The 57,671-nt window shown below is 60.6% G+C and carries 51 protein-coding genes and 2 pseudogenes (2 of these 53 only partly in view); 28 read left to right on the top strand and 25 right to left on the bottom strand.

Annotated elements, in window-relative coordinates; genetic code table 11:
• Positions 1-35: the final stretch of a TonB-dependent receptor gene (locus AO356_RS29350; protein ID WP_060742837.1), read on the top strand. Its footprint begins 2,098 nt before the window's first position; the window shows 35 of its 2,133 coding nt (coding positions 2,099-2,133); its start codon lies off the left edge, out of view; it ends in the stop codon at positions 33-35.
• Between the two features lie 144 nt (positions 36-179).
• A complete protein-coding gene (locus tag AO356_RS29355) occupies positions 180-1,157 on the top strand; it encodes an aliphatic sulfonate ABC transporter substrate-binding protein (RefSeq protein WP_060742838.1) in 978 nt (325 codons plus the stop codon).
• A gap of 46 nt (positions 1,158-1,203) precedes the next feature.
• Here AO356_RS29355 and AO356_RS29360 read toward each other — a convergent pair whose 3' ends face one another.
• The 3 genes from AO356_RS29360 to gcvA form a co-directional block, all read right to left on the bottom strand.
• Positions 1,204-1,965 (bottom strand): SDR family oxidoreductase, encoded by a 762-nt coding sequence (locus AO356_RS29360; protein ID WP_060742839.1) that lies wholly within the window; start codon positions 1,963-1,965, stop codon positions 1,204-1,206.
• 34 nt (positions 1,966-1,999) lie between these two features.
• The gene (locus AO356_RS29365) at positions 2,000-2,827 is read right to left on the bottom strand and encodes a DMT family transporter (RefSeq protein ID WP_060742840.1); all 828 of its coding nucleotides are present in this window, start codon (positions 2,825-2,827) and stop codon (positions 2,000-2,002) included.
• A gap of 68 nt (positions 2,828-2,895) precedes the next feature.
• Positions 2,896-3,801: a transcriptional regulator GcvA gene (gcvA, locus tag AO356_RS29370; RefSeq protein WP_060742841.1), complete on the bottom strand. Its 906-nt coding sequence runs from the start codon at positions 3,799-3,801 to the stop codon at positions 2,896-2,898.
• Between the two features lie 370 nt (positions 3,802-4,171).
• On the opposite strand from gcvA, the gene AO356_RS29375 reads away from it, so the two are divergent.
• From AO356_RS29375 to AO356_RS29385, 3 genes are all read left to right on the top strand, one after another.
• Positions 4,172-4,447: a hypothetical protein gene (locus tag AO356_RS29375; RefSeq protein WP_060742842.1), complete on the top strand. Its 276-nt coding sequence runs from the start codon at positions 4,172-4,174 to the stop codon at positions 4,445-4,447.
• Positions 4,448-4,618: 171 nt separating this feature from the next.
• Positions 4,619-5,059, top strand: coding sequence for a hypothetical protein (locus AO356_RS29380; protein WP_060742843.1), 441 nt, complete (start codon positions 4,619-4,621; stop codon positions 5,057-5,059).
• A gap of 30 nt (positions 5,060-5,089) precedes the next feature.
• Positions 5,090-7,999 (top strand): DUF4132 domain-containing protein, encoded by a 2,910-nt coding sequence (locus tag AO356_RS29385; RefSeq protein WP_060742844.1) that lies wholly within the window; start codon positions 5,090-5,092, stop codon positions 7,997-7,999.
• A gap of 54 nt (positions 8,000-8,053) precedes the next feature.
• On the opposite strand, the gene AO356_RS29390 is transcribed toward AO356_RS29385, so the two are convergent.
• Positions 8,054-8,968 carry a LysR substrate-binding domain-containing protein gene (locus tag AO356_RS29390; protein ID WP_060742845.1) on the bottom strand — a complete coding sequence of 305 codons (915 nt, stop codon included), beginning with the start codon at positions 8,966-8,968 and terminating at the stop codon, positions 8,054-8,056.
• A 186-nt stretch (positions 8,969-9,154) separates the two neighbouring features.
• Here AO356_RS29390 and AO356_RS29395 point away from each other — a divergent pair, with 186 nt between their 5' ends.
• The 7 genes from AO356_RS29395 (at position 9,155) to AO356_RS29425 (ending at position 17,215) form a co-directional block, all read left to right on the top strand.
• Complete coding sequence (locus tag AO356_RS29395) at positions 9,155-10,675, top strand: ABC transporter substrate-binding protein (protein WP_060742846.1); 1,521 nt, start codon at positions 9,155-9,157, stop codon at positions 10,673-10,675.
• A gap of 104 nt (positions 10,676-10,779) precedes the next feature.
• Positions 10,780-11,697 (top strand): ABC transporter permease, encoded by a 918-nt coding sequence (locus tag AO356_RS29400; protein ID WP_024077467.1) that lies wholly within the window; start codon positions 10,780-10,782, stop codon positions 11,695-11,697.
• Positions 11,698-11,706: 9 nt separating this feature from the next.
• Positions 11,707-12,609 carry an ABC transporter permease gene (locus AO356_RS29405; RefSeq protein WP_060742847.1) on the top strand — a complete coding sequence of 301 codons (903 nt, stop codon included), beginning with the start codon at positions 11,707-11,709 and terminating at the stop codon, positions 12,607-12,609.
• A 31-nt stretch (positions 12,610-12,640) separates the two neighbouring features.
• Positions 12,641-13,657: an ABC transporter ATP-binding protein gene (locus AO356_RS29410; RefSeq protein WP_060742848.1), complete on the top strand. Its 1,017-nt coding sequence runs from the start codon at positions 12,641-12,643 to the stop codon at positions 13,655-13,657.
• Positions 13,654-14,643, top strand: a complete 990-nt coding sequence (locus tag AO356_RS29415; protein ID WP_060742849.1) for an ABC transporter ATP-binding protein — start codon at positions 13,654-13,656, stop codon at positions 14,641-14,643. The genes AO356_RS29410 and AO356_RS29415 overlap by 4 nt, the downstream gene beginning before the upstream one ends.
• Complete coding sequence (locus AO356_RS29420) at positions 14,640-16,064, top strand: M20 family metallopeptidase (protein ID WP_060742850.1); 1,425 nt, start codon at positions 14,640-14,642, stop codon at positions 16,062-16,064. The genes AO356_RS29415 and AO356_RS29420 overlap by 4 nt, the downstream gene beginning before the upstream one ends.
• Positions 16,061-17,215, top strand: coding sequence for a M20 family metallopeptidase (locus tag AO356_RS29425; protein ID WP_060742851.1), 1,155 nt, complete (start codon positions 16,061-16,063; stop codon positions 17,213-17,215). Before AO356_RS29420 ends, AO356_RS29425 begins: the two co-directional genes overlap by 4 nt.
• 548 nt (positions 17,216-17,763) lie before the next feature.
• Here AO356_RS29425 and mdeB read toward each other — a convergent pair.
• The 4 genes from mdeB to AO356_RS29445 form a co-directional block, all read right to left on the bottom strand.
• Complete coding sequence (mdeB, locus tag AO356_RS29430) at positions 17,764-20,460, bottom strand: alpha-ketoglutarate dehydrogenase (protein WP_060742852.1); 2,697 nt, start codon at positions 20,458-20,460, stop codon at positions 17,764-17,766.
• The gene (locus tag AO356_RS29435) at positions 20,457-20,879 is read right to left on the bottom strand and encodes a hypothetical protein (RefSeq protein ID WP_081015449.1); all 423 of its coding nucleotides are present in this window, start codon (positions 20,877-20,879) and stop codon (positions 20,457-20,459) included. Before AO356_RS29435 ends, mdeB begins: the two co-directional genes overlap by 4 nt.
• Before the next feature lie 46 nt (positions 20,880-20,925).
• Positions 20,926-21,384 (bottom strand): hypothetical protein, encoded by a 459-nt coding sequence (locus AO356_RS29440; RefSeq protein WP_060742853.1) that lies wholly within the window; start codon positions 21,382-21,384, stop codon positions 20,926-20,928.
• 135 nt (positions 21,385-21,519) lie between these two features.
• On the bottom strand, positions 21,520-22,536 hold the full coding sequence (locus AO356_RS29445; RefSeq protein WP_060742854.1) for a 1-aminocyclopropane-1-carboxylate deaminase: 1,017 nt from the start codon (positions 22,534-22,536) through the stop codon (positions 21,520-21,522).
• 198 nt (positions 22,537-22,734) lie between these two features.
• Here AO356_RS29445 and AO356_RS29450 point away from each other — a divergent pair, with 198 nt between their 5' ends.
• Complete coding sequence (locus AO356_RS29450; RefSeq protein ID WP_060742855.1) at positions 22,735-23,244, top strand: Lrp/AsnC family transcriptional regulator; 510 nt, start codon at positions 22,735-22,737, stop codon at positions 23,242-23,244.
• A gap of 35 nt (positions 23,245-23,279) precedes the next feature.
• Here AO356_RS29450 and AO356_RS33535 read toward each other — a convergent pair whose 3' ends face one another.
• The 5 genes and pseudogenes from AO356_RS33535 to AO356_RS29465 all read right to left on the bottom strand — a co-directional run bounded on the left by AO356_RS33535 (position 23,280) and on the right by AO356_RS29465 (position 29,117).
• Positions 23,280-24,140, bottom strand: coding sequence for a sensor histidine kinase (locus AO356_RS33535; RefSeq protein WP_420480625.1), 861 nt, complete (start codon positions 24,138-24,140; stop codon positions 23,280-23,282).
• Positions 24,141-24,746: pseudogene (locus AO356_RS33540) on the bottom strand (response regulator); the annotation flags it as partial.
• A pseudogene (locus tag AO356_RS33545) lies at positions 24,735-27,002 on the bottom strand (ATP-binding protein); the annotation flags it as partial. The pseudogenes AO356_RS33540 and AO356_RS33545, both read right to left, overlap by 12 nt.
• A 23-nt stretch (positions 27,003-27,025) precedes the next feature.
• Entirely contained in the window at positions 27,026-28,126 is a 1,101-nt protein-coding gene (locus tag AO356_RS29460) for an ABC transporter substrate-binding protein (protein ID WP_103310102.1), read from the bottom strand.
• A 490-nt stretch (positions 28,127-28,616) separates the two neighbouring features.
• Positions 28,617-29,117, bottom strand: coding sequence for an Lrp/AsnC family transcriptional regulator (locus AO356_RS29465; RefSeq protein WP_060742858.1), 501 nt, complete (start codon positions 29,115-29,117; stop codon positions 28,617-28,619).
• Positions 29,118-29,236: 119 nt separating this feature from the next.
• Between AO356_RS29465 and AO356_RS29470 the strand changes: the two genes are divergently transcribed.
• The 3 genes from AO356_RS29470 to AO356_RS29480 all read left to right on the top strand — a co-directional run bounded on the left by AO356_RS29470 (position 29,237) and on the right by AO356_RS29480 (position 33,008).
• The gene (locus tag AO356_RS29470; RefSeq protein WP_060742859.1) at positions 29,237-30,271 is read left to right on the top strand and encodes a histone deacetylase family protein; all 1,035 of its coding nucleotides are present in this window, start codon (positions 29,237-29,239) and stop codon (positions 30,269-30,271) included.
• 50 nt (positions 30,272-30,321) lie between these two features.
• Complete coding sequence (locus AO356_RS29475; RefSeq protein WP_060742860.1) at positions 30,322-31,377, top strand: ornithine cyclodeaminase; 1,056 nt, start codon at positions 30,322-30,324, stop codon at positions 31,375-31,377.
• Positions 31,378-31,553: 176 nt separating this feature from the next.
• Entirely contained in the window at positions 31,554-33,008 is a 1,455-nt protein-coding gene (locus AO356_RS29480; RefSeq protein ID WP_060742861.1) for an amino acid permease, read from the top strand.
• Positions 33,009-33,047: 39 nt separating this feature from the next.
• On the opposite strand, the gene AO356_RS29485 is transcribed toward AO356_RS29480, so the two are convergent.
• Both AO356_RS29485 and AO356_RS29490 read right to left on the bottom strand, forming a co-directional pair.
• Entirely contained in the window at positions 33,048-33,584 is a 537-nt protein-coding gene (locus AO356_RS29485) for a DUF2867 domain-containing protein (protein WP_060742862.1), read from the bottom strand.
• A 112-nt stretch (positions 33,585-33,696) separates the two neighbouring features.
• Complete coding sequence (locus AO356_RS29490) at positions 33,697-34,323, bottom strand: DJ-1/PfpI family protein (protein ID WP_060743241.1); 627 nt, start codon at positions 34,321-34,323, stop codon at positions 33,697-33,699.
• Between the two features lie 126 nt (positions 34,324-34,449).
• On the opposite strand from AO356_RS29490, the gene AO356_RS29495 reads away from it, so the two are divergent.
• Positions 34,450-35,034 (top strand): TetR/AcrR family transcriptional regulator, encoded by a 585-nt coding sequence (locus AO356_RS29495; RefSeq protein WP_060742863.1) that lies wholly within the window; start codon positions 34,450-34,452, stop codon positions 35,032-35,034.
• Between the two features lie 31 nt (positions 35,035-35,065).
• Here AO356_RS29495 and AO356_RS29500 read toward each other — a convergent pair whose 3' ends face one another.
• Together AO356_RS29500 and AO356_RS29505 are read right to left on the bottom strand one after the other, a co-directional pair.
• On the bottom strand, positions 35,066-35,695 hold the full coding sequence (locus AO356_RS29500; RefSeq protein ID WP_060742864.1) for a LysE family translocator: 630 nt from the start codon (positions 35,693-35,695) through the stop codon (positions 35,066-35,068).
• Positions 35,696-35,785: 90 nt separating this feature from the next.
• Positions 35,786-36,952, bottom strand: coding sequence for an MFS transporter (locus AO356_RS29505; protein WP_060742865.1), 1,167 nt, complete (start codon positions 36,950-36,952; stop codon positions 35,786-35,788).
• Positions 36,953-37,046: 94 nt separating this feature from the next.
• Here AO356_RS29505 and AO356_RS29510 point away from each other — a divergent pair, with 94 nt between their 5' ends.
• The 4 genes from AO356_RS29510 to AO356_RS29525 all read left to right on the top strand — a co-directional run bounded on the left by AO356_RS29510 (position 37,047) and on the right by AO356_RS29525 (position 39,826).
• On the top strand, positions 37,047-37,940 hold the full coding sequence (locus AO356_RS29510; RefSeq protein ID WP_060742866.1) for a LysR family transcriptional regulator: 894 nt from the start codon (positions 37,047-37,049) through the stop codon (positions 37,938-37,940).
• Positions 37,941-38,092: 152 nt separating this feature from the next.
• Positions 38,093-38,395: an ArsR/SmtB family transcription factor gene (locus AO356_RS29515; protein WP_060742867.1), complete on the top strand. Its 303-nt coding sequence runs from the start codon at positions 38,093-38,095 to the stop codon at positions 38,393-38,395.
• A 64-nt stretch (positions 38,396-38,459) separates the two neighbouring features.
• Positions 38,460-39,434: a zinc-dependent alcohol dehydrogenase family protein gene (locus AO356_RS29520; RefSeq protein ID WP_060742868.1), complete on the top strand. Its 975-nt coding sequence runs from the start codon at positions 38,460-38,462 to the stop codon at positions 39,432-39,434.
• 32 nt (positions 39,435-39,466) lie between these two features.
• Positions 39,467-39,826, top strand: coding sequence for an antibiotic biosynthesis monooxygenase family protein (locus AO356_RS29525; protein ID WP_060742869.1), 360 nt, complete (start codon positions 39,467-39,469; stop codon positions 39,824-39,826).
• Positions 39,827-40,017: 191 nt separating this feature from the next.
• On the opposite strand, the gene AO356_RS29530 is transcribed toward AO356_RS29525, so the two are convergent.
• The 4 genes from AO356_RS29530 to AO356_RS29545 form a co-directional block, all read right to left on the bottom strand.
• Positions 40,018-40,419 (bottom strand): ExbD/TolR family protein, encoded by a 402-nt coding sequence (locus AO356_RS29530; protein ID WP_060742870.1) that lies wholly within the window; start codon positions 40,417-40,419, stop codon positions 40,018-40,020.
• A gap of 1 nt (position 40,420) precedes the next feature.
• Entirely contained in the window at positions 40,421-41,143 is a 723-nt protein-coding gene (locus AO356_RS29535) for a MotA/TolQ/ExbB proton channel family protein (protein ID WP_109791148.1), read from the bottom strand.
• Between the two features lie 49 nt (positions 41,144-41,192).
• On the bottom strand, positions 41,193-42,002 hold the full coding sequence (locus AO356_RS29540) for an energy transducer TonB (protein ID WP_060742872.1): 810 nt from the start codon (positions 42,000-42,002) through the stop codon (positions 41,193-41,195).
• A gap of 325 nt (positions 42,003-42,327) precedes the next feature.
• Positions 42,328-44,667 (bottom strand): TonB-dependent receptor, encoded by a 2,340-nt coding sequence (locus tag AO356_RS29545; RefSeq protein WP_060742873.1) that lies wholly within the window; start codon positions 44,665-44,667, stop codon positions 42,328-42,330.
• A gap of 155 nt (positions 44,668-44,822) precedes the next feature.
• Between AO356_RS29545 and AO356_RS29550 the strand changes: the two genes are divergently transcribed.
• Both AO356_RS29550 and AO356_RS29555 read left to right on the top strand, forming a co-directional pair.
• A complete protein-coding gene (locus tag AO356_RS29550) occupies positions 44,823-45,767 on the top strand; it encodes a LysR family transcriptional regulator (protein ID WP_060742874.1) in 945 nt (314 codons plus the stop codon).
• Positions 45,768-45,957: 190 nt separating this feature from the next.
• Entirely contained in the window at positions 45,958-47,565 is a 1,608-nt protein-coding gene (locus AO356_RS29555) for an alkaline phosphatase family protein (protein WP_060742875.1), read from the top strand.
• 72 nt (positions 47,566-47,637) lie between these two features.
• Here AO356_RS29555 and AO356_RS29560 read toward each other — a convergent pair whose 3' ends face one another.
• A complete protein-coding gene (locus tag AO356_RS29560; protein ID WP_060742876.1) occupies positions 47,638-48,543 on the bottom strand; it encodes a TauD/TfdA dioxygenase family protein in 906 nt (301 codons plus the stop codon).
• Positions 48,544-48,725: 182 nt separating this feature from the next.
• On the opposite strand from AO356_RS29560, the gene AO356_RS29565 reads away from it, so the two are divergent.
• On the top strand, positions 48,726-49,646 hold the full coding sequence (locus AO356_RS29565; RefSeq protein WP_060742877.1) for a LysR family transcriptional regulator: 921 nt from the start codon (positions 48,726-48,728) through the stop codon (positions 49,644-49,646).
• A gap of 116 nt (positions 49,647-49,762) precedes the next feature.
• Here the strand turns inward: AO356_RS29565 and AO356_RS29570 are convergent, their stop codons facing one another.
• Positions 49,763-50,764: an ABC transporter substrate-binding protein gene (locus AO356_RS29570; RefSeq protein WP_060742878.1), complete on the bottom strand. Its 1,002-nt coding sequence runs from the start codon at positions 50,762-50,764 to the stop codon at positions 49,763-49,765.
• A 288-nt stretch (positions 50,765-51,052) separates the two neighbouring features.
• Here AO356_RS29570 and AO356_RS29575 point away from each other — a divergent pair, with 288 nt between their 5' ends.
• Genes AO356_RS29575 through AO356_RS29585 form a run of 3 tightly spaced genes read left to right on the top strand, consistent with a single transcriptional unit; the run spans position 51,053 to position 55,098 of the window.
• A complete protein-coding gene (locus AO356_RS29575; protein ID WP_060742879.1) occupies positions 51,053-52,645 on the top strand; it encodes an ABC transporter permease in 1,593 nt (530 codons plus the stop codon).
• A complete protein-coding gene (locus AO356_RS29580) occupies positions 52,642-53,457 on the top strand; it encodes an ABC transporter ATP-binding protein (protein ID WP_060742880.1) in 816 nt (271 codons plus the stop codon). Before AO356_RS29575 ends, AO356_RS29580 begins: the two co-directional genes overlap by 4 nt.
• Positions 53,458-53,487: 30 nt before the next feature.
• Positions 53,488-55,098 (top strand): arylsulfatase, encoded by a 1,611-nt coding sequence (locus AO356_RS29585; protein ID WP_060742881.1) that lies wholly within the window; start codon positions 53,488-53,490, stop codon positions 55,096-55,098.
• Positions 55,099-55,198: 100 nt separating this feature from the next.
• Here AO356_RS29585 and AO356_RS29590 read toward each other — a convergent pair whose 3' ends face one another.
• Positions 55,199-55,825, bottom strand: coding sequence for a hydrolase (locus tag AO356_RS29590; protein WP_060742882.1), 627 nt, complete (start codon positions 55,823-55,825; stop codon positions 55,199-55,201).
• 230 nt (positions 55,826-56,055) lie between these two features.
• Between AO356_RS29590 and AO356_RS29595 the strand changes: the two genes are divergently transcribed.
• The gene (locus AO356_RS29595; protein ID WP_060742883.1) at positions 56,056-56,952 is read left to right on the top strand and encodes a LysR family transcriptional regulator; all 897 of its coding nucleotides are present in this window, start codon (positions 56,056-56,058) and stop codon (positions 56,950-56,952) included.
• Positions 56,953-57,234: 282 nt separating this feature from the next.
• Here AO356_RS29595 and AO356_RS29600 read toward each other — a convergent pair whose 3' ends face one another.
• On the bottom strand, positions 57,235-57,671 hold the 3' portion of the coding sequence (locus AO356_RS29600) for an EAL domain-containing protein (RefSeq protein WP_060742884.1). Its footprint extends 346 nt past the window's final position; only the last 437 of its 783 coding nucleotides appear in the window; its start codon lies off the right edge, out of view; its stop codon occupies positions 57,235-57,237.

Here is a 57,671-nt window from a genome sequence, read left to right on the forward strand (position 1 = left end):
GAACCCTTTTGTTGTCGGTGCGCTACGACCTCTGAGGCCCGGCGCAATGGGGCAGCAGCGGCCGTTTTGACGAGTGCAAAGACGCCTAAGCTAATGCACAAAAAGTATTTATAAATTGGTTTTTATAACCATAGGATTCCGTGGTGTTCATCCACCCCTTAGTCAATATCGAGCATGCCATGTCAAGACTCATCAACCATCCCCGGGCGATATTGCATCACCCCGCTCTGACCGGCCTGGTCGTTGCACTGGTCCTCTCCACTCTTGCGCTCCCGGCCCAGGCTCGGGAAACCCTGCGCATCGGTTACCAGAAATCATCGACCCTGATTACGCTGCTGAAAACCCAAGGCAAACTGGACAAGGCGCTCGCCCAGGCAGACATCGAAGTGAGCTGGCACGAGTTCCCCAGCGGCCTGCCACTGCTGGAAGCATTGAATGTCGGTAATGTCGACGTCAGTGCCGACGTGGCCGATACCGTGCCGATATTCGCTCAGGCCGCGCAGGCCAAGCTGACTTACTTCGCACAGGAAGCCCCCTCGCCCTCGGCCCAGGCCATTGTCGTGGCCAAGGATTCCCCCTTGCAGCAACTGGCGGATCTGAAAGGCAAGAAAGTCGCTGTCACCAAGGCGGCGGGCGCCCACTACCTGTTGATCGCGGCCCTGAACAAGGCAGGCCTGAAGTTCTCGGACATCCAACCAGCCTACCTGTCCCCCGCGGATGGCCGGGCGGCATTCGAGAATCATAAAGTCGATGCCTGGGTCACATGGGAACCGTTCCTCAGCGGTGTGCAGCGGCAGCTACCAACGCGAACCCTGGCTGACGGCAGCGGGCTGGCCAGCTACAAGCGTTATTACCTGACCAGCACCCCCTACGCCAAGGCTCACCCTGAAGTGCTGAAGGTGGTATACGAGCAACTGCAGGACGCTGGCAACTGGATCAAGAACCATCCCCGCGACGCGGCGCAGGTCCTGGGCCCGTTGTGGGGCAATCTCGATGTGGAAACGGTCGAAGCGGCCAACGCCCACCGCAGTTACCAGGTACAACCGGTAAAAGCCGACCAACTGGATGAACAGCAGAAAATCGCCGATGCCTTTTTCGCCGCCGGGCTGTTGCCCAAGTCGGTGGATGCCCGCGATGTGGGAATCTGGGCACCTTGACACGGTGTCAGACCACGCCTTTTGAAAGAAGAACTCGATAGCCGGTCTACTTCCCTCCGGTCACATCCAGAAAGGTACCCGTCACAAACGAAGCCTGCGGCCCCGCCAACCAGAGAATGGCCCGCGCCACCTCCTCCGGCTGGCCGCCACGGCCCATGGGGATCGTCTCCTTCACCCGGTCGACTCTGCCCGGCTCTCCCCCACTCGCATGCATCTGGGTATAGATATGCCCGGGTCGAACGCAGTTGACACGAATGCCCTCCCGGGCCACTTCCTTGGCATAACCGGTCGTGAACGTTTCAACCGCCCCCTTGGACGCTGCGTAGTCCACGTATTCATTCGGGCTACCGAGGCGGGCTGACGCCGAAGAGATATTGATGACCGCACCGCCACGCCCGCCATAACGGTAGGCCATGCGCCGGGTCGCATGTTGCGCGCAGAGCATCGGGCCCAAGGTGTTGACCGCAAAGATTCGCTGCATGCGCTCGAAGCCAATATCCTCCAAGCGAGATTGGCGGGCCAATATCGAAGCGTTGTTGACCAGCACATCGATTCGTCCGAAACGCAGGTCGAGGGTGGCGAAGAGTTCGGCGACCTGGGCTGGGTCGGCGTTATCGGCACGCACCGCCAAGGCACGGGCCCCCTTGGCCTCGACTTGCGCTGTCACCGACAACGCCGACGCCTCATCGGCGATATAGGTCAGCACGACGTCGTAACCTTGCTCAGCGGCCAGCAGGGCGGTCGCCGCCCCGATCCCGCGCCCGCCTCCGGTGATCAGGATCACGGGTTTTTGCGAACGGTCATTCATGGTCAATCCTCACAGCCCAATGAAAAAAGCAGCGTCAGCCGATCACCAGCGTACCGAGGGCAATGACGGCGCAGGCCAACAGCTTGCGCAAGGTCAATGCTTCGCCAAGAAATGCGTACCCGATCAAAGCGGCGAACATGACACTGGTTTCGCGCAGGGCGGACACCGCCCCCATCGGGGCATGGGCCATGGCATAGATCACGACGCCGTAGGCCAGCAATGAAACCAGCCCGCCAGCGAAGGCCACGGTGATACCTGGTCGCAAGGCAAAGAGGCTCCTGGCATCTCGCAGTCCGATATAAACCAGGGGCATCATCACGCCCCACAACAGGCACATCCAGGCGGTGTAGGCCATTGGCGCCCCGGAGAGGCGAACACCTATGCCATCGACAACGCTGTAGGCGGCAATGAAAAAACCAGTCCCCAGTGCATAGGGCAAGTCAGGCAACGTCCGCCGGCGCCCGGTATAAGCCAGCGAGAGGATTCCGGTCGACACCAACGCAATACCCAGCAGTCCACTCGGCGCCACGCGCTCGTCCGCGAACAGCGAAGCGGCCAGGACAATCAGGATCGGGGATACACCACGGGCGATTGGATAGGTCTGGCCCAGGTCGCCGGACTTGTAACTGCGCACCAGGAACAGGTTGTAACCCACGTGCAATACCGCGGAGAGTCCGACGCAAAACCAGCTGGCACGGGCGGGCGGTGCCAGCAGCACCGCCACGATGACGCTCGCCAAGGCTATCGCTATGCACATGATGGTCATGGACCACAAACGGTCGGCTCCCCCACGCAGCATGGCATTCCAACTGGCGTGTAGCAGCGCGGCGAACAGGACGAGGCAGATGATGTGTAAGGGCATGCATCATCCTAGACCGATCGAGTCGCGCTAAAAAAGCAAAGTCTCTTCATCCCGGCATGAGGAAAACCTCATGTATAAGCGTGCTGAGCGTCCAGGGCCTGGGTAACCAGCCAACGACGAAAGCCGGTGATATGAGGCTGAGTCTCGATCCCCTTGGGGCATACGAAGTAATACGCCAGGGGCGACGCGCACGGCAGTTCGAAAAGCCTTTCAAGACGGCCGTCATTGAGCTCGGCTTCGACATGCCCGCTGCGTGCCAGCGCGATACCGTGTCCCAAGAGCGCCGCCTCGATGGTCATATTGGTATCTGCGTAGCGAATGCTTTCCTTCAAGGTCGTGACCTCGACGCCCACCTGGGCAAACCACTGCTCCCATTTCGGCACCAACGCTGCACCATCGCGCGTAAGCAGTGGATAGCGCAGCAATTCGGCGGCCGTTTGAGGCGTACCAAAGCGGGCGAGCAACGCTGGGCTGGCGACTGGGAAAATCTGCTCGCGGAACAGGAATTCTGAAAACAGCGAAGGGAAATGCCCGTTGCCCAGGCGGATAGCCACGTCCGGGTCTGTCGTCGAGAAGTTGATGGGGCTATCGGTGCTGTCCAGGGTAAGCAGGATTTCCGGATGCGCTTGCGCCAAATCAGGAAGCCTGGGCAGCAACCACTTCAAGGCGAAAGAATAGGTCGTGCTCACGCTCAGCCGCTGCCGCCCGTTTTGCTCGCGCAAATCGGCCAGGGTGGCCTCGAGCTTCATGAAAAACTCCCGCACGATGGGCGCAAGCGCTGCGCCTGCCGAGGTCAGGTGCAGCGAGTTACCGCGATGAAACAGTTGCAATCCCCAGAGCTGTTCCAAATGTTTGAGCTGGTGGCTCACTGCGCTCTGTGTGACATGCAACTCCTCTGCTGCCGCGGTGAACGTGGCGTGCCGCGTAGCGGCTTCAAAGGCGCGCAGGCTCGAAGAAGGAGGAAGGTTTCGCATGATGTTCCCTTCTATGAGTAAACGCTCATGCTAGCGCCTTTTCCTCTGTCGTTGTAGGCAAGCTGTGCAACGACGGGCTTGCTGGCGCGGGGTCAGCTTGTAGTGATGGTGGATGTACCGACGCTATCGCGAGCAAGCTCGGCTCCCACAGGGGTTCCCGGGTGTTCATGGACCCCACGTTCACCCTCCCCCGGCACGCGGATGACGCCAAGTTATTGGCATAAAAATCTATGCAATAAAAATATATTAATACAGCGACAGTTTCCCGACGCGCGGTACCAACGTGCCATTGCTGGCGATTTAAATCGAAGCTCATTATCCGAAGGCAACCCCGCTAAACGTTTAGGCCAGCCGACCTGGACTACAGGATGTGTTCACTCGCATCGCGCAAGGGAGCAATACGGAGATGATGACTGTTTATTTTGTTGTGATGACGATCTGCAGTGGCATCGAAGGTTGTGTCGAGGAGCGAAAACCAGGGCCTACCTTCGCGACCAGGGCAATGTGCATGGAGACGGCCCGGGTCATGGCGCCGCGCAAAGGTGTGAAGTTCAAATGTCGCAGCGAGCGTACGGTGGTGGTCGAGACGTCGCCGATAGAAGGTTACGGCAAAATCGTCTCCACCAAGAGCACAGTCCAGCCTTAGCACTACGTTTTTTTCGCCAACAACAGAGGTTCATCGGCCGCTCGGCACCGGGAGGCTGACTGGCGAATATCGTCAAGATGAAAAGAGAACGCGGCGCGATGAAATTGACTGCACACAGGGCTATGCTACGGTGCCATCCGCCCGGCTGGCCTGGTTTGCAAGGAATGCGTCATGGAGTTCGTGGTTCATAGCTATTGCCTGAAAGGCGCACGCCAAGAGCCTTTGCTGCCCCCTGTCACCCTGACACCGACTGCGTCGACCTTGACGGTCGCCGAGCTCATTCGCCTGACCGTAGCCGAACAGATCGCCGCGCTGTCGGTCCAGCACTGGCTGGAACAGATGTCAGTGCGTGAAGTGCTCGACCGCCAATACCTGAGCGAACGGGACATTCTTCGGCAAGCCAGTGAAGGCGCGGTGGTCATGCCCCAGGCCTGCGCGCCTGCAGACCTGGATGTCGACGTTGAGGTCGAACGAGCCTTGAAGGGTTTTGAAAGCCGTGCGTTCCGCGTCCTGCACAACGGCGTCATGCTGCAAAGGCTCGATGAGACAATCGAACTGAGTCCCCCTTCCACCCTCGCGTTTATCCGCTTGGTGCCGCTGCTTGGCGGTTGATCCTCGTCACTCACTTCTTCGGACAACATCATGCCGTCACGCCGTCCTGTGCCTGAACAAGCCACACGCCTCGCAGCACTGCGAGCATTCTGTGATAGAGCGCTGGATGACTATCCCGAGCTCAGCCAGCATGACGAATTCGAGCCCGATTTCTGGGACGATATCGACTTCCTGCGCCTGGCCGATGACTGGGTCAGGCAGCATCCCGAGGATGGACCCAAGGCACTGGCTGATGGTTTTGTGTTCCCGACCGTTTGGGACGATCTGGAGGACCGCCGCGATCAACAGCGCTACGGTCTGCAATATCGACTCTGCGATGCCTGGGTCACGGCTCACCCGGATGCCTATGCGCTGGAGCAGATCTGCGCGCGACTGCGGCACATGCTGCAATTTGCCTTCGAGGACAGTGACTATCCACTGCCCACTGACGAAGATGGCCCCGCCTATTACCGAAGAAGTCCGGACCAGGCCTGGGCCTTCCCCGATGTTCAGGCCTGCATCCAGCGCCTGAGCGATTACCCGTCCACCCCGGCCTGGCAGACCTTCGCCGAATGGTTGCTGGACGGCAGCTGGAACCGCGAGCAGCCCCCTTCGACGCCGGGCGGTGAACAAAGGAAAATCGCCGATGCATACATCTACGGGCACAAGGAAATCAGGCGCATCGCCCTGGGCCTGATGGAAGCGGGTCGCCTCGATTACCCGCGCTTCGTCCGGGCGGCCAATACCTGGGGCCGCGCCATGATGTTCTACTCAGACGACAGCGGACTGGACAGCGACGATGTGGACCTGAACCGGTACGTCGATGAAGATTTCGACGAAGACGACTCAAACGACGATGACCCGCAAGACAGCGATGATGAGTCATCTCAGCTTGACGACGCCCCCACCGAAGTGCCCTCGGAACTGGCGAACTTCACCGTTCGTTACGTCGAGGACGCCCTGGCTGGATTGCCCGATGACGCCGAGAGGCTGGCTGACACCTTCCGCTCGGTCGAGGTGTATCAGACCCGCTGGTTGCTGCAGGCCTTGGCGGTCATCGAACGACTGGGCATGACGCCGGACGACTTTGACAGCTTCGGCGATACGGCCGCGGTGCTCCAATGCTTCCTGCTGCTTCAGGATTTGCCCAAAGACCAATCGGCAGCGCTGCTCGCGGCGTTGTTCGGCTTTTCAAGAAATACCCTGCTGACCGCCCTGCCCTACGCCGGACAAGCCAGCCGGGTGGTGCTCGATGCGCTCGGCTGGAGCGATCTGCACGCCTTCCAGCGTGAATACCTGAACATTGCCCTGGCACCTCGATCCGGCTGGGGCACCGACCTGCCCAATACGCTGGATGAAACCGTGGGTGTGGTGGACCGCTACCTGCTGGACAAGGCGCTGGCCGAGGCCGACCCAGACCACCTGCGCGAGTACCTCGCGGCGCTCGAACCCTCGCATTGGGCATTTCCCGAGACCCGTGTGCTGCTCGACGCCTACCAGGGCATCGGTCGAGCGGCGCTGGAAAAGAAGTTGACCCGCCATGCACAGGCGGCCATGCGCATCTATGGTGTACTGCCCGTCAAGGATGCGGACGACGTACGCCAACGCTATCTGACACTCAAGAAACTGCACAAAGAGGTGCGCAAGTACGGCGCTGAACGCCAGGCCAACTCCCACGCAGCGGTGCACGCAGGCCTGGAAAACCTGGCGCGTGTCGCCGGCTACCCCTCGGCGATTCGCCTGGAATGGGCCATGGAATCGGAGATCGCCGAGTCCGCCCTGACCGCCGCCACCATCGATGGCTATGACGTCACCCTCGTCATCGACGGTTTGTCACCCACGTTGCACATCTGCAAGGCCGCAAAGACGCTCAAGACCGCACCGCCAGCGATTCGCAAGAACGCAGACTTCATCGCCCTCAAAACGCAGCAGACCCAGCTCAAGGAGCAGATCGGCCGCTTCTGCCGCACCCTGGAAGCGATGATGAGCAGCGGCGAAACCCTGGCCCTGGACGACCTGAAGCCGCTGTTGAAAATGCCCGCCGTTCGCCTGCTGCTGGAACAACTGATCGTGCAGGCCGACGAGGCTGCGCTGGGCTGGCTCGATGTCGCAACGCTGACGGTGACTGACCTAGAAGGCCGCCAACACGTCGCTGAAAAGACCCTGCGTATCGCTCACCCTTTTCATCTGTTCACGGCAGGGCAACTGTCGGCCTGGCAGAAAGACGTGGTGATCCATCGCCGCGTGCAGCCGTTCAAACAGGCCTTTCGCGAGTTGTACCTGCTCACACCGGCCGAGCGAGACACCGGCCTGTGGTCCAACCGCTTTGCCGGCCACCGCCTGAAAGCCAAAGTCGCCGCCCGGTTGCTACAGGTCCGCAACTGGTCGACCTCCAGCGTCGAGGACATCTATTACGAGAGCAAAGAGCACGGCATTTATGCCTTGTTCAACTTTCTGGATACCGGTCATTACCTCTCGGAAACAGAACACTTTACCTTCGACACGATTGCGTTCCACCGCGACCACAAAGCCATCCCTCTTGAGCAAGTACCGCCGCTGCTGTTCTCGGAAGTCATGCGTGACGCCGACCTGCTGGTCTCCGTGGCCCACGCCGCAGACGACTACAGCACCAGCCACGAAACCGTGCAACGACGCGCCGAACTGGTCGGCGAGCTGATTCAAGGGCTAGGGCTGCGAAACGTTAAATGCGAAGGGCATTTTCTGCACATTACCGGTCAGCGTGCGAACTACCGCATTCATCTGGGCAGCGCCGCCATCCATATCGAACCCGGCAATTACCTGTGCATCGTGCCCGCAGGCAGCCACGTCACGGACTTCTACCTGCCGTTCGCCGACACCGACAAGAAAATGGCCGAGGTGCTGAGCAAGATGTTTCTGTTGCTGGATGACATGAACATCACCGATAGCCTGATCCTGGAGCAAATACAGCGCGGCGGCTGATGGTCAAGAAAATCGAATGACGTCATGCAAGCATTGAAAACACACTCACCCGGCTCAGAGCCTGGCTTTCGCCAGATCCGCAATCAGAAAATCCCTGAATGCACAAACCGCTGCCGGTAGATTGCGTCCAGCCATGCTTTGCAGTTCGATGCGCCGCGCATGCATGCCTTCATCGAGGATCGGCAAGCATTGCAGTGCCTTGTCCGCCACCTGCTTGTGCAAGGTCATTTCGCTGGCCAGGCTGATACCCCCCTCTTCGCGGACGAAGCTATAGAGCGAGGCAACGTAATTAGTGGTCAACACCGGGTCGAACAACAAGCCCTGTACACCGCAACAGATGTCGAACAGTTGCCGTATCGTGGTGTCGGCCTTGGGTAACGCAATGGGCCAGGGTTGCAACTCAGCGAGGCTGACCGCTTCACGTCCGGCCAAAGGATGGGCGTTGGAGACCACGGCAAAAATCGCCCCGCTCAGGACATGTTCGACCTTGATTTCCTTTTGCGGCGTCAGGCTGAAGGTCATCGCCAGATCGGCTTCGCCGGAACGAACCTTCTCGGTCGCTTCGGCAGGCGCACAGACCTCCAACGTGAAATGAATGCCCTGATACTCACGCCGGAACGCGCTGATGGTCCTGGGCATGTACTCCAGCGCAAAGCCTTCCGAGCAGGCCACATGCACATGACCTCGTTGCAAGCCATGCAGCTCGGTAATTTCCAGCACCACCTGCTCGGCCTCAAGCTGCGACTTGCGCGCATAAGCCGCCAGTCGTACCCCCGCCTCGCTCAGCACCATGCCCCGGGCACGACGCTCGAACAGGCTGGCATCCAGGGCCAATTCAAGCTTGGCAATCTGCCGGCTCACCGCTGACGCCGCGACGTTCAGCCGTACCGAGGCTTCGCTGATCGATCCGCATCGCGCCACTTCAAGAAAATAGCGCAGTGCCGTGGACTGCACACCATACAGCTGCATCGGCGCCCCCAAGGTTTGCCTTTTCGGCAAAGGAAGTATCGAAATATTATTCTTGTGGCATTGATAGCCTTTCCCTACATTCGTGTCCAGATCAAAAAAAACATGACCTGGTCTTTTTACCCTCCTTTCCGCGTTTGCGATTCGCTGCCCTTTGATTCAACCACTCTCGCCAACGGAGACGACGGCATGGGCATCAAAGGTTTCGCCTGCACTATCGCGCTGATGGGCCTCATCAGCAGTTTTCCGGCTCATGCCGGTAAAGCCAACGACACCCTGGTTTACGCTTCCGACAGCGAGCCTGAAAACATCAGCCCCTATCACAACGATCTACGCGAAGGCGTGATTCTCGGCCGGCTGATCTGGGACAACCTGATCTACCGCGATCCCAACAGCGGCGAATACCAGCCCATGTTGGCCACCCGCTGGACACAGGTCGATGACACCACCATCGACTTCGAGCTGCGCAAAGGCGTCAAATTTCACAACGGCGATAGCTTCACCGCCGACGACGTGGTGTTCACCCTCAACTACGTGGTGTCGCCCGAAGCGAAAGTCGTGACCGTGCAAAACGTGGACTGGATCAAGAGCGCCGAAAAAACCGGTGACTACAGCGTCCGCCTGCATTTGAAGAAGCCCTTCCCTCCGGCACTGGAATACCTGTCCAACGCCGTTCCGATGTTCCCCAAGCAGTATTTCGAAAAGGTCGGCCTGGCCGAATTCAGCCGCAAGCCAATCGGTACCGGACCCTATAAAGCCGTGTCGGTGGTGGCTGGCGAAGGCGTGACCATGGAGATCAACAAGGACTACTTCCCGGACAGCCCGCAAGGCAAGCCCCATATCGGCCACCTCAAGTTCCGGGTGATCCCGGATGCCGAAACCCGCCTGGCCGAGTTGATGACCGATGGTGTCGACTGGACCTGGCGTGTGACCTCGGATCAGGCAGTCGATCTCAAAGGTATGTCGAACCTGACCGTGACCAGCGGCGAAACCATGCGCATCGGCTTCCTGATTCTTGATGCTCGAGGCACCTCCACTGAAAACTCGCCGATGAAAAACCTCAAGGTGCGTCAGGCCATCAACCATGCGATCAACCGCAATGCGCTGGCCACGCAATTGGTGGGGGGCGAAGCCAAACCCCTGCAGGTTGCCTGCTATCCAGGCCAGTTCGGCTGCGATACCACCGCGGCCACGGTCTACGACTACGACCCGGCCAAGGCCAAGGCGCTGCTCGCCGAAGCCGGTTACCCCAATGGCTTCGAGACCGAAATCTTCGCTTATCGCGACCGCGATTACGTCGAAGCCATCATCGGCAACCTGCGCGCCGTGGGCATCAACGCCAAGCTGCGCTTCTTGAAGTACGCCGCTCTGCGCGATCAGCAACGTGGCGGCAAGGTGCCCATGTCGTTTCAGGCCTGGGGCTCGTTCTCGATCCTCGACACCTCGGCGTCGGCCGGCACCTGGTTCAAGGGCAACCCGGACGACAACATCAAGGATCCGCAAGTCCAGGGCTGGCTGCAGACCGCTGACAACGCCCTCGACCCGCAATTGCGCAAGGACAACTACCGCAAGGCGTTGCAGCGCATCAGCGAACAGGCGTACTGGGCGCCGCTGTTCAACTACTCGATGAACTACGCCTACACCTCCGAACTGGCGTTCACGTCATACCCGGATGAGCTGCCGCGTTTCGTTCAGTCCAGCTGGAAGTGATCCGCAACCGAGCGGATTGATCGAGAGGTGCCGTGGCTTGCGGACCAACCGCACCACGGACACCTCCTCACACACGCCATCCATTGGATATGAGGAAGCTCGCCATGCTTGGATTCCTTCTGCGCCGGCTGGGCATCGCTATATGCGTCGCCATTACCGTGTCGGTGATCAGCTTTTCCCTGTTGCACCTGTCCGGCGACCTGGCCACGGCCATTGGCGGACCGGAAGCCACCAGCGAACAGATCGAACAGATTCGCGTGCAATACGGTTTGAACAAACCGCTACCGACCCAGTACTTCAACTGGCTGGGCGATCTGCTGCGGCTGGACTTGGGCAACTCGTTTTTCTTCCAGGAATCGGTCTACAACCTCGTCGCCAGCCGCTTGCCGATCACCCTCGGGTTAGGAGCCATGGCGCTGGGCATCGCCTTGCTGGTGGCGATTCCACTGGGGGTGCTGGCCGCGGTCAAGCGCGACACCTGGGTCGACCGACTGGCCTTGAGCATCGCGGTACTGGGCCAGGCCATGCCCAGTTTCTGGTTTGCGTTGATGTTGATCGTGGTGTTCGCCGTGACGCTCAAGTGGCTGCCGGTGTCCGGCAATTCGACCCTGCTGCACTTCGTCATGCCGGCCATTGCCTTGGGCTACTACGCAACACCGGCAATCATGCGCCTGACCCGTGCAGGCATGCTTGATGTGCTCAGTTCCGATTACATCCGCACCGCCCGCGCCAAGGGCCTGCGCCCTGCCCGCGTGTTGTTCAAGCACGCACTGCGCAACGCCCTGATTCCGGTCGTCGCGCTGGCGGCGGTGGAGTTCGGTTTCATGCTCGGCGGTTCGGTGGTGATCGAAACCGTGTTCTCCCTGCAAGGCATCGGACAACTCGCCTGGGACGCCATCGCCCGTGACGACTTTCCGGTGGTACAGGCCGTGGTCCTGCTGATTGCGGTGATCTACATCATCCTCACCTTGCTGGCCGATGTGCTCAACGCACTGCTCGACCCGCGCATTCGCGTGCGCTAGGAGGCTTACATGAGCACCCCCACTACCCTCGCGATCAATGACTACCTGCCACCACCCAGCAGCCTGAGCCGAATGCTTGGCAAGAGCTTTCGCCATCGTGGTTTCGCCATTGGCACGGTGTTGTTGCTGATCATCTTCACCGGCGCACTCTTCGCCCCGTGGCTGGCGCCTCATGACCCTTATGCGCAAGACGTGATGCTGCGCATGAAACCGCCGGCATGGATGGCCAACGGCACGTGGGAATACGTGCTGGGAACCGACAAGCTGGGCCGTGATTACCTGTCACGACTGCTCTACGGCGCACGTATCTCACTGTTCATCGGCATTGCGGCGGCGTTGATTTCCGGCTTTATCGGCACTGTGATGGGGCTGTTGGCGGGTTACTACGGCGGCAAGGTCGATGCGTTCATCAGCTACCTGATCACCACTCGGCTGGCGATGCCGGTCGTGATGGTCGCGCTGGCCTCGGCCTCGTTGATGGGCGGTTCGCTGAAAGTAGTGATCGTGCTGCTGGGTTGCCTGTTATGGGATCGCTTCGCGGTGGTGGTCAGGGCTTCGGTGCAACAGATTCGCGATGCTGAATATGTGGCGTCGGCCCAGGCGCTGGGCTGCTCGACCCTGCGCATTCTGGTCAGTGAAATCCTGCCCAATCTGGTCGGCGCACTGATCGTCGTCGCGACGCTGGAAATGGCCCACGCGATCCTGCTGGAGTCGGCCCTGTCATTCCTTGGGGTTGGCGTGCAGCCGCCGACGCCGTCCTGGGGCTTGATGATCGCCGAAGGCAAACCCTACATGTTCTTTTCCCCGTGGGTCATCGCCATTCCTGGCGTCGCCCTGATGATTCTGGTGCTGGGCATCAACCTGGTCGGCGATGGCCTGCGCGATCTGATCCTGCCCGACGGCCGCAACTGATAGACGGCTTTACTAATAGAGGGTACCGAACATGGCACTACTCCATGTTGAAAACCTGCGCGTGGACATCCCCATGGGCAACAGCCCGACGCCGGATGACATGCTGCATGCCGTGCGCGGTCTGAGCTTTGAAGTCGAACGCGGTGAAATGTTGTGCATCGTCGGCGAATCCGGCTGCGGTAAATCCTTGACGTCGCTGGCGCTGATGGACCTGTTGCCACGCAAGGCCAAACGCACCGCGTCCCGGCTGACACTGGACGGAATCGACATGATCGGCCAGAGCGAACGGCACATGTGCGACCTGCGCGGAAACCGTCTGGCGATGATCTTCCAGGAACCGATGACCTCGCTGAACCCGGCCTACAGCATTGGCGATCAGCTCAGCGAAGTGCTGACCCAGCATCGCAAGGTGTCGCGCAAGGATGCCTTGGTTCGCGCCGGGCGGATGCTGGAGAAAGTCGGTATCAGCAATGCCACCGAGCGCTTGCGTCAGTATCCGCATCAACTGTCTGGCGGTTTGCGCCAGCGGGTGATCATCGCCATGGCGTTGATGTGCGAACCGGACCTGATCATCGCCGATGAGCCAACCACAGCCCTGGACGTGACCATCCAGGCGCAGATCCTGCGCTTGATCCGCGACATTCAGAAAGAGCTCGGCCTGGCGGTGATTTTCATCACCCACGACCTTGGGCTGGTGGCACGGATCGCCGATCGGGTCGCGGTGATGTATGCCGGGGAAATCGTCGAAACCGCCCCTGCCCTGCAACTGTTCGAGAACCCGCAGCATCCGTACACCCGTGGTCTGCTGGCCAGTATTCCAATCCCTGGCCGGACCAAACCGGGCGAGGCCCTGGGTTCGATTCCAGGCCTGGTGCCAAGCCTGGTAGGCGAACAGCAAGGTTGCGCGTTCCGCAATCGTTGCGCTCAGGCGATAGCGGCCTGTGCGCAAGACATCCCCGAAGTCGAGCAGGACGGACACATGGCGCGCTGCCTGTTCGCCGCACCGGCTCCGGCACCGATTCGCCTTCTGGAGCGCGCAAGGTCATGAAAAGAGACATCACGTTGGAGCTGTGTGACATCCGTCGCGAGTTTCGGATCAACAAGGGCTTTTTCAAACCCGCCGCCATCCTGAAAGCCGTGGATGGTGTTTCCCTGCGCCTGATGCGTGGCGAGACCCTCGGCCTGGTGGGTGAGTCCGGTTGCGGAAAAAGTACCCTGGCAAAGCTACTGCTCGGTCTGTTGGCGCCTACCAGCGGCGATGTGCTGGTCAATGGCAAACATCTGGCGGCGACAGATCGCAAGGAAATGGCCCGGCACATCCAGCCGATATTCCAGGATCCATATTCCTCGCTGAACCCACGCAAGACACTGCGGGACATCATTACCCTGCCGCTGATCGTGCATGACATCGGCAGCCCCGCCGAGCGACGCAAGAAGACCGAAGCGATGCTCGATGTGGTCGGCCTGCCCAAACGAGTCATCGACAGCTATCCGAGCCAATTGTCCGGCGGCCAGCGGCAACGGGTGGCCATTGCCCGGGCGTTGATCATGCGCCCTGACGTGTTGATCTGCGACGAACCCACCTCGGCGCTGGACGTGTCGGTGCAGGCGCAGATTCTCAACCTGCTGCAAGACCTCAAGCGCGAATTCGGCCTGACCTATCTGCTGATCAGCCACAACCTGGCGGTCATCGAACACCTCGCCGACCGGGTCGCGGTGATGTACCTGGGGCGCATCGTCGAAGAACGGACTCGCGAATCGTTGTTCGCTGAACCCGGCCACCCGTATACCCGCGCCTTGCTGGATTCGGTGCTCACGCCCGATCCGCGCCTGGGCATTCCCGAAATCGGCCTGCACGGCACCTTTCCCAATCCGATGTCACCACCGTCCGGCTGCGCTTTCCACCCGCGCTGCCCGAGCTGCTTCGCCCCCTGCAAAACGGCCTACCCGGCCAATGATCCGATTATCGGCGGCAACGTGCGTTGCCACCTTCACGACAGTCCCGCCCAAACACTGGAGCTTGTCCACTCATGAGTCGTTCACTTGCCATCAGCAACACCACAGCGCAATTTGACAACGGCGCATTTTTCAATCTGCTCGAACGCAGCGTCGCCTTGCACACCGAAAGCCAGGCAACGGACAGCCAGCCCGAGTTGTATCGCTACCTCCATGAGTTCATCACCCCGCATGTCGAGGCGATGGGCTTCAGCGTCAAGATCTATGACAACCCGGTGGCAGAGCGCGGTCCTTTCATGATCGCCACCCGCATCGAGCATCCGGAACTGCCGACCGTGCTCAGCTACGGCCACGGTGATGTGGTGCGCGGCTATGAAGCCCAATGGCGTGAAGGCCTGTCGCCGTGGCAAGTCATTGCCGAGGGCGATCGCTGGTACGGCCGCGGCACGGCGGATAACAAAGGCCAGCACCTGATCAACCTGACCGCGCTGGAGCAAACGCTCAAGGCTCGCGACGGCAAGCTGGGGTTCAACGTCAAGCTGCTGCTGGAAATGGGCGAAGAAGAAGGCTCGCCGGGCTTGAACGCGTTCTGTGCCGCCCACAGTGAAGAGCTCGCGGCGGATATTTTCATCGCCTCGGACGGCCCACGCCTGGCGGCATCTCGACCGACGATTTTTCTCGGCTCACGGGGGGTGTTCAACTTCGAGCTGGTGGTCAATCTGCGCGAAGGCGCCCATCACTCTGGCAACTGGGGCGGGTTGCTGGCCAACCCCGGGATCATTCTGGCCAATGCCATCGCGAGCATGGTCGATGAGCACGGTCGGGTGAAAGTGGCGGGCCTGATGCCCGAGACACTGCCTGAACCGGTTCGCCAGGCACTGGCCGATATTGAGGTGGGTGGCGGACCGGGCGATCCGGAAATCGACGCCAACTGGGGTAACCCCGAGCTCTCCCTGAGCGAAAAGGTGTTCGGCTGGAACACCCTCGACGTCATCGCCTTCAAGACCGGCAACCCGGACGCCCCCGTGCATGCGATCCCCGGCAAGGCCAATGCCCACTGCCATATCCGTTTCGTGGTGAACAGCGACTACACGACCTTTATCCCGGCCGTGCGTGCCCACCTGGATGCTCATGGTTTCAACAATGTCGAGGTCAAGCAAAGCCACGTCGAGGTGATGCATGCCACTCGGCTGGACCCGCAAAGCCCGTGGGTCAATTGGGCGCTCGGCTCCTTGGCCCAGACCACCGGCAAAAAACCCGCGCTGCTGCCGAACCTCGGTGGCTCGCTGCCCAACGATGTGTTCGCCGACGTGCTCGGCCTGCCAACCTTGTGGGTGCCGCACTCGTACCCGGCCTGCTCGCAACATGCGCCGAACGAGCACTTGCTGGCACCGGTGGTCAAGGAAAGCCTGCAAATCATGGCCGGGCTGTTCTGGGACCTGGGCAACGACGCGGCACGCCTGACCCAGGAACATCAGTTGCGGGAGCAGGCGCAATGAATACCACGCCACAACAGGCGCTGGACTGGCTTGCCGACCAGCGCCCCGCCATGGAAGCGTTGCTGCAGCGTATCGTCGACACCGACTCCAACAGCTATGACAAGGCCGGCGTCGACGCGGTGGGCGCGCTGCTCGCGGCAGAACTGGAAGCCGACGGCATCCTGCTCAAGCGCATGCCGGTCGATGGTTTTGGCGACGTGATGCTCGCCGAAGTGCCAGGCGAACCTGGAAAGCCGGTGTTGCTGCTGGGCCATCGCGACACGGTATTCCCCAAAGGCACCACCACGACGCGCGGCTACAGCTGCGATGGCAACCTTGCCTATGGCCCCGGCGTCGCCGACATGAAAGGCGGCCTGGTGCTCAATTGCTTTGCGCTCAAGGCGCTCAAGCGCGCCGGCCAGTTGCCCTATCCGGTGCAGGTCCTGTACACCGGTGACGAAGAAATCGGCTCCGGCAGCGCCAGGACCCATATCGAACAGGCAGCCCGTGCCGCCCGCGCCGTGCTCAATACCGAACCCGGCCGGGCCAGTGGCAACGTGGTCAGCGCACGCAAAGGCGGCGCCACGCTGATCATCGAAGTCTTCGGGCGCGCGGCGCATGCCGGGGTCAACCATGCCGACGGCGCCAGCGCCATCGAGGCCCTGGCACGCAAGATCGTCAAGCTCCATGCCTTGACCGATTACTCGACAGGCATCACGACTAATGTGGGCCTGATATCCGGGGGCACATCCAGCAACACCGTCGCACCGAGCGCCTCGGCCCGGCTGGACGTGCGCTTCATCGAACTCAAGCACTGGGATCAAATCCTTACCGCAATCCTGGCCATCGTCGCCGAAGAAGAACTGATCGGCACCCATGCCATCCTCAAGGAAGCGACCACCTTTCTACCGATGGAAGCCCGTCACAGCGAACGATTGCTGCACATCTACCAACAAAAAGCCCTGGCACTGGGTTTCAGCGTCGAAGGCGAGTTCACCGGCGGTTGTGCCGACTCCGGGTTCACCGCCAGCCTGGGCATTCCAACCCTGTGTGGCCTCGGGCCGGTGGGTGGCAAGGTCCATACCGATCGCGAATACCTGGAACTGGACACGCTGGTGCCACGCGCCCAGGCGTTGGTAGCGACCATCCTGGCTGTTGGCGAGAGCAGTTGAGATAACGGGGCGTCGAGATCAAAGTCCAAAGTAAGAACACGAGCAGGATACACGTCCAGCCTCTATGTAGCCGGACCACCGCTATCGCGAGCAAGCTCGCTCCCACAGGGGGTTGCGGGTGCCCACAGCATCTGCACACGCCACAAAAACCTGTGGGAGCGAGCTTGCTCGCGATGAGGCCAGCCAGCCAACATCCCTGTAACTGAACCACCGCCTTCGCGAGCAAGCTCGACATCCCTGTGACCGAACCACCGCCATCGCGAGCAAGCTCGCTCCCACATGGATTCGCGGGTGGTCACAGCATCCGCACACGCCACAAAAACCTGTGGGAGCGAGCTTGCTCGCGATGAGGCCAGCCAGCCAACATCCCTGTAACTGAACCACCGCCTTCGCGAGCAAGCTCGCTCCCACATGGATTCGCGGGTGGTCACAGCATCTGCACACGCCACAAAAACCTGTGGGAGCGAGCTTGCTCGCGATGAGGCCAGCAAGCCCAACATCCCTGTGACTGAACCACCGCCTTCGCGAGCAGGATGAAGCCGGCGGCCTCAAGCGTCCCAAGGGGCCACGGCGTCAACGTCAATGGCGTAACGTTCGATGGCCTCGGCACAGACACTGGCATCCAGACGCCCCTCATGCACCAGGGAGGTCAGCGCACTCAGGACGATCTGGTGGCGGTCCACTTCGAAGAACCTGCGCAGTTGGCTGCGGGTATCGCTGCGGCCAAATCCATCGGTGCCGAGTACCGTGTAACGGGCATCGAGATAACTGGCGATCAATTGCGGCAAGGCGCGCACGTAGTCCGTGCACGCAATGATCGGTACCGAGTCGTTGAGCGACGCCTGGACATGGCTGCGGCGCGAAGGTTGTCCAGGATGCAATCGATTCCAGCGCTCCACTTCCCGTGCCTCCCGGGCCAACTCGGTAAAGCTGGTAACGCTCCAGACCTGACTGTCGATCCCCCAATCGCTCGCCAGCAACCCGGCGGCGGCAATCACTTCGCGCAGGATCGCGCCGGAACCCAACAGCTGAACACGTCCACGGGCATCCTCGACTTCATGCCGGGCAAACAGATACATGCCCTTGATAATGGCCTGTTCGACGCCTTCAGGAAGGGTGGGCTGCGGGTAGTTCTCGTTCATCAGGGTGACGTAGTAAAACTCGTCGACCTGGCGCTCCAGCATCTGGCGCATGCCGTGATCCAGGATCACCGCGAACTCGCCGGCGAATGCCGGATCGTAAGCCCGACAATTGGGGACCATCGCCGCCATCAGATGACTGTTGCCGTCCTGATGCTGCAGGCCTTCGCCACCCAATGTCGTGCGGCCTGCGGTGGCACCGAGCAGAAAACCGCGGGCCCGTTGATCCGCCGCCGCCCAGATCAAGTCGCCGATGCGCTGGAAGCCGAACATCGAGTAATAGATGTAGAACGGCAGCATCGGCAAACCATGTACCGAATAGCTGGTCGCCGCTGCAACCCAGGAACTGATGGCGCCGGCCTCGCTGATGCCCTCTTCGAGAATCTGCCCGTCCAGGGCTTCCCGATAACTGAGGATCGAACCAATGTCCTCCGGCTCATAACGCTGCCCCACGCTGGAGTAGATGCCGATCTGCTTGAACAGGCTGGCCATGCCGAACGTACGCGCTTCATCCGCCACGATCGGCACGATGCGCGGGCCCAGTTGCTTGTCCCGGAGCAAACCGCTGAGCATCCGCACGAAGGCCATGGTGGTGGACATTTCCTTGCCTTGGGCGGCGACGGCGAACCCGGCATAGCTGTCTACATCAGGCACGGCCAATGACTCGCTGGCCGAAGGTCGCGCCGGCATGTAGCCGCCCAACGCCCGGCGACGTGCATGCAGGTAGCGCATTTCCGCGCTGTCGTCGCTCGGCTTGAAGAAGCTCAGGGAGGTGGCCTGTTCATCGGTCAACGGCAGGTTGAAACGGTTGCGGAACGCGATCAACGCCTCATTATCGAGCTTCTTCTGCTGGTGCACGGTCATCTTGCCCTGCCCGGCGTCACCCATGCCGAAGCCCTTCTTGGTCTGGGCCAGGATGACCGTAGGTCCCTTGCCCTCGAGCATTGCGCTTTGATACGCGGCAAAGATTTTCACCAGGTCATGACCACCGCGCTTGAGCCGGTCGATCTGCTCGTCGGTCAGGCCGTGGGCCAAATCCGCCAGGGCTTCGTCCTGGCCGAAGAAATGCTCACGGTTGAAGCGCCCATCCTTGGCCGCGAACGTCTGGAACTGGCCATCGACCGTGGCCGACAATGCCCGGACCAACGCGCCGTCTTTATCCCGGGCAAACAATCTGTCCCAGTCGGAACCCCACACCAGTTTGATCACGTTCCAGCCCGCGCCGCCGAACAACGCCTCGAGCTCGTCGATGATGCGACCGTTGCCACGCACCGGGCCGTCCAGGCGCTGGAGGTTGCAGTTGACCACCCAGACCAGGTTATCCAGCCCTTCGCGCGCCGCCAGGGTCAGCGCCGACATGCTTTCCGGCTCATCCATTTCACCGTCGCCAAACACCCCCCAGACGGTTCGCCCCGAGGTCTTTTGCAGGCCGCGGTGCTCCAGGTAACGCATGAAACGCGCCTGGTAGATCGAGCTGATCGGACCGATCCCCATGGAGCCCGTCGGGAACTGCCAGAAGTCCGGCATCAACCAGGGATGCGGATAACTCGACAACCCCCGGGCGCCATTGGCGCGCGCGCCGATCTCTTGTCGATAGTGCTGCAGATCCTTTTCTTCCAGGCGTCCCTCGAGGAACGCCCGGGCATAGACGCCTGGCGCCGAGTGCGGCTGGTAGAACACCAGATCACCGCCGCCGGTTGGGGTGCGCGCCTTGAAGAAGTGATTGAAGCCCACTTCAAACAGATCCGCCGCGCTGGCATAACTGGCGATGTGTCCGCCCAACTCCCCATAGGCGTGATTGGCCCGGGCGACCATCGCCAGGGCATTCCAGCGCATGATCGATGCCAGACGCTCTTCGATGGCCAGGTCCCCGGGAAACACCGGTTGCCGCTCAACGCTGATGGTATTGATGTAAGGGGTGCCATAGCTGGGCCGCCAGCCGATGGCCGAAGTGCTTGCCACGGCCAGCAGCATGTCGAGGATCTGTTTGGCCCGGTCCGTGCCACCGTGGGCTGCGACCGACAGCAAGGCCTCGCGCCACTCGGCCATTTCTTCATCCTCAACAGCCTGGACCGGCCATTGGGCATGGGGATTGGACAGGTTCATAGGCAACTCCTGCAGGTGTCGGGTATCGCTTCGAGATGGCGCGAATGGCTTCCTCGGGCGAGGCTTTTGACTTGCTCTACCGCGGCAATGACGGAGCGCTCGGCTGCCTCGTCTGGTGCGACCGGGTAGAGGCATGGCTGGCCAATGGAAAGGTCGTGCAAGACGTGCTCATCCAGTTCACCGAGCACCACAAAACAGTAGTCACTCTTGGCCATTTGCACGCCAACCAGCTTGCCATTCACGGTGTTCACTGTATCGACATGGATCAACGCAACATTGTCAAAACAGCTGAACCCCTGATGGATCAAATCAATATGATCGCTATCGAGTCCGCTCACGATGACCACGATACGCGTACAACTGGAAGGCTCGCGCATCCACTTCATTGCGTGGATACGCCCCTCGGCGGTTCGGCTCATAAGCGTTGCCTTTCTGGTTTCAACAGGCGAATTGACGAGGACTGGTTTAAATGACGCCGCGCGCCTGCAGCACGCTTTTGGCCAGACTCCGGGTCGCCGATAGCACCTCTTCCACCTGTCGATCCATCGCCGCAGTGGATGAGGCGATCGTTCCCAGTTCGACGACGCGCAGCGGGTGGCCGCAGACGGATCCCAGCCAGGTCAGGCCAGGCACCGTGCCGACTTCCAGCAGAAAGCTGCCGTGGGGGACGCAGCGCAACAGTTGGCTGGCATAACACGCGTCGCCCCCGGCGGACGGCTCCGGGCTGGAGCCGACCCGCAGCCAGTCGACCAGCAACGCCTCGGATTGCTTGACGGCCAGATAAGCCACCTGGTCCCAGTCATCTATCGTCACGTGCAGCTTGTCGATCATGTATTTGGGCAATGCGGCGCTGGTCACGATGACCACCCCGGCGTCCGCCGAAGGTTCCTTGATCCAGACTGCGGATTGCGATATCGCATGCATGGCGGTACTCCCAGCGGTTGGGTTGCAACGCTCGCTCCGAGCGGCGATCCGAGGATGAGGCCGTGACATTCAATATGAATGCCAACTGCCCCACCGCTTCGTGAGCAGGCGCCGCCTACAGGTCATTGCCGCGAATCAGCCGTTGCGGAACAGGAAGCTGTAGGCATTCAGCGCAGGCGCCCCGCCCAAGTGCGCGTAAAGCACTTTCGAGCCTTCGGGGAACTCGCCACGACGGACCATTTCAATCATCCCGTGCATGGATTTTCCTTCGTACACCGGATCGGTCAGCACACCTTCCAGGCTGCCGCACAGGCGAATGGCTTCCAGCGTACCGTCGTTAGGCAAACCGTATTCCGGATAGGCAAACCGCGTATCGAGCACCACGTCCTCTTCAGTAATTTCGCGACCCAACTCCACCAGCTCTGCGGTATGCCGGGCGATACGCAGAATCTGTGCCTTGGTTTTCTCTGGCTTGGCCGAGGCATCAATGCCGATCACGTTCTTCGAACGGCCGTCCGCAGCGAAACCGACGACCATGCCGGCCTGGGTACTGCCAGTCACGGAACAGACCACGATGTAGTCGAACTTGAAGCCCAGTTGTTTTTCCTGCTCCCGCACTTCCTCGGCAAAGCCGACGAACCCGAGGCCGCCATAGGGATGCTCGGAACAACCCGCCGGAATCGGAAACGGTTTGCCACCCTGCTCCACGACATCGCTCATGGCCTTTTCCCAACTTGGCCGGATACCAATATCGAAACCTGCTGCGTCCAGTCGTACGTCAGCCCCCATGATGCGCGACATCTCGATGTTGCCCACCCGGTCATACACCGCGTCGGAATAGTTCACCCAGTTTTCCTGCACCAGCACGCACTTCATGCCCAAGTGGGCAGCGACTGCAGCGACCTGGCGGGTCTGGTTCGACTGAATGCCACCAATGGAGACCAGGGTATCGCAGCCTTGCTCGATCGCTTCGGGAATCAGGTATTCGAGCTTGCGTGTCTTGTTCCCGCCGAAGGCCAGGCCACTGTTGCAGTCTTCACGTTTGGCATACAACTCGACCTTGCCACCCAGATGTTCACTGAGACGCTTCAAGGGCGTGATGGGAGAAGGACCGAAGGTCAACGGATAACGTTTAAAACGATTCAGGTTCATGACTCTGCTCCTCGATATTGGATATCCAAGCGCCGGACCGAAAGTGAAAGGCCACATTCCAGGCTCTTTCAGGAGGGGCTTCGATGAGTTCAATATTAAGAAGAATTCGAAAAATATGTGTTGCAAGTTTCTACCACTTGGAAAAACATAATTTCCATGAAAGCACATAAAACATATTTTTAATGCGTGGAATTCGACATGAAAGCAACAAACACTCACAAGAAGTCGGCCACTACGGCCCCGGTGCCGCAGCCACTGGATCGAACCGACCGCGCGATTCTCAAGGTCCTGCAACGAGATGCCTCCATCTCCAACGTGGCGCTGGCAGAGAAGGTGAAACTGAGTGCCCCGGCTTGCCTCAGGCGTGTCGAACGACTCAAGCAGGTCGGCCTGATCAAGGACATCGTCGCACTGCTGGACAATGAAGCGCTGGATGCGGGGATGGTGGTCTTGATCGGCGTGGTGCTGGACCGCTCCACACCGGAATCCTTCGCAGCCTTCGAGGCGGCCGCACAAAAAGTGTCCGGCTGCATGGAGTGCCATGTGGTGACGGGGGAATTCGACTACTTCATGTTGATACGAACCAAAGACAGCAACAGCTTCAACCGGCTCCACGCGGAGCAACTGCTTTACCTGCCCGGGGTTCGCCAGATTCGCTCGTTCATGGGGTTGCGCCAGGTCTTGTCGACCACCCACATTCCCCTTTGAGGCTCAATCAGGCCGAGCCGGCATCGGTTCGGTATTCATCGCTTACTCAGCGAAGCACCAAGAGGAATATCAAGGGTAAAGGTTGCGCCCTGCCCAACCCCGTCGCTGTGCACGGTCAAGCTGCCTCCCATTTCCTGCGCGGCCAGCGCACAGCTGTGCAGGCCAAAACCGTGACCGTCTTTGCGCGTCGTGAAACCGTGGGAAAAAATACGTTTCATGTGCTCAGGGGCAATCCCATTGCCGTTGTCGGCCACCGTGATGCGCAATACGGCCCCGTCAACGAGGGACGCGCTGAACGTGACGCATGGGCTGCGATCGATCACACCGTCCAACGCCTGCTTGGCATTGCCAATCAAGTTCACCAGAATCAGTAGAACCCGGTGCCGGTCCAACGGCAGCAGGGGCAAGTCGGCAATGTCCTTGACCATCGTCACCTCCTGGCGCGCCAGCAATCCAGCACTCATGCGCAAGGCATCGTCGATCAACTCGGCGACCGGCACGGTCTCGACAATACTGACGGCAACGGCATAGGACTGCTGGGCAGCGACAATGGTTTTGATGTGGTCAATGCCCTTGGTGAGTTGCCCGAGTTCTTCGATGATGCTCTGTTGCTCCGCCGCCACCACCCCCGCCAGCTTGAGCAGGTAGTCGGGCAGCATCTTTCCCTTGTGGTCGTTGGTGAGAAAATCGCTCAGGTCATGGACGTGTTCGTTCATCAGTTGAGCCACCTTGCCCAGCCCTTGGGCCTTGGAGGTGCGCATCTGGCTGCTGACCAATTCTGCCGATACGTTCACGCTGTTGAGGACGTTGCCGACGTTGTGCAGCACTGTCGTAGCGATTTCGGCCATGCCCGCCTGACGGGATTTTGCGTGCAGTTCGGTTTGCACCTGGCTCATGCGCAGCGCAGCACGTACGCGAGCCTTGAGTTCCAGCGGCGAAAAGGGTTTGGCGATGTAGTCATCGGCGCCACTCTCCAACCCGGAGACGCAGGCCTCGCTACCGCCACGGGCGGTCACCAGGATCACGGGTAAATGAGCAAAACCGGCGCTGGCTTTGATCCTGGCGGTCAGGCCAAAACCGTCGAGCTTCGGCATCATCACATCCGAAACCACGACATCGATGGGTCGAAGCTGCAGCAGCGCCCAGGCCTGCTCTCCATCAGTCGCGGTGGCGACAATATAATCGGCTCGCAAAAGCTCGCTGAGATAGCCCAGCATTTCCGGGCTGTCGTCGACCACCAGCACTCTGGATCGCGAGGCATGTCCCGGGGGCTGCTCGTCGTCTGCGTCTTGGATCGAAACCCGGTCGTTGCGACTGCCAAGGCGACCGTCATCGAAACGCAGGTGACGCTGCTCGGCTGTACTTGTCGTGCTCGATGACGATCGCTCGTGCATCGTGCCGGCTTCGGTGGGTACGGTGTTTGGCTCGGTCCCCAGCGGCAGTCGAACAAAAAAGCACGAACCCCGTCCGGGCTCGCTGTTGACACCGACTTCACCCCCCATCAATTCGACCAGATCCTTGACCAGGGCGAGACCGATGCCTGTGCCGCTGTAGTGACGCGTGGCGGAATTGTCGATCTGGGAAAAACGCTGGAACAGCAGCGGCAGTTTGTCAGGCGCGATGCCAATCCCCGAGTCCTGCACCGCGAGTTCAAATCGCTCGCCATCGAGCGGCGTGACGGCCAGGTGCACGGTGCCGCCAGCCGGTGTGAACTTGATGGCATTGCTCACCAGGTTGAGAAGAATCTTCTCGAAGTGCTGGGGGTCCAGGAACACCGTGCCGAGCGCGGGATCGATGCTGCAGGTCAAGGTGCAGCCTTTGCCCTCGGCCACCATGGCGGCGTCCTCGGCCAGCACACCCACCACCTTGTTCAAATCAATGGGCGTTGGGCACAACTCGAACTTGCCCGCTTCGGCCTTGGAGAAATCGAGGATGTCGTTCACCCGGTTCATCAAGCGCAACGCGTTGCGTTGGGCGCGGTCGATTTGCACATGCCAGTCCGCTGGCGGGGTGGTCGCCGCCGAGAGTTGTTCCAAGGGGGCGAGAATGAGGGTCAAGGGGGTGCGCAGTTCGTGGCTGACCGTGGCTACGAAATCGCTCTTTGCCTGGTTAGCCGTCTCGGCCTGGTTGCGCGCCTGAATGAGTTCGATGGCCTGCGCCTCCAGCACCTCGGTCTGGTGGTGCAGCGTGTCGGTCCGTTCGGCGACCATTCTTTCCAAAGACGCCTGGACTTGCTGTCGTTCGGCGTCGGCCTCGGCCTCCAATACCCGGATGCGCAGGGCATTCTCCTGGAACACCCGTACGGCGCGGGTCATGATTCCAATCTCGTCGCCGCGTCCGGCGCTGGCGATCTCGGCGTTCAGGTCGCCAGCCGCAAGCCGGCGCATGACCGAGGCCAGGGCCACGATGGGCTGCGCGACAAATCGCGATGTGCTCCAGGCGATGGCGCCAGCCAGCAGGATGGCGACGGTCCCAGCAACGATCGTCGCAAGCATGCCGCGATCATTGTGGACCAAGGCGTCGGAGCGCGCTTGACCTGCGAAGCGTGCCACCAACAGGCCGGCGCTCCGTGCCTCGTTGCGAACCTGGTCGCGCGCGTCGCTCAAGGCGTTGCTCGCCTGATGGAACCTGGCGAATGCCGCCCGGTAGCCGGCGATCTGTTCGCTGACCGTCAGCGGCGTAGCCTTGGCCTGCAGCCCCACGGACGCCGGGAGAACCCGAGAGAGTCGGGAGAGTTCGTCCAGGATGTGGCCGACAGAGCCGGCGACCTCGGCCGACGGTGACAGGCGAAACGACAAGGTCTGCGCCTCCAGGGTGGCAACACGCTCGGCGAAACGCTTGGACAACGCGGCGGCATTTTGCAGCAAACCGGTTGCTGCCTGAATGTCGCTGGCGTCATGGACAACGTGCCCTTCCACTTCCCCCAACATGGCCTCGAGGCGCTCAACCGTATCCCCGACGCCAGCGAGATACCGCAAGGCCTCGCCTCCCCGGAGCCTGGGCGACTCGCCAAGATGCTCGACCGCTAAGCTGGCAGCGTCTAGCGCCGCGGCCAGCTGGTCCAGGGCCTCTCTCTCCTGCGGTGCCCCCATCAACTCGCGCAATTGTTCGACCACGGGGCGGAGTGCCGCGCTGGCGTTGCGCGCCGCAGTGGCGGTCGCCCCGTCACCGCTCACCAGCATCCTGGCCACATTGGCAGTGATGATCCGTTCGCCGTTGCGCAGGATATCCAGGATGCGATGGGCGCTTTCGATGTCGCTCACCCGCGCCTCGTGCTCAGCGGTGCGGGACTCAAGTCCCTTCAACCCATTGGCGATGCCCTGTTCGACGAGGATCGTCGCCTCTCGCATCCGGCCGTAGTGGGCTGTCATGTTCTCCGTTTCGCCATCCATGGCCAGGCTCGCCGCCCGCAAGGCGGCGATCGCCATCGCGAGCCTTTCCAGACTGCCCTTGAGCGATTGCGCCTCCGCCACCGCAATGGCGGAGAGGCCGGCGATTGCCGTCGCCACCATGCCTTCGGCCTGGGACAGGCTTTCCTGGTCGCGGGTGGCAATGAAGTTTTCCACCCGTCCGGTAGCCCCGTTGACCGAGGCCAGAATTTCCGCGGAATGGCTGGCGGAATCCACCGCACGTACCATGCCGCGCAGGCCGTAGAGGTTCACCAGCGACACCGCCAGCATCAGGAACACCAGCGCGGCGACCGCCAGGCCAATCCTGACGGCAATGGGCCTGTCAGTGGCGGGTTTGAATGTCGACATGGCGCCTCGCCCCCCGTCCGCCACTACGGCTTCGTCACCTCCGGCAACGGCGTCGGCGCCGCCGTATGGTTGATGGCCGCGTCGATCATCGCCACCACGGAAGCCTGGTCATAGGAAGGATTGGCGGCGCCGCCCACCGGCATGGTGGCGAGCCAGGCGTCCAGGTCTTTCCCATCGATACGCACCAGCGGCACTTCGACGAACTTCGGCACCTGCTTGCCCGCCAGAATCTGCTGGGCCACCCAGAACCCCACCTGGGAGACGCTTGGGGAGGCGGAGACCGAGACGGTCTCGTAGCCATTGGCATCGCGCTCCTGTTTCCACAGGGCCAGTTCGTCCTGGCGATTTCCCATCACGATGATCGGCAAAGGGCGTCCTGCTGCCTTGAACGCCATGGCCGCGCCATAACCGTCGCCCCCTTGAGTCGCGACGGCGTCGATGCTAGGCAGCGACGGCAGCGCCAGCGCCACCTCCTTGCGTGCGACGGAAGCGGTCCAGTTGCCGTAGACGGTCTTGGCGAACTTCAGGCCCGGATAGTCGCTGGCGGCCTTGCGAATGCCGTCGCTGATGTTTTTATCGGTGGCATCGCCGGCAATGCCGCGGATCTCCAGCAGCGTTCCGTTCCCCTTGAGGCGCTCGGCGATGTAATCCATTTCCACGCGGCCCATGGCGGACCAGTTGTAATCCACGGTATAGACGCAGCTTTCGGTGACGAGGCTGGCCATGACCACCACCACGATGCCGGCGTTGCAGGCGTCGCGGATGACCCCGTTGAGGGCCGTGTCGGACGCGGCCAGGATGACGATGGCGTTCACGCCCTTGACGACCATGTCCTGGATATGGGCTGCTTGTTCCGACGCCGAGTTGTTCGCGCTGACCACCGGAGCCTCGCGGATGAGGCCATCCTTCTGCGCCTGGACCGCAATCTCCTGCCAGTTGCGCACCATCACCTTGCGGAAATCGCTGCCCGCGTAGGAATTGCTGAAAGCAATGCTATGGCTTGCGGTAGGGGCGCCGGCGATGCCGCCGTCGGCAGCTTGGACTGGATTGGCGGCAACCATCGCCAGCCCGGTCACGCAGCCAGCGAAGCGCCACAAGATGTTGTGGATGGGTTTGGTGTTCATGTTGTTCTCCATCGTCCTTGGGATTTACCAAAAGTCATCCACCTGCACCTGTCGACAACCTGGATCGACTGCTTGATCTGGTTTGGAGAAGTCGGCCTGCAGATTGGAGATCATCGGCCCTGTGAAATTGGAGCAGGCATTCAACTTGAGCTCGTAGTCGAGCGGCCTCTAGCGGCCAGACCAAAAGCCTCAAGCAAATGCTCACGAACTGAGGATGGGTCGCCCAGGGATCAAAATGCGCCGATGGACACCCGTTGCCAGATTGCTCATTCGGTCATTCCAACAATAGAACCGGACATGTAGAACCAGACACATACAGACTCCTTCCCTTGGCGGCCGATCATTGAAACCAATACATTGCCTGCAGTGGCAATGAGCATAGTCGCAACGTGCCCGCTTCGCTCGTGGCCGTGGAGGATTTCAGCCAACCGAGCGCCCCACACGATCACACCGGCTACGACACCTGGATGGGCGAGCGCGGCATCAGGCTTTAGTCCCTGCCGGACTTGGGTATCGCTATGCGGTTGCTCGTCTTGACCTCGCGCAAGGCCAGGCTGGACTGGATCGAGGCAATTCCCACCTGGCGCCGTAGTACCTGCTCGATAAAGTCACTGTAGCTATCAAGATCCTCTGCCAGCACTTGCAGCACGTAATCGGCATCCCCGGTGATCTTGTGACAAGACAACACTTCAGGCAATTGCGCAATCACCGCCTCGAAGGCGTCAGGCGCATGATCGGCGTGGGTGGAAAAACGGATGTGCACGAACGCCATGATATCCAACCCCAGCATTCGTCGATCAAGGTTGGCCTGATAGCCCTTGATCACGCCCGCTTCCTCCATTCTCTTGCGCCGTCGCCAGCAAGGCGTGAGGCTTAACGACAGGCGCTCACTGAGCTCGGCGTTGGAAATGCTCGCATCATCTTGCAGCAACTTGAGTATCGCCAAGTCAGTCTCGTCGAGACTGATGCGTTTGGATGATTTTTTCTGCATTTCGCAATTCCTGAGTAAAAACACCCGAAAAATCTAGCAGACTGCGAATATAAAGCAAAGAAAGCGCCTCCGTAGCGGAACAGAATATTTGCACTGTTTCGAATTGACGGATGCGCAGAATGTTTACAGTTTTCAGTGATTCCCATCGTTTGCACCATGGCACCGAATTGAAAGACGGCGTACTCAAGCCGTCGTTCGAACAACCCAGCCGGGCCGATACCGTCCATGATCGGGTCAAGCAGGTAGGCCTTGGCCAGATCGTCGAACCACGAGCATTTGACCGGGCGTGCTACGTCAATGCACACAGCGAGCGCTACGTCAGCTTCCTTGAAAGCGCATGGTCACAATGGTGTGCGACCGGGCGTACTCACGATGCCTTGCCGCTGGTATGGCCAGTGCGCGACTTGTCCAACGATCAAGTCCCGACTTTCATCGACGGAAAACTCGGTTTCTTCGCCATGGATGCCGGGTCCCCGATTACCGCGACCACATGGCAAGCGGTAAAGACCAGCGCAGACATCGCCCTCACCGGCCTGGCGCTGATCGATGAAGGCCACGACAGCGCCTTCGCCCTGTGCCGCCCGCCCGGCCATCACGCAGCACGTGAATACATGGGCGGCTATTGCTACCTCAACAACGCGGCCATTGCCGCACAACAGGCCATCACTCAAGGCGCGAAACGTGTCGCGGTACTGGACGTCGATTTCCATCATGGCAACGGCACTCAAAACATCTTCTACGGGCGCAGCGACGTCATGTTCGTGTCGCTGCATGGCGAACCCACGGTGTCTTATCCGTACTACTCAGGCTTCAGTCACGAAGTCGGCGCCGGCCAGGGCGAAGGTTACAACCTCAACTACCCGTTGCCGAAAAACACCACCTGGGAAAGCTATCGCAATGCCCTGCTCCACGCCTGCAAGAAACTCCAGCAATTCGCCCCTGAAGTGCTGGTCATTTCACTCGGCGTCGACACGTTCAAGGACGACCCCATCAGCCACTTCCTGCTGGAAAGCGAAGATTTCATCGGCATCGGCGAGCTGATAGCGGGTGTGGGCTGCCCCACTCTGTTCGTGATGGAGGGCGGCTATATGGTCGATGAAATCGGAATCAATGCGGTCAATGTGCTGCATGGTTTCGAGAGCAAGCGCACCTGAACCGTCCCCTGCCCCGCAATGTTTCTACTACTGAACCGGAGAATAAAAACATGACTCTTTTTATAGACGTCGATCATGCCGCACGCCTGTTCGCCAAGGTGGGCATCCGCCGGGCAATCCGCGAAATGGCCGATTACATCGAAGCTGACTATTCACGTTGGGCGCAGTTTGATAAGTCGCCCCGCACCGCCAATCATTCGGCCAACGGTGTGATCGAGTTGATGCCGACCGACGATGGCCAGCAGTACTCGTTCAAATACGTCAACGGTCATCCGGACAACGGTCGAAGCAACCTGCTGACAGTCATGGCCTTCGGTGTCCTGGCCGATGTCCACAGTGGTTATCCAACCCTGCTCAGTGAACTGACGCTGACCACCGCGGTGCGCACTGCAGCGACCTCGGCCCTGGTCGCGAAGTCCCTGGCGCGTCCAGATGCAAGCAGCATGGCAATCATCGGCAATGGCGCCCAGAGCGAATTCCAGGCCCTCGCCTTTCATGAAATGCTCGCTATCAAGGAACTGCGGATATTCGATATCGATCGTGACGCCTCGCTCAAGCTCAAGCGCAACCTTTCCGCATTCCCGGATCTCGAGGTGATTCTGGCCAGCTCTGCACAAGAAGCGGTCAAGGGCGCAGACATCGTCACCACGGTCACCGCCGATAAAGCCTATGCAACGATTCTGACGCCCGAGATGATCGAACCCGGCATGCATATCAATGCCGTAGGTGGGGACTGTCCGGGGAAAACCGAACTGCACGCCGAGATCTTGCGCAATGCCCGGGTCATCGTTGAGTTTGAACCGCAGACCCGGATCGAGGGTGACATCCAGCAATTGGAAGCCGACTTCCCTGTCGTCGAGTTTTTCCGGATTGTTCAGGGCGCAATCCAGGGCCGCGAGAACGACGCACAGGTCACCGTGTTCGATTCCGTGGGTTTTGCCCTCGAAGACTTTTCGTCGCTGCGCTACATGCTGGACCTGGCGCAGGAGCATGCAATCGGTGAGCGCATCCATCTGGTGCCGACACCCGCCAACATAAAAGACCTCTACCAAATCCTTGATCGGCAACCAGCGATCGCCCCTTCGCGCCCGCGCGCAGTGAGTTGAAAGCCATAGGTGATGCCCCTGGGCAAAGTGCCAAGGGGCAACTCACCCCTGCGAGTACGCGGCAAATCTCGCTGTCCGCAAACCACCACCGTCAATAGCCGTTGCATCCCTAACAAGTACGCAAGACATCCACCTTTCTGCCAAAACTCAAAAACATAAAATCAAGAGGTTTTGTAATGAAATCAATCCCATCTGGGCTGACTGAACAGCCCGCGCTGCAGCGCACGCTCAGCAACCGTCACATTCAATTAATGGCCATGGGAGGTGCAATCGGTACGGGCCTGTTCATGGGTTCCGGGAAGATCATCGCCCTCTCTGGCACGTCGATCATCCTCATCTACATGATCATCGGTCTGTTTGTTTATTTCGTCATGCGTGCCATGGGCGAAATGCTGCTCTCCAACTTGAACTTCAAAACCTTCGCAGACTTTGCCGGTGCCTACCTTGGCCCACGCGCGGCATTCTTTCTTGGCTGGTCGTATTGGCTGAGCTGGAGCGTTGCGGTGATAGGCGATGCCGTCGTTGTCGGCGGATTTTTCCAGTATTGGTTCCCCGATGTACCCGCCTGGATACCGGCCATCGGTATGCTGATGACACTGTTCGCATTGAATGTACTGACGGTCAGGCTTTTTGGCGAGATAGAGTTCTGGTTCGCGATCATCAAGATCATTGCCGTCGTCACCCTGATTGGCGTCAGCCTGGTGCTGATTGCCAGCTCCTTTGTCTCACCCAGCGGTGTCACTGCCTCTCTGAACCATTTGCTGGATAAACAAGCCGCCTTTCCCAACGGCTTGTTCGGTTTCTTTGCCGGTTTCCAGATGGCAATCTTCTCCTTTGCCGGTACCGAACTGATTGGTACCGCAGCCGCCGAAACCCGTAACCCTGAGAAGACCCTGCCGAAAGCCATCAACTCGATTCCGCTGAGAATCATCCTGTTTTATGTGCTGGCACTGGCCTGCATCATTGCAGTGACTTCCTGGCAACAGGTTTCGCCCAGCAAAAGCCCTTTCGTCGAGCTGTTCCTGGTGGCCGGGTTTCCCGCAGCAGCAGGCATCGTCAACTTTGTGGTGCTGACGTCTGCCGCTTCCTCGGCCAACAGTGGCGTATTTTCGTCTAGCCGCATGCTGTTTGGCCTGGCCAATCAGGACAACGCCCCAGGGATTTTCCGACGTCTGTCGGGCAATAGCGTGCCTCTGCTGAGCCTGGCGTTCACCACACTGCTAATGCTGGTGGGCGTGTTGTTGCTTTTCATCGTTCCTGAAGTGATGACCGCATTCACCATTGTTTCTACTGTATCGGCCATCCTGGTGATTTTTACTTGGTCGACCATCCTGGCCTCGTATATCGCCTACCGCAAAAAGCGACCTGAGCTGCATGCCAAATCGGCCTACAAAATGCCTGGCGGCGTGCCAATGGCCTGGTTTTCCCTGGCGTTTCTGGGCTTTGTTCTTTGTCTGCTGGCATTGAGACCTGACACTCGTATTGCCTTGCTGGTCATGCCAGGATGGTTCATTTGGTTGGCGATCGCTTATCAACTGACCGATGCCAGGAAGCCGAAATCCGCGCCTGGCAACAGCGAAGGTAATGCGCCTCCCCCGCGCAACATCACGCAGAGCGCGAACATCCCGTAAGTCAATTGCGGATAGGCACCGAGAGAGGTCCGGGTTTGATCAACCTGAGGAGCAAGTAGCCAGAGGCCAACCGACGCGCGCTGCACGCAGGAGGCTGGCCTTGACAACCAGGCGGTGAAAGGGGGCAATGACGAAGATGTAGGCCCGGCCTAGCCGGTTGTGGCACTGGACCACGGTTGAAAAAACGAGTTGGCGACTGCCTGCTGGCTCTGCCTCTTCAGAACAGAGGATCGATATCCGGAAGTCGAGGTGCTTGTCGTCCTCTCCCAAGACGATTTCAGTCTGGTTCGTGCTGTAGACCTTGAAGATGCCAACCCGATTGGCAAGTGATGCCAAATGCCTGGCTGTCTTGAGACCAAAACAGGCAACGATAGCGTCTCGGACGCTCATGAGCCATCCGATCCAGGATGGCTGGTGAGAAAGGATGAATCGAGCCAGCAAATCCGGATCGCGGGATGTGCCCGCCGGGAGCCGAATCGCAAAAGCGTCCGCCAGGTCCATCGACGTGTAAAGGTGGGTGACGCCGGACCTCAAGGGGACCGGTACTGACACAATGAGCTCAAATTCTCGGGGCATCGGGGATCTCTCCTGGGTCTAACGACTGATTGGACGACATGCCATGTCGCGTTTCTGGTTGCGATGGTTTGTCGTAAAACGCTCCTTGTCGCCCTGTGGGTGTGTGTCAGGTTCAGAAGTGGCTGGATGTTGTTGAGGCGCCCACTTTTCCTTGCCGGATACTGAGCTCGATCAAGGCATCATAGAGCGCTTGCTGCCCAGCGGGCAGAACAGGGCCCAACATCGCACGGCGCTTGTCGACATCGAACCAGGATTCAACCAACCATCCCACCAGATAGAGCGCCGAAAGGCATCCGCCCGCAGTTGCAACGTTCCCCTGGCATACAAGAGGCTGGTCCACGGGCTCGAGTCCCAGCGCTTGCAAGCCCGATCGTGCATCCGGGTGTGTAGTTGCCTGGCCATTGAGCAGCCCAAGCCGTTCGAGAATGAAAGCGCCGGCGCATATAGAGCCGATTCGCTGGCGCCTGGCGTCAAGTTCAAACGACGGCAGGAAATCTGGATCGGCAAGTGCAGCGGGTACCCCTTCCCTGCCGCTGACGAACAATACCGCGTCGGCACTATTGGCCTCGGAAAGTGGACCGTGCACCGAAACAGGCAGACCGTGCGCCGAACGCACGACAGCACTGGAAGCCAATATGCGGACGTGCCAGTCTTCAGTGTTGCGGCCTAGAATGTCCCACATCAGGAACAGGTCGATATCCGTGAATTGGTCGAAAGCAACCAGAACGATTTTCTTCAAGGCGAACTCCATGAAAAGTGCTGGCGTGCAAAACGCAACGGCCATCTTTGCGGGTGTTCGCAGCGTATCAATCGGTTGCGCACCATACACAGTCTGTATGGCACTCACTCTGGAGCGAAATTACGGGTGAAAAAACTGACTCGTCACCATTGGATCGCGGCTGGTTTTGAGGCCCTCGACCAAATAGGGCATGTTGGCGTTTCGGCCGAGAGTCTATCGCGCCGATTGGGTGTGACCCGCGGATCGTTCTATCACCATTTCCGCAATCGCGAAGATTTTGTCCGCACCTTGCTGGCCGCTTGGGAAGAAGACTACACGGAGCGTATGCTCGCCTATGCGGCCCAGGGTCGCAGCGCGGGCGAAATCTTGAAACGCTACTTGAGTATTGCCACAGAGAAACAACCGGGACGGGAAGTTTCCATCCGAGCCTGGTCGCTGCACGACCCGTTGGTAAGCGAGTTTCAGCAGCGTGTCGACACAAGACGACTGGACTTCGCGATACGGTCGTGCCGCCGCTTGGCCCCTATGCCAGGTGAAGCAGAAGTGATTGGCCAGCTAGCCCATCTGTGCCTGATCGGTGGTCAACAGGCAGGGCTGCGGCGTGATGCCGCTCGCTTCAACGGTTTCCTGCATCGAGCCTTTTCACTTTTCGAAGGGGCTCTTCCACCGTGGCGGGCCGATTCCCGCGCCCAAGCTGTCGATGACATCTAAGAACCCATCGACATGCAGTGCGGCATTCGGCTCAAGCCGGATTGGAAACAGCCAACTTGAGCCCAAACGCGACAAAAACACCGCCCGTGAGTCGGTCAAGCGCCTTCAGGGCCGCCGGGCGTTTCAGGAAATTGCTCAACGGCACCGTAGCCGCTACCAGAATGCCAAACCAGGCCAGCGTCAACAGCACGTGTAACACCGCAAGGAAGAAGGAGTAACTGGCCACGCTCGCGCCACTCGGGACAAACTGGGGGAGGAACGTGATGTAGAAGACACCTATCTTGGGGTTCAGCAGGTTCGTCAATAAACCGCGAATAAAGGCGCCACGGGCAGAGGCCGCCATGTTCTCGTTCCCCTGCCCTTGCAGCGTCGTCCTGGGTCGCAGCAGCAGTTTTACACCCAGCCAGACAAGGTACGCGGCACCGACAATTTTCAGCGCAAGGTAAGCCCACTCCGAAGCTTGCAACAGGGCACCTAGCCCCAGTGACACCGCGGCTCCCCACACCAGGCACCCGAGCACGATACCGATAGCAGCCATCGCCGCCGAACGTCGACCGCCGGTCGCTGTAGCGCGAAGCACCATGGCTGTGTCCACGCCGGGGGTCACAGTGAGCACTGACGCAGCAGCGATGAAGGCAAGCAGCAGGGATAAATCGCTCATTTGGATGTCCATGGCAGTCGGCAGCCGTACGGTTATCCACTCTAATTAGCCACTTGGCGTTCGGTCAAACGTTCTGTGTCGCCGCCACCGTCACAGCGCCGCGGCCGCAACGACTCTGGAACGCCAGGCAAAAGCCAGCACCATCAGCAGCCCCAGACCCGCCATGGCCGCGCCGGCCAGGGCAATCGCCGGATAACCCTGCCCGGCATTGATCACTGCGCCGCCCAGTGCCGCACCTATCGCGTTGCCGAGGTTGAAGGCACCGATGTTCACTGCCGAGGCCAGGTTGGGCGCGTCCTTGGCGGCTTCCATGACGCGCATCTGTAGTGGCGGCACCAGGGCGAAGCTGGCGATCCCCCATATCAGGATGGCAACCGCAGCCGGCAGCGGCCAGCGCATCAGGACGGTGAACGCCAGCAACACGAGAATCAGCACGCTCAGCGAAACGATCAGAGTGCGGTCTATCGAGCGATCCGCGGCCTTGCCACCCCACATGTTGCCCAGCGTCAACCCCACACCGAACAGCACCAGCATGGCGGTGATGTAAGCGGTGGACCCGTGGGTCTCGTTGCTGAGGATCGGCGCGATGTAAGTGAAGACGGTAAACATTGCACCCGAGCCGACGACGGTCAGGGCCAACGCCCCCAGCACCGGGCCACGGCCCAGTACCCGAATTTCAGCCAGCACACCGACGCCTTGCGACATTTGCAGGTTGGGCAAGGCGAACCACAGCGCGGCCATGGTCACCCCGCCGAGCCCGGTAATACCCCAGAATGCTGTGCGCCAACCGAACAGTTCGCCGAACCAGGTGGCCAGCGGCACGCCGCCGATGGTCGCCAGGGTCAGGCCCATGAACATTGCCGCAACCGCCCCGGCACGTTTGTCCGGGGCGACCACGCTGGCGGCGACGATGGAGCCAACGCCGAAGAACGCACCGTGGTTCAGTGAAGTCACCACCCTGGCGATCATGAGGCTGTAGTAATCGGTCGCCAGGGCTGACATCAGATTACCCAGGGTGAAAATCGCCATGAGCCCGATCAGCAGATAGCGCCGGGGGATCCTGCCGGTGGTCAGGGTCATCAGCGGCGCGCCGAGCAGTACGCCCAGGGCGTAGGCACTGACCAACAGTCCGGCGGCAGGAATGGAAACACCGAGATCCGCAGCGATGCCCGGCAACATGCCCATGGGGGCGAACTCGGTAACGCCGATGCCAAAGGCACCGATGGCGAGTGCAACAAGTGGTGGATTGATACGCATGGAAGCCTCCTCATCTATGCTGCGAATGCTACGATCCAGTCTTTCCAGGCGGTAGATAGCATTTTTGGCAATCACCTTTGCGCAAGAGGCACAAATGGACTTCAACGGCAGGTCAGGTGAAATGAGCGTGTTCGCCACCGTGGCGCAGGAAGGCAGCCTGTCAGCCGCCGCACGTGCATTGGGGCTGACCCCCTCGGCGGTCAGTCGAATCATCGCGCGTGCCGAACAACGCCTGGGTACCCGCCTGCTGTTGCGTACCACTCGATCGATCACCTTCACCGCCGAGGGCGAGGCTTACCTGCGTGGCGCCCGGCGTATCCTGGCCGACATGGCCGAGGTCGAAGAAGCCATCGCCGACCAGGGCGTGCCCAAGGGCCGTTTGCGGGTCAGTGCCGCCCTTGGCCATGGGCGGCAGGCCATCGTTCCTTTGGTGGCAGCATTCAGTGCCCGCTACCCGAACATCGTCGTCGACCTCACCCTCGGCGACGAAGTGGTTGACATTCTCGGCGGCCAGGCCGATGTGGCGGTACGCTTTGGCCATCTGCCCGACAGCCCGCTGACCGCGCGCAGGATCGGCGACACCGGCCAGGTGGTGGTGGCTTCGCCCGAGTATTTAGAGCGCCATGGCACGCCCCAGGAACCGGAAGACCTGCTACGGCACAACTGCCTGCGCTTCAATTTCCGTCGCGCCGAACCCAACTGGCCATTCACCCGCGACGGCAGAGCGTTTTCCCTGAAGGTCAGCGGCAATATTGAATGCAGCAGTGGTGAAGCACTGGCACAACTCGCACGGGTAGGCGCTGGCATCGCGCGTATCGGTGATTTCACCGTGGCCGAGGACCTGCTGCGCGGCGATCTGGTACCGCTGCTGGAAGCCTGGAATCCCGGAGACCGGGAGCCGATCCACGTGGTATTCGCAGGGGGCTCGGCAATGCCGGCGCGAGTACGAGTGTTCGTAGACTTTCTGCTGGAGCATCATCGGATGTGAGCGTTGTCAGCCGAGTGAAACCTTCGGAAAATGGCAGCTCTCAGCCAGAAGCCGACATTCGGCCTAGCCTACAGAACCGTTGGCTATTAGAGGCTCAAGATTGTTCTAAGCTCTCGCATTGACATATCGAAAAATCTCGATATCCTCGCCACATGGACCTACTCGAAATATTCAAAGCCCTCTCAAACCCGACACGTCTCCAAATCCTGAAAGGTTTGAAGGATCCGGCAAAGAACTTCCCCCCGCAGGATGAGGGTGACGTTCACACGGTCGGCGTCTGCGTCAGCAGTATCCAGGAAGGGATCGGCCTGTCGCAGTCAACGGTGTCCGGTTATCTGGCCACGTTGCAACGGGTGGGTCTGGTCGACGTCAGGCGCATCGGTCAGTGGACCTATTACAAACGCAATGAAGCAACCATCAGTGCTCTCGCCGAGATCATTGGGAAAGACCTGTAGCGTTTTTTTACCATAGAATATCGAGATATCCCGATATCCCTTTTTATCGATACGAGGAGTTACTATGAAAGCGATGATTCTTAAATCATTCGGCGGTCCTGAATCGTTCGAACTCCGCGACGTGCCCAAGCCCGTTCCGCAAGCGGGGCAAGTCCTGGTCCGCGTACACGCCACTTCCATCAACCCGCTGGATTACCAGGTTCGACGCGGCGACTATCCCGACCTGGTGCCACTGCCGGCCATCACCGGCCACGACGTCTCCGGCGTGGTCGAAGCCGTAGGGCCTGGCGTGACTTCCTTCGCGCCAGGAGACGAAGTCTGGTACACCCCGCAAATATTTGAAGGGGCAGGCAGCTATGCCGAGTACCACGTCGCGGCCGAAAGCATCGTCGGGAAGAAGCCGCCCGAGCTGAGCCATCTTGAGGCCGCAAGCCTGACCCTGGTGGGCGGGACGGTGTGGGAAGCGCTGGTGGTGCGCGCGGCGCTCAGGGTCGGGGAGAGCATTCTTGTCCACGGCGGCGCTGGAGGCGTCGGGCACGTCGCGATCCAAGTGGCGAAAGCCATGGGCGCCCGGGTGTTCACCACTGTGCGCGAAGCAAACGCAGAGTTCGCCCGCAACTTGGGTGCCGACGTGATCATCGACTACGAGAAAGAAGATTATGTCGACGCTGTCCTTCGGGAAACCGCTGGCCACGGCGTGGATGTCGTATTCGACACCATCGGCGGCAACACACTGTCCCGCAGCCCCGATGTCCTCGCACAACTGGGCCGCGTCGTCTCGATCGTGGACATCGCCCAGCCACAAAACCTCGTCCAGGCCTGGGGCAAGAACGCGAGCTATCACTTCGTGTTCACTCGACAAAACCGCGGCAAGCTCGATGAGCTGAGCGCATTGATAGCGCGCGGTCAACTGCGCCCACATGTCGGCGCCGTCTATTCGCTGGCTGAGATTCCCCTGGCCCATGCTCGGTTGGAAAGTGCCAACAACGGTCTTCGAGGAAAAATCGCTATTGCCGTCGAGCCATCGCTCATTCCGTAAGTACGGACTTTTAGCCAATTCAGAGGTGCGTCATGGTTTACGAAATCGCTGTGCTTCCTGTTCACAAAGAACGCATTGAAACGTTCCGACGCGCATTTGCCGAGGTCGCTCCATTGCTCACACGGGCCAAGGGTTACGGCGGCCACATGCTGGCGCAAGGGATCGAAACCCCCGAGCAATTCAACCTGATCGTACGATGGCAATCACTCGAGGATCACACACCGGGTTTCGAAGAGAGTGACGACCATCGGCTGTTCATGATGGGTTTGGAGGAGTTTTTTTCGGAAGAACCGAGGGTCTACCACATTGAGGGGACAGCATTTTCCACTGGCGAAAATACTGATTCGAACAGCACCGCCAGCATTAGCTCAACACGTTCAGGAATCCAGTAAATCCTTAGTCGAGGGGGCCAGGCCCGACGTAGCTGGACTCCCCTCCTCCAACCTCCCCCATACAAAGGTCAGAGGGGTACCTCCTTTAGTCGAGGTGCGTTGCTGCCTTCAATTACTTAAACCATATGTTCGCGACTCATGGAGGCAGCCTTCCATCATTCACCGCTCACACCCAAGGCATGAGCCCGATCCTATTTTGCCGTTATCACCGACAACTTGCTGATCCCCGCACGCTCGATGGACGCCATGGCCCGGGCAACCTCGCCATAATTCACCCCGTTGTCCGCCTGCAGTTGTACGCGTACATCCGGGTTTTTCGCCTTGGCGGATTGCAGGTTCGACTCCAGCAAATCCGCCTGGATCTCGTCCTTGTTGATGAACACTTTGCCCTTGTCGTCGATGCTCACCACCAGCGGGTCTTTCTGTTCCACGGGCGCCACTGACTCGGTCTTTGGCAAATTGATGGGAATGGCGTTGGTCAGCAGCGGCGCGGTGACGATAAACACCACCAGCAGCACCAGCATCACGTCCACCAGTGGCGTGACGTTGATCTCGCTCAGCACCTCATCATTGTCTTGTGTAGAGAAAGCCATCTCAGGACGCCTCCTTCACTTTTTGCGGGCTGCCGGCACGGGCTTTGTTCAGCGCTGGGTGCAGCAGCACGCGGAATGAATTTTTCTGCGCGAGGCTATAGAAGTCGTGGGCAAAGTCGTCGAGGTCGGCGGCCGTGAGCTTCAGGCGACGCAGGAAATAGTTGTAGACCAACACCGCAGGAACCGCGACGGCGATACCCACGCCCGTGGCGACCAGCGCCGCACCAATCGGCCCTGCTACGGTTTCCAGGCTGGCAGAACCGGCAGCGCTGATGCCCTTGAGCGCTTCCATGATCCCCCAAACGGTGCCGAACAGGCCTATGAACGGCGAGGTGCTGCCGATACTGGCGACCACGGCAAGGCCGGTTTCCAGAGAGCGGCGCTCCCGTACGATCTGTTGGCGCAGGGCGCGTTCGAGGCGGTCCTGGTGGTTGATGGCCTGGCTCAGATCGGCAGCTTGAGGGGCATCACCAACCTGGATCGCGGCATAACCGGCCTGGGCCACACGGGCAGCGGCGCCGGGTTGGGTTTCGGCCAGTTCAGCGGCCGAGTCAAGGCTCGACGCCGCCCAGAACTGTTTGTGGAACTTGCGATCCTGGACCTTTAGACGACCGAACTGCACGCCCTTGAGCAAGGCCAGGCCCCAGGTTGCGACCGAAAAGGCCACCAGCAGCCAGATCACCGCGCTTTCGATGGATTCAAGTGGAGATGCTAATGCCATGATGTTTTCCCTCTGGACAGACCGCGGCGTGTGCAACACCCCGCAGCAATAGTTAGTGAATCTTGAAATCGATAGGTACGCTGACCCAGCCGTTCTGGGCCACATCGCCCTGCTTGGCCGGCACAAAGCTCCAACGCTTCACGGCGGCCAGTGCCGCGTCGTCGAGTTGCTGGCGACCGCTGCTTTTCTGGATCTGGATCTCACCCGGTTTACCGCTGGCCAGTACCTGCACCCGCAACAACACCGTGCCTTCCCAACCCCGGCGCTGGGCCAATGATGGGTATTCGGGCGCCGGGTTCTTCAGGTACGCGGCGTTGGCCGAAGCGGGCGTTACCGGAGCCGGTGCAGGGGCTGCGACTGGCGCGGGAACCGGTGGCGCAGGCGTGGGAGGCGCAGGCGGTGGCTCCACCGGTTTGGCGACCGGCTTAGGCACAGGCTTGGGTACCGGCTTGGGTTTAGGAATCTTTTTCGGCGCCGGCTTGGCGGCCAACTCATCCACGACTGGCGGCGGTGGCTCGACCACAGGTGGCGGCGGCGGTGGCGGCACGGGCGGCGGCGGTTCAACCACCGGCGGCGCGGGCTGGGAAAATTCGATGGTCATCGGTGGGATTTCCGGCGGCACAATCGGCAGCACCGGGGTGGGCTTCTGACTCACCCAATAAATCACCGCACCGTGCAGGGCCAATACCAGCAACCCCAGCAGAATCCCTTCACGCCGACTCGAAAAGCGCTTGGGGGAACGCTGCAAGCGCAGCTGCCCCAACGGCGCACGGTGCGGCCGGCCAAGGTCGACCAACTCACCACCCGGTGCGTGGCGCCGTTGCGCCTCGTGTGCACTGGCGGCGGCCTGGACATTGCCCATTGATTCACTCCCTACGGTTTTTGAAACAGAAATCGACAGGCCTGCATGGAAGGCCGTCGAGGGCTAAATGATCGGGGCTAGACGCTTATCCCTTAAAGTAATCTTTGAAGTTATACATAGATCAAAAATGAATAATTGAAATTCACGCATACGCTAAAGCCGCGGCCCGCTTGGCCTGGCGCCATAACAAGGTTTTTCGATGCTTTTTCAGGCATGCAAAATATTCATTAAAGGCATGGCTTGGCAGGACGGTTCGCGGCAAGGCGACGGCGCTGACGATGCTGCGGGTGACGCGGGTGTTGAACCCGGCCACCTATCCCATGGGCTAGAAGTCATAGCGTCCGGTCACCCCTAGCGTGCGCGGGCTCCCCAGCAGGCCTTCGTAGCCGCCGTTACCGCCGGTCCACAGGGTGGTGTAATAGGTTTTGTCGAAGGCGTTTTTCAGCCACAGCGACACGTCCCACTGCCCCTGCTCATAGTTGCCGCGCAAACCGGTGGACAGGTTGACCACGGCGTAGGCAGGAATCTGTCCGTAGTCGGAATCCTCCACCGTGCCCACGGCCTTGGAGCGGAACGCATAGCTGCCGGTGACGTAGGGTTCGAAACCGTTATCCAGGTTCCACTTGTACTCGCCGTTGGCATTGGCGATCCACTTCGACGCCCCCACCACTTGGTGCCCGCTCAGGTCGCAGGAAGCCGGCGCCCCTGGGCGCAGACTGACTTCCGGTGGGCACGGCGCGTCCTTGTAGCTCAGGTAACGCACATCGTTGAACGAGCCGTTGAGGTTCAGCGTCAGGCCCTTGATCGGCAGCCAGGTACTTTCCACTTCCACACCGCGCGAGCGCACGGAACCTGCGTTGGTCAGGTACTGCACACGATTGTCCGGATCATAGGCGTTGGTCTGGTAACCGTTGACCTGGGTCCAGAACAGGTTGGCATTGAGCTGCAGGCGCCGGTCCCACAATGTGCTTTTGAAACCCAGCTCGGCGTTGTTGGCGCGCTCGGTGCCGACCAGCAGCGAGTCCGCCCCGGCAGTCGGGGCGGAGCCGACCACGAGGTTGACCCCACCGGACTTCTCGCCGTGGGACAAGGTCGCGTAGCCCAACAGGTTGTCGTTCAAGCGGTAGCTCAAGTTGAGCAAGCCCGAAGGGCTGGCGCTGTATTGCGTGAGGTCGCCGGAGTCATAGGCGCCGGTGCGGTTACGTCGAGCCGTCGCGGCAGCCCCCGTGACGGCCGCACCGCCCACTGGGCTGTTACGCGTTACCCAGGCGCTTTTTTCTTCATAAGTACCGCGCAAGCCTGCGGTGAAATCCAGGCGCTCGGTAAGGTGCCAGGTGCCTTGGGCGAACAGGGCGAAACTGTCGGTGCGGATGTGCCCGTTACCCACGGTGCTGACGTTGGCCAATGCGCCTGCAGGCGTGCCGTTCCAGATATCCGCCTGGGGTCCGTAGGAGACGAAGGATTTGTTGTCCAGCGAGTTGCCGAAGTAGTAGGCACCCAGCACGTAGTCGAAGAAGCCACCGGTGGGCGATGCCAGGCGAAATTCCTGGGACCACTGCTTGTCTTCCACCGACACGCCGCCGTTATACGATGCCGGCACGTTAAGGCCGTCATCGTTGCGCGGGGTGAAATTCCAGAAGCGATAGGAACTGACCGAAGTCAGGGTGAAATCGCTGGGCAACGTCCAGTTGGCTTCCAGGGAGGTGCCGCCCTGGAACACGGTGACGTGCTGGTCGCTGTCCAGGTTGACCTTGCGATGGGTGCCGTCGACCAGGGTTGCCCCCGCAGCGGCCGCCCGCGACTGGTAGAGGTTGGTGCCATTGATGGTCGGCCCGGTGCTGTACAGCACGCGAGTCCCGGCGCTGGAGTCCTCTTCGTTGTAGTCGCCGATCCAGCGCAGGTTGAACGCTTCGTTGGGCTTGTACAGCAGTTGCCCGCGAAAGCCCTGGCGCGAGCCGCCGTTGAGGTCATGGCCGTCGTATTCGTTCTTGATGTCGCCGTCGCTGCGCGTGCGATAGGCCGAGAAACGCCCCGCCAGTTCATCGGTCAGCGGGCCGGAGATCGTGCCCTTGGTCTGGAAGTAACCGTCCTCGCCCAGCGACGTTTCGATGCTGCGCTCCGGAGTGAAACTCGGCGCACGGGTGCTGATATTGATCACGCCGGCCGTGGTGTTCTTGCCGAACAACGTGCCCTGGGGGCCACGCAGCACCTCGAGCTGTTCGATGTCCATGAGGTCGAACACCGCCATCCCCGGCCGGCCAAGGTACACGTTGTCGATATACAAGCCCACGCTGCCTTCCAGGCCGTCGCTGGCCGGGTTGTTGCCCAGGCCGCGAATCGACACGCTGGACTGCCGCGCATGCATGTAGGCCACGTTGACGCTGGGCACCAGTTGCTGCAAATCCTGAATCCGATAGACCCGCTGGCTTTCCAGGGCCTGGCCGCCGATCACGCTCATCGGCGTGGGCACCTCCTGGGCGCTTTCCGTACGCCGCCGGGCGGTCACCGTGACGGTTTCCAGTTGGCCGCTGGCGCTTTCACCCGAGGGTGCCGGTTCGGCTGCGTGGCTGGGTGTCCAACTGGCACTGCCGGCCAGCAACATGGCCAGGGGCAGGCGTTTGAGCTTCCAGGGAGAGCAAGGTACAGCGGGCTTCAACAGACTCATAAGCGGCTCCGGAACCCGGAAATATCCACCATCAGATATTCCATAAGGTTATTTATTTATGTTTTTACGAACATTTACTGCATAAGAGATAGCCTTTATAAGGAGTCGACCTAATGCATAGCCAATGCATTTCCCCGATATTTTTGATGTGAAAAATGCATATCGATCTGCGCCAACTCCGCCACTTCATCGCCCTCGCCGAACAACGCAGTTTTGTCGCTGCGGCATTGACGGTGAACCTGTCGCAGTCGGCGTTCAGTCGCAGCATCCAGGCCCTGGAGCACAGCGCCGGATGCCAACTGGTGGATCGCGGCCGCAAAGACCTGGCGCCCACCAAACAAGGCCAGGTAATGCTCGAACATGCCCGGCGGCTGGTCAGTGGCGCGCAGCAACTGGCCAACGAGATCAGCCAATTCAATGGTCTGGAAGCCGGCGAATTGCGCTTCGGTTGCGGTCCGGCGCCGGCGGCGGGGTTGATACCACGGGCCATTGGCAGTTTTATCGGGCGCTACCCCAAGGCCCGCGTGCAGTTCCAGGTGGATGACTGGCAAAGCCTGGGCAAGCGCCTGCTCAGCGAAGAATTCGAATTCTTCGTCGCCGACACCCGCCACTTTGAAGCCCACCCGGACTACCACACCTACCGCTTGCGGCCGCGCAAGTGGTATTTCTGCTGCCGCGCCGGCCACCCGCTGGCACAGCAACCCAGCGTGACGGCCGCGCAACTGATGAGTTACCCACTGGCCGTGACCATCCGCCCGCCGAACCTGCGCAAGGTCATCGTCGACCTCAGTGGGCGGCCCGATTACCTGCCCAACGTCGAATGCGAGAACGGCTACAGCCTGATGGGCGTGGTGCTGCGTTCCGACGCCATCGGCATCGTCAGCGCCAACAGTGATGTGCTGCACATGGCTCGCGGCGATTTGGTGTGCCTGACGATCGATGGCCTGGCCGAAGACCTGGAGGAGCGCTACACCCGCTACGGTATCGTCAGCCGTGCGGGGTATCGCTTGTCGCCGTTGGCGGAGGCGATGATCGAGCAGATCAAGCAGATCGATGAGCTGGATGAGGAGGTGTGCGCACTGGAGAACCTCGCTGTGTGAACCGGCGCTTTCGCGAGCAAGCTCGCTCCCACATTTGGAATGCGTACAAATGTGGGAGCGAGCCTGCTCGCGAAAGCGCCGGCAGCAACACCGATGCATTGACTGCATCAAACCCAGTCCCCAAATGCACTTGCCAGCCCACCCTCCGAACGGCGAAAAACCTCACCTGTCCTCCGCTTGGTGAAGCCCTATGCCTGCCCCCCAAACCGTCCGCAACGTGCTGTACATCATGTGCGACCAACTGCGCCGCGATTACCTGTCGTGCTACGGTCACGCCCATCTGCATACACCGAACATCGACCGCCTGGCCGCCGCCGGTGTGCGTTTCAGCCGCGCCTATACCCAGGGCACCATCTGCGGCCCCTCGCGCATGTCGGCCTATACCGGGCGCTACGTCAGCAGCCATCAGGTGGCGTGGAACGCGGTACCGTTGCCCCTGGAGGAACTGACCATCGGCGACTACCTGCGCCCCCACGGCATCCGCACGGCGCTGGTGGGCAAGACCCACGCCACGCCCAACCTGGAGGCCTTGCAGCGGCTGAATATCGACCCCGACAGCGTGCAGGCCGAGCCGCTGAATGAAGTCGGTTTCGACGCCTACTTTCGTCACGATGGCATCTACCCCGACAGCCCGCTGTTCGACGACAAACGCGAGTCCGCGCCCTATACCCATTACCTGCGCGAGCAGGGCTACAGCGGCACCAACCCGTGGCACGAATGGGCGAACGCGGCAGAAGCTGAAAACGGCGAGGTGCTCAGCGGCTGGCACATGCGCAACGCCGGCCGACCCGCGCGAGTCGCCGAGCAGCACTCGGAAACCGTCTACACCACCGACCGCGCCATCGACTTTATCCACGAACAAGCCGAGCGACCGTGGTGCCTGCACCTGTCCTACATCAAGCCGCACTGGCCCTACATCGCCCCGGCGCCCTATCACGCGTTGTACGGCGCCGAGCATATCCAGGCGCCCATACAGCCTGGACAAACCAGCGATCACCCGGTGTATCAAGCGTTCCGCCAGCATCAGGAGAGCCTGAACTTTTCCCGTGACGAGGTGCGGCTCACGGTGATTCCCACCTACATGGGGCTGATCAAACAGATCGACGATCAACTCGGGCGCTTGTTCGATTTTCTGCAAAGCAATGGCCGCTGGGACGACACGTTGATCGTGTTCACCAGCGACCATGGCGACTTCCTCGGCGATCACTTCCTGGGCGAGAAAGAATTTTTGCTGGAGCCTGCGGTGGGCGTGCCGCTGATCGTGCGTGACCCGCGGGCCCCTGCCGATATCAGCCGTGGCACGGTGGACGCACGCCTGGTCGAAACCATCGACGCCCTGCCGACTTTCCTCGACGCCTTGGGCCTGCCCACTGCCGACCACCGCCTGGAAGGCCGTTCGCTGATCCCGCTGCTGCACGCTCACGACATCACTTGGCGCCGCTACGCCATCGCCGAATACGACTACGCCTTCCAGGCCCCGGCCCGCGAGCGCCTGGCACAACCCATCGACCGTTGCCGCATGACCATGGTGCGCAGCGAACGCTGGAAGTACCTGGCCTATGACGGCTTTCGTCCACAGCTGTTCGACCTGGACAACGACCCGCAGGAGCTGCACGACCTGGGCAGCGACCCGACCTATGCCGAGGTCCGCGAAACCCATCTGGGGTATCTGTTCGAGTGGCTGCGCGGGCTGAAGCGGCGCACCACCATCAGCCACACAGAGATCGATCTGCGTGGCCAACGGTTTCGTTATGGTGAGCCGGAGGCGGAGAAAGTGGTGCAAATCGGCGTCTGGTAAACGACGCGAATCAATGGGGTGAGACTCCTGTGGCGAGGGCCACATTGCCCACACAGTCGAGTCTGCGCCGGCTTAGAGACCCTTGGTGGTCTTGCTCGACTGCCCTTGCACGCCCACCGGCACATCGCCCTTGAGGGTGACCCGGCGCACGATACGCTCCTGGGTACCGTAGTCGTCCACGGCGTAATGCTGGGTGGCGCGGTTGTCCCAGATCGCCACGTCACCGCTCCTCCAGCGCCAGCGCACGGTGTTTTCCAGACGCGTGACGTGGCTTTGCAACAGGTTGAACAGTTGGGTCGAATCCGCCTGCGAATACCCTTTGAGGCGTTTGACGAAATGCCCCAGCAACAGGGTTTTCTCGCCGCTGACCGGGTGCACGCGCACCACCGGGTGTTCGGTTTCGTACACCGTAGACGTGAACACCTTGCGGTATTCCTCGAGCCGCTCTACTGACACATCCGGCTTGATCGCGGCGTAGTCGTATTCGTTGCTGTGCACCGCCCACAGGGTATCGGCCAATGCGCGCAACTCCGCGCTGAGGTCGTTATAGGCACTGGAGGTGTTGGCCCACACGGTGTCACCACCGGACTTGGGCGCCAGCACCGAACGCAGCACCGAGGCTTTTGGGTAGGCGTCGACGAAGGTCACGTCGGTGTGCCAGGAATTGGCGCGCTGGCCGCGCGTACCGTCCAGTTCCATCAGGAACCGCGTACCGTCGCGTACCGGCACCGTCGGGTGGGCAATAGGCTCGCCGAGCAGATGGGCGAAGGCTTCCTGGCTCTGGTCATCGAGGTGGGTCTGGTCGCGGAAGAAGATCACCTTGTGCTGCACCAGCGCCTGCTGGATGGCTTCGACGGTGGCGGCATCCAAGTCACCGGACAATCTGATGCCCCGGATCTCGGCACCGATGCGGCCAGCGACCGGGTGAATGTCCAGTGCCTGGGCAATGGGTTGAACAGCTAATGCGGCGTTGCTCATTGTGGTGACCCTCATGTGCCTGCTGATGGTGGGAACGTTTCCCGGCAACGCTCTATCAATATGCAATTTTGATCTAGCAAATTAACGGATGCATCGTTGACGGAATAAGAGCTTGCATTTAAAACCTCTGCTCCCTTGGTCGCAAATGCCTTCGACCTATTTTTAAAATGCAGGGAAAGCATATGGATCTTCGCCAACTGCGCTATTTCATCGCCCTTAACGAACACCGCAGTTTCGTACGCGCGGCCGACGCCATGGGCATCACCCAGCCAGCGTTCAGCCGCAGCATCCAGGGGCTGGAACAGGAATTCGGCTGCGTACTGGTGGACCGTGGCCACAAGGATCTGCGCCCTACCCCCGAGGGGCAGGTGGTACTGCAACACGCACTGACGCTGGTGCATGGCGCAGCCTTGCTCAGCAGTGAAGTGACACGCATGACCAAGCTCGACGCCGGCGACCTGCGCTTCGGCTGTGGCCCGGCACCCGCCGTGAAACTGGTGCCCGACGCCGTGGCGCGCTTTATCACCGCCCACCCGAAAATCCGCACCGGTTTCCAGGTGGATAACTGGGAAAAGCTCAGCCGCGCCCTGAGCCGCGAAGAGATCGAATTTTTTATCGCCGACATTCGTCAGTTCGAAACCGACCCGAATTTCCAGACCCGCGCGCTGACGCCCAAGCGTGGGGTGTTCTTCTGCCGGCCTGGGCACCCGCTGTTGGCCAAGGACAGCCTGTCGACCAACGACATGTTCGATTACCCACTGGCGGCGCCGCTGATCTCCCAGGGCATTCGCAAACTGCTGGCGAACCTAAGCGGGCGCATGGATTTCTCACCGAGCATCCAGACCGAACATTTCCCGGCGCTGGTCAAGATCGTGCTGCAGTCCAATGCCATCGGCGTGGGCACCGAGGAAGCCTTCGCCGACGACATCGCCCAAGGCACGCTGGTGCTGCTGCACTGGCGCAACCTGCCACAGAACATGGACACCCTGAGCGCCCGCTGCGGCATCGTCAGCCGCACCGGTTCACGCTTGTCGCCAGCGGCGAAGGCGATGATCGAGACGTTGCTGGAGGTGGATCAGCAGGCCATCGGCGTGGCGGTCTGACCGGCCTCTTCGCGAGCCAGCTCGCTCCCACCTCCGACCGCGTTTCGTCAGGATGAATGTAGTCGAATGTGGGAGCGAGCTGGCTCGCGAAAGCGACACCCCGGACACCACCAGACTCAGAGCCCTGCCGAGGCCAGGTTCGGCGCCACCCAATCACTCACCTGGAACGGCCTGCGAATCAGCTTTTCCTTCGACGCCAGGTCGACCGCCCCCTGTAATTTGCCCAGGAACACCGGGTCCAGGGTCGACGGGAAGATCTCGCTGAGGGTCTGGTCTTTCAAGTCATTGGTCAGGATCAGCGGTGGGTAACTGGCCCGCCCCGACACCAGTTGGATGTAGGCCTGCTTGTTGTTGTCATCGGTCAGCCATTGCACCGCTTGCTGCTGGGCCTTGAGCAGCTTGGCCACCGCGTCGGGGTGCTCGTCGACGAACTGTTTGCTGCCCACCAGCACCGCCTGCACGCTGCCGGCGCCACCGAGGTCCTTGGTGGTCAACGCTATTTCCGCCAGCCCCTTGGCTTGCAATGCGGTCAAGTTCGAGCCGCCCCAGGTGGCGTCAATCTGCTTGGCGGCCAAGGCGGCACCGGCTGCGTTGTAATCCAGGTTGATGATTTTCAGATCCTTTTCACTCAAGCCCTGGCTGGCCAACGCGGCGTCGAACGACAACTGGCTGGCCGTGCCGCGAAACACTGCGACACGCTTGCCTTTGAGATCCTGCAAGGTCTTGATACCCGAGCCCGGCACCACGCCGAGGTACTGCTTGATGTCCCGTGCGGTGGCACTGAGCAGACGGGTATCCAGGCCGTTGGAACGACCGATGATCGCGGCCAGATCGCCCAGGTAGGCCAGGTCCACCTGGCCATTGGCAAAAGCTTCGTTGATCACCGGGCCCGCGCCCTTGAAGTAATTCCACTGAATCTTGATGCCTTGGTCGGCAAAGGCTTTCTCGAAGATCTGCTGCTCGCGCAACACATCCGTTATGCCACCGCCACTGTGCTGGCTGCCAGCACTGAGGTCGGGCACGGCAATGCGGATTTCCTTGAGTTCGGCAGCATGCACCAGCCCGGCCAACGCAGTGCCCGCGAACAAAGTGATCAGACGTTTAAAAGGCAATTTCATAAGCGCAGCTCCTTGTGGGCGAGGGTCGCCTGGGGAGCTGAAAGTAGGCACACGCAGAGCAAAACTTTAAATACTATAAATTCACACTTTAATAGCTTTTAGACCTATGCAAGTTAAAACGCTGGCCCCAGAGGACTATGCATGAACAGCATCGAAAATATTCTTCGAATGCATTGGATGCGTGCAGGGCAGAGGCTTTAAATGATTTTTCTTATCCCTCAATCATCTTGATTGCATTTTTATAAGATCAAAATCACATAACGCCATTGGCGACAACGGAGGTCTTCCATGGCCCGAATCTCACTTTTGAGCCTACCGCTCGCGGCCCCCAGCGCCAAGCCGCACTGGCCGTTAATCAATGAACGCCTGCTGCCATGGCTGCTGCCTTTGGCGCTTTTCGCGCTGTGGTGGCTGGGCAGCCGCCATCACTGGATGAGCGAACAGATTCTGCCACCGCCATCGCTGGTATGGAGCAGCGCGGTGGAACTGGCCGGCGGCGAGCTGTGGAGCCATCTGGCAATCAGCTTGCAACGCCTGTTCTGGGGACTGCTGGCGGGCGTTGGCAGTGGGGCGTTGCTGGGGGCACTACTCGGCTTCAGTGCGCGCGCCGAACGCCTGGTGTTTCCGACGTTCAGTGCATTGTCGCAAGTGCCGACGCTGGCCTGGATCCCGTTGTTCATGGTGTTTTTCGGCATCGGCGAAACCCTGAAACTGGTGGTACTGGTGAAGGCGATCGTGGTGCCCGTGACCCTGCATACCCTGGTGGGCGTACGCGACGCCCAACCTCATTTACGTGAAGCCGCCCGCGTACTGCGCCTGCCCACCCACCTGTTGATCCGCCGCCTGATCCTGCCCGCCGCACTGCCGGCATTCATGGCCGGCGTACGCCTGGCCCTGGCGGCCGGCTGGACCTCATTGCTGGCGGTGGAGTTGCTGGCCTCCAGCGAAGGCATCGGCTACCTGATGGTCTGGGCGCGCCAACTGTTCATGCTCGATATCGTCTTCGTGTGCATCGTGATCATCGGCGTACTCGGCGTGGTGATGGATCGCGGCATTGGCTGGCTGGACCACAAATGGGTGCACTGGCCGCACCCGGCCACCGCGCAGATTCGACGCGGCCCGCGCTATCAAGGCTGGCAGCGCCTGCAACCGTGGCTGCTGCCCCTGCTGCTGTTGAGTCTGTGGCAGGTGGCGACGCAACAGGCTTGGGTAGACGCAAACATTCTGGTCAGCCCCTGGCTCGTGCTGCACACCACCGTCGCCGGCGCACTGGACGGCAGCCTGAGCGGCGCCTTGGGCACAAGCCTGAAACGCTCCCTGGGCGGGTTGCTGCTCGGCGGCGGCCTGGGCTTTGCCATGGGCCTGTGGCTTGGGCTGTCGCGGCGCAGCGAACGGGTGCTGGGACCGACCCTGGCAGCCCTGCGTCAGATCGCGATTTTCGCCTGGGTGCCGCTGCTCACCGCCTGGTTTGGTCTGGGTGAATTGGCCAAGTGGGTGTTCATCGCCCTCGCGGCGTTTTTCCCGCTGCTCATCGCCACCCAACGCAGCGTGCTGAACCTCTCGCCACAGCTCAGCGAGGCCGCTCAAGTGCTGCGCCTGAGCCTGCCCCAGCGGCTGCGCCGGCTGATCTTGCCAGGCGCTGCCGCGGGGATTTTCGCCGGCCTGCGCCTGAGCCTGATCTACGCCTGGCTAGGCACCATCGGTGCGGAATATTTCATGCCGTCCAACGGCGGTATCGGCAGCCTGATGATCGGCGCCCAACAACTGCTGCGCATGGACCTGATCATGAGCGGCATGCTCCTGGTCGGCCTCACCGGCGCAGCCCTCAACTTGATCGGCCAACGCATCGAAACCCGTGCTACCCGCTGGAGACACGCATGAACGCACCGATTGTCAGCTTCAACCATGTGGGCAAGTCCTTCGATGTCGACGGCTTCGAGTTGGAGGCCATTCGTGAATTCAACCTGGACATTGCCGAAGGCGAATTCGTCGCGATCGTCGGCTCAAGCGGCTGCGGCAAATCCACCCTGTTGCGCCTGCTGGTGGGGCTCGACACCCAGTTTAGCGGCGAGATTCGCGTCGACGGCCAAACGGTCAGTGGCATCGGTGGCGAGCGCGGCATCGTGTTCCAGGAGCACCGTTTGTTTCCTTGGCTGACCGTCGCGGAGAATATCGGCCTGGGGCTGGTCAACGAGCCCATCGGCCAGGCTGAACGTAACCGGCGTATCAGCGATTTTATCGAGCTGGTGGGCCTCAGCGACTTCACCCGTGCCTATCCTCACCAGTTATCCGGCGGCATGGCGCAACGGGTGGCGATTGCCCGGGGCCTGGTGGCCAGCCCGCGCATCCTGCTGCTGGACGAACCCTTCGGTGCCCTCGACGCCCTGACCCGCCAACAGATGCAGGACGAACTCCTGGCGATTCGTGACCGCGCCAAGATCACTACAGTGCTGGTGACCCACGATGTGGAAGAAGCGATTTTTCTCGCCGACCGCGTGGTGGTGATGGAGCCGAGGCCTGGGCGAATCAAGCAAGTCGTCGACGTTGCCCTGCCCCATCCACGCCAACGCAGCAGCTTCGAATTCCACCAGTTGCGTGAAGAGCTGCTGCACGAGTTGACCAGCGATGACCATTACCAGCCGCCGGTGCGCGAACAGATCCGCGACCTGCCCCTGGCCTTTATCGCCTGCTAAAAAGACTGCCTGCCAACGAGGAGCACCTTGATGCCGCAACGTCCCAATTTTCTAGTGATCCTGGCCGATGACATGGGTTTCTCCGACCTGGGTGCGTTTGGTGGGGAAATTGCCACGCCGCACCTGGACGCCCTGGCGCTGAATGGCCTGCGTTTGACCGATTTCCACACCGCGCCCACCTGTTCGCCAACGCGCTCGATGCTGCTCACCGGCACCGACCACCATATCGCCGGCATCGGCACCATGGCCGAGGCCCTCACCCCCGAGCTGATCGGCAAGCCCGGCTACGAAGGCTATCTGAACGATAAGGTGGTGGCGCTGCCGGAGCTGCTGCGCGAAGCCGGTTACCAGACGCTGATGAGCGGCAAATGGCACCTGGGCCTGACCGCCGAACTGGCGCCTCACGCTCGTGGTTTCGAGCGTTCGTTCTCGTTGTTGCCAGGGGCGGCCAACCACTACGGTTTCGAACCGACCTATGACGAGCACACGCCGGGCCTGCTCAAATCCACGCCGGCGCTGTATATCGAGGACGATACCTTCGTCGAGCAACTGCCCAAGGACTTCTATTCCTCCGATGCCTTTGGCGACAAGCTATTGCAGTACCTCAAGGAGCGCGACCAGGCCCGGCCATTCTTTGCCTACCTGCCGTTTTCCGCACCGCATTGGCCGTTACAGGCACCCGCCGACATCGTTGAAAAATACCGTGGCCGCTACGACGCCGGCCCCGAAGCATTGCGCCTGGAGCGCCTGGCAAAACTCAAGGCCCTGGGGTTGATCGACGCCGATGTCGAGCCCCACCCGCTGATCGAATTGAACACCCAGTGGGCCGCCCTGACCGAAGAGCAGCGCCAGGTGTCGGCCCGTGCCATGGAAGTGTATGCGGCGATGGTCGAGCGCATGGATTGGAACATCGGTCGGGTGGTGGAGTACCTGCGCCAGCAAGGGCAATTGGACAATACGTTCATTGTGTTCATGTCCGACAACGGTGCCGAAGGTGCGCTGCTGGAGGCCTTCCCCAAGTTCGGGCCGCAGTTGCTGACCTACCTCAACCAGCATTACGACAACAGCCTGGACAACATCGGCCGCGCCAACTCCTACGTCTGGTACGGGCCGTCGTGGGCCCAAGTGACAACGGCGCCGTCGCGCTTGTTCAAGGCATTTACCACCGAGGGTGGGATTCGTGTGCCGGCGCTGGTGCATTACCCCCAGTTGTCGCTCAAGGGGCGCATCAGCCATGGGTTCGGCACAGTGATGGACATCACACCGACCATTCTGGACCTGGCCGGCGTACGCCATCCCGGCACACAGTGGCGCGGCAAGCCCGTGGCGTCATTGCGCGGCAAATCGTGGCTGGGCTTCCTGTCGGGCGAGACCTGCGAGGTGCACGACGAACACACGGTCACCGGCTGGGAGCTGTTTGGCCGCCGCGCGATTCGCCAGGGCCAGTGGAAAGCCGTGTACATCCCCGGTCCCGTGGGGCCGGCGACCTGGCAGCTGTATGATTTGGGCCAGGACCCGGGCGAAATCCATGACCTGGCGCTGAGTCAGCCGGACAAACTGGCCACTTTGATTGGCCATTGGCAGCAGTACGTCGACGAAACTGGCGTGGTGCTCAGCGCATCGCCGTTTCAGCCGGATTGAATGTCCAACCTAAAAAACTCTACGCGGTCTGAAGGTGGCGGCTTTCGCAAGCGCCACCCCCATCCCATCTGCAGCGTTGTGAGTTGTGCCAGGGCGCCTGCTAGAGCGCCTTCTCGGCGTTAAAACCGTCGAAGTTTTCGAAGACCCCCATAAAGCCCGGGACAGTCGACTCCCGTGCCCAGTCGCGCTGGAGCTCGCAGTACATCTGCACGCGGCTGATGAGTTTCGCGCCCGCCTGTTCGATTCGACGAAGAGCGGCCTCGTGCGCGGCGACTGACGTGCCTCCGACCGCATCGACCGGCACATACACCTCATAGCCTTCCTGGATCGCGTCCAGTACTGGGAACGTCAGGCAGGCTTCGGTCCAGAGCGCGGTCATGATGAGCTTGCGACGGCCGATGCCCTTGACCGCCTGCTTGAACTCAGTGTCCTCCCAGCTATTGATCGAGGTGCGGTCATAAGTCGGCAGATGGCCGAGCACGTCCTGCAACGCTTGGATCGGCGGTTTGTTGCGACCGGTCGCGACGTTGACCGTCGAATGAATGACAGGAAGGTTGTAGTTGACGGCCGCCTTGGCAACGCTCGTGATGTTGAACACGAGCTCGTCACGGGGCATCGAGCGAATCGAGGAGACCTGGATCGGCTGATAATCGATGATGATCAGCGCGCAATTCTCAGGCGATAAGAGGTGGTCGGTATGGGGGTTGCGAATAGTCTCGCTTGTCATTGTCTGGTCCTGTTCTCAGTTGTAATACACGGTGCCAGAGAGCCAGCGCGCACTCGGATAGACGGGCATGGCCCTGACGAAGTGTCTACTGATGTTGTCAGTGGATTTGGGTTTCCAGGCAACCTGCGCCACTGGCGACATTGCCCGGAAGCAAGGATTATGCTGTTCCCATTTTCGACGCAGTAGTCGCAACGCGAGGCTAGCTGTGTCGCACAAAGAGGAACGCTGACTTGGATATAGAAGAGCTGCAAACATTCGTGGAAGTGGCTGACGCAGGGGGCGTTTCGCCTGCGGCGCTCCGCCTTGGGGTATCCAAGTCGATCGTCAGCCGCAGGCTCGCCCGGCTTGAGGCGGAACTTGGCATCCAGTTGCTCGCACGAACCACCCGCGGGGCCGCCCTCACTGAAGCCGGGGCCACGTTCCGAGATTACGCGGCCAGGGTCTGCGCCGAAATCGAGGCAGCCAGAGAAACGATCCTGCCGACAGGCGCCCTTCGTGGTCGCTTACGCGTCGCGGCGCCGCTGTCTTTTGGCCCTACCCATTTCGCGCCCATGCTCGCGCAAATGGCACACCGTCACCCCGAGCTTCATATCCAGACCTGCTACAGCGATCGCTTCGTTGATCTCATTGCCGAGGGGTTCGATTGTGCAATACGCGTCGGGTACCTCCCCGACTCCAATTTGATCGCGAGGAAAATCGGCCCGATCTACACGAAGCTCGTCGCGAGCCCAGGCTACATAAAAGCCCATGGGGCACCAGAGACACCGGACGAGCTCATGGCCCATGAGGCTCTCCTGCAGGGTACCGAGGCGTGGCAATTCATGGAGGGTGACAAGGTCATCACGGTGCGTCCGCAGGGCCGCTTCAAGGCGGACAACGGCATTGCGCTCGTGGCGGCCGCAACCGCGGGACTCGGCATCGCGTACCTGCCGGATTGCCTGACTTATGAACATGTGAACTCAGGGGCGCTCGTGCCGATCATGACCCGGTATCCACCACCCCCGGCAGGTGTATACGTGGTCCGTCCGCCAGGCCAGCATCCGGCACGGAAGATACGGATGCTCACAGAGCTGCTGATCGAGTCATTCGGACAGTCTCCGCACTTCGCGGGGCCTGCTCGTATTTGATCGCAGCGAAGATCACCGCTGGCCGGCCACTTCGTGACTCAAGCGATTGAGGGCTACTAGTCGCCTGCCTCCGCTGACAGCCCTGAACTCAATGGCCTACGGCGGGAGGTGATGCCAACCTGCCTGTACATTTTTTGAGCGCCCGTTCAAACCCCCTGCCCACTTGGCATCAGCGCGGTTATCCACAGACATACTCACGGATTTCTTGGATAACTGCATGGGATCGTGAAGCACGCCTGCCGTAGCGAACCTATGGATTCGAGCCCGCCTTTACCGCACACTTTACCGCACACCGTCATCGAAGCATCCAGCCGGCAGATGACCGACCGCGGGCCTTGCATACAAATATCCCTGCATCAGTTCGATACCCATGCCTAGCAGCGTCGAGCTTTCTTCACGGGTCTCGACACCTTCGGCGATGACCAGGATATCCAAGCGCCTGGCGACCAGGATGATGCCTTCGACGATCGCTTGTTTGACCGAGTCCCGATCAATGTTTCGGGTCAGTGCCATGTCAATCTTCAGCACCTGCGGCTGGAACATGGCCAGCAGGTTAAGGCCCGAATAGCCCGCGCCAAAATCGTCGACGGCGGTAATGAAACCCTGGCGCTCGTACTCCATGAAAATCGATTTGAGGTGCTCAGGGTCTACCACCTTCTCGCCTTCGGTCACTTCGAACATGAGCCTTTCTGGCGGGAAATGGGTCAGGCGCGCCGCTT

It is taken from the genome of Pseudomonas fluorescens, assembly GCF_001307275.1.
In the GTDB taxonomy this organism is placed as follows: Bacteria; Pseudomonadota; Gammaproteobacteria; order Pseudomonadales; family Pseudomonadaceae; genus Aquipseudomonas; species Aquipseudomonas fluorescens_AA.

Excerpts from the sequence above, each read along its gene's own strand:
- AO356_RS29405 (WP_060742847.1), top strand. The coding sequence starts at position 11,707 with ATGAGCACCCCCACTACCCTCGCGATCAATGACTACCTGCCACCACCC.
- AO356_RS29380 (WP_060742843.1), top strand. The coding sequence starts at position 4,619 with ATGGAGTTCGTGGTTCATAGCTATTGCCTGAAAGGCGCACGCCAAGAG.
- AO356_RS29480 (WP_060742861.1), top strand. The coding sequence starts at position 31,554 with ATGAAATCAATCCCATCTGGGCTGACTGAACAGCCCGCGCTGCAGCGC.
- AO356_RS29395 (WP_060742846.1), top strand. The coding sequence starts at position 9,155 with ATGGGCATCAAAGGTTTCGCCTGCACTATCGCGCTGATGGGCCTCATC.
- AO356_RS29475 (WP_060742860.1), top strand. The coding sequence starts at position 30,322 with ATGACTCTTTTTATAGACGTCGATCATGCCGCACGCCTGTTCGCCAAG.
- AO356_RS29500 (WP_060742864.1), bottom strand. The coding sequence starts at position 35,695 with ATGAGCGATTTATCCCTGCTGCTTGCCTTCATCGCTGCTGCGTCAGTG.
- AO356_RS29575 (WP_060742879.1), top strand. The coding sequence starts at position 51,053 with ATGGCCCGAATCTCACTTTTGAGCCTACCGCTCGCGGCCCCCAGCGCC.
- AO356_RS29560 (WP_060742876.1), bottom strand. The coding sequence starts at position 48,543 with ATGAGCAACGCCGCATTAGCTGTTCAACCCATTGCCCAGGCACTGGAC.
- AO356_RS29540 (WP_060742872.1), bottom strand. The coding sequence starts at position 42,002 with ATGGGCAATGTCCAGGCCGCCGCCAGTGCACACGAGGCGCAACGGCGC.
- AO356_RS29550 (WP_060742874.1), top strand. The coding sequence starts at position 44,823 with ATGCATATCGATCTGCGCCAACTCCGCCACTTCATCGCCCTCGCCGAA.
- AO356_RS29555 (WP_060742875.1), top strand. The coding sequence starts at position 45,958 with ATGCCTGCCCCCCAAACCGTCCGCAACGTGCTGTACATCATGTGCGAC.
- AO356_RS29510 (WP_060742866.1), top strand. The coding sequence starts at position 37,047 with ATGGACTTCAACGGCAGGTCAGGTGAAATGAGCGTGTTCGCCACCGTG.
- AO356_RS29585 (WP_060742881.1), top strand. The coding sequence starts at position 53,488 with ATGCCGCAACGTCCCAATTTTCTAGTGATCCTGGCCGATGACATGGGT.
- AO356_RS29450 (WP_060742855.1), top strand. The coding sequence starts at position 22,735 with ATGAAAGCAACAAACACTCACAAGAAGTCGGCCACTACGGCCCCGGTG.
- AO356_RS29485 (WP_060742862.1), bottom strand. The coding sequence starts at position 33,584 with ATGCCCCGAGAATTTGAGCTCATTGTGTCAGTACCGGTCCCCTTGAGG.
- AO356_RS29415 (WP_060742849.1), top strand. The coding sequence starts at position 13,654 with ATGAAAAGAGACATCACGTTGGAGCTGTGTGACATCCGTCGCGAGTTT.
- AO356_RS29360 (WP_060742839.1), bottom strand. The coding sequence starts at position 1,965 with ATGAATGACCGTTCGCAAAAACCCGTGATCCTGATCACCGGAGGCGGG.
- AO356_RS29425 (WP_060742851.1), top strand. The coding sequence starts at position 16,061 with ATGAATACCACGCCACAACAGGCGCTGGACTGGCTTGCCGACCAGCGC.
- AO356_RS29445 (WP_060742854.1), bottom strand. The coding sequence starts at position 22,536 with ATGAACCTGAATCGTTTTAAACGTTATCCGTTGACCTTCGGTCCTTCT.
- AO356_RS29590 (WP_060742882.1), bottom strand. The coding sequence starts at position 55,825 with ATGACAAGCGAGACTATTCGCAACCCCCATACCGACCACCTCTTATCG.
- gcvA (WP_060742841.1), bottom strand. The coding sequence starts at position 3,801 with ATGCGAAACCTTCCTCCTTCTTCGAGCCTGCGCGCCTTTGAAGCCGCT.
- AO356_RS29545 (WP_060742873.1), bottom strand. The coding sequence starts at position 44,667 with ATGAGTCTGTTGAAGCCCGCTGTACCTTGCTCTCCCTGGAAGCTCAAA.
- AO356_RS29410 (WP_060742848.1), top strand. The coding sequence starts at position 12,641 with ATGGCACTACTCCATGTTGAAAACCTGCGCGTGGACATCCCCATGGGC.
- AO356_RS29465 (WP_060742858.1), bottom strand. The coding sequence starts at position 29,117 with ATGCAGAAAAAATCATCCAAACGCATCAGTCTCGACGAGACTGACTTG.
- AO356_RS29390 (WP_060742845.1), bottom strand. The coding sequence starts at position 8,968 with ATGCAGCTGTATGGTGTGCAGTCCACGGCACTGCGCTATTTTCTTGAA.
- AO356_RS33535 (WP_420480625.1), bottom strand. The coding sequence starts at position 24,140 with ATGAGCCAGGTGCAAACCGAACTGCACGCAAAATCCCGTCAGGCGGGC.
- mdeB (WP_060742852.1), bottom strand. The coding sequence starts at position 20,460 with ATGAACCTGTCCAATCCCCATGCCCAATGGCCGGTCCAGGCTGTTGAG.
- AO356_RS29530 (WP_060742870.1), bottom strand. The coding sequence starts at position 40,419 with ATGGCTTTCTCTACACAAGACAATGATGAGGTGCTGAGCGAGATCAAC.
- AO356_RS29420 (WP_060742850.1), top strand. The coding sequence starts at position 14,640 with ATGAGTCGTTCACTTGCCATCAGCAACACCACAGCGCAATTTGACAAC.
- AO356_RS29515 (WP_060742867.1), top strand. The coding sequence starts at position 38,093 with ATGGACCTACTCGAAATATTCAAAGCCCTCTCAAACCCGACACGTCTC.
- AO356_RS29565 (WP_060742877.1), top strand. The coding sequence starts at position 48,726 with ATGGATCTTCGCCAACTGCGCTATTTCATCGCCCTTAACGAACACCGC.
- AO356_RS29385 (WP_060742844.1), top strand. The coding sequence starts at position 5,090 with ATGCCGTCACGCCGTCCTGTGCCTGAACAAGCCACACGCCTCGCAGCA.
- AO356_RS29470 (WP_060742859.1), top strand. The coding sequence starts at position 29,237 with ATGTTTACAGTTTTCAGTGATTCCCATCGTTTGCACCATGGCACCGAA.
- AO356_RS29570 (WP_060742878.1), bottom strand. The coding sequence starts at position 50,764 with ATGAAATTGCCTTTTAAACGTCTGATCACTTTGTTCGCGGGCACTGCG.
- AO356_RS29580 (WP_060742880.1), top strand. The coding sequence starts at position 52,642 with ATGAACGCACCGATTGTCAGCTTCAACCATGTGGGCAAGTCCTTCGAT.
- AO356_RS29435 (WP_081015449.1), bottom strand. The coding sequence starts at position 20,879 with ATGAGCCGAACCGCCGAGGGGCGTATCCACGCAATGAAGTGGATGCGC.
- AO356_RS29365 (WP_060742840.1), bottom strand. The coding sequence starts at position 2,827 with ATGCCCTTACACATCATCTGCCTCGTCCTGTTCGCCGCGCTGCTACAC.
- AO356_RS29460 (WP_103310102.1), bottom strand. The coding sequence starts at position 28,126 with ATGAACACCAAACCCATCCACAACATCTTGTGGCGCTTCGCTGGCTGC.
- AO356_RS29525 (WP_060742869.1), top strand. The coding sequence starts at position 39,467 with ATGGTTTACGAAATCGCTGTGCTTCCTGTTCACAAAGAACGCATTGAA.
- AO356_RS29355 (WP_060742838.1), top strand. The coding sequence starts at position 180 with ATGTCAAGACTCATCAACCATCCCCGGGCGATATTGCATCACCCCGCT.
- AO356_RS29400 (WP_024077467.1), top strand. The coding sequence starts at position 10,780 with ATGCTTGGATTCCTTCTGCGCCGGCTGGGCATCGCTATATGCGTCGCC.
- AO356_RS29440 (WP_060742853.1), bottom strand. The coding sequence starts at position 21,384 with ATGCATGCGATATCGCAATCCGCAGTCTGGATCAAGGAACCTTCGGCG.
- AO356_RS29520 (WP_060742868.1), top strand. The coding sequence starts at position 38,460 with ATGAAAGCGATGATTCTTAAATCATTCGGCGGTCCTGAATCGTTCGAA.
- AO356_RS29505 (WP_060742865.1), bottom strand. The coding sequence starts at position 36,952 with ATGCGTATCAATCCACCACTTGTTGCACTCGCCATCGGTGCCTTTGGC.